This is a genomic window from Virgibacillus subterraneus (assembly GCF_900110695.1).
Taxonomy (GTDB): domain Bacteria; phylum Bacillota; class Bacilli; order Bacillales; family Amphibacillaceae; genus Lentibacillus; species Lentibacillus subterraneus.
In genome coordinates this window covers 1,036,417-1,094,087 of record NZ_FOEH01000001.1, presented here as the reverse complement: position 1 = coordinate 1,094,087, position 57,671 = coordinate 1,036,417, and the positions used below count along the sequence as shown (strand labels likewise).

At 37.7% G+C, this 57,671-nt stretch carries 46 protein-coding genes and 1 pseudogene (2 of these 47 only partly in view); 10 read left to right on the top strand and 37 right to left on the bottom strand.

Translation table 11 applies throughout. The features are described 5' to 3' along the window. Positions 1 to 1,635: the 3' portion of a YheC/YheD family protein gene (locus BMY13_RS05065; protein ID WP_092503001.1), read on the top strand. It extends 882 nt beyond the left edge of the window; only the last 1,635 of its 2,517 coding nucleotides appear in the window; its start codon lies beyond the left edge, outside the window; it ends in the stop codon at positions 1,633 to 1,635. A 323-nt stretch (positions 1,636 to 1,958) separates the two neighbouring features. Here the strand turns inward: BMY13_RS05065 and BMY13_RS05060 are convergent. Together BMY13_RS05060 and BMY13_RS05055 are read right to left on the bottom strand one after the other, a co-directional pair. Then, positions 1,959 to 2,579: pseudogene (locus tag BMY13_RS05060) on the bottom strand (flagellin); the annotation flags it as partial. 257 nt (positions 2,580 to 2,836) lie between these two features. Continuing rightward, positions 2,837 to 3,064: a flagellin N-terminal helical domain-containing protein gene (locus BMY13_RS05055; RefSeq protein WP_425445138.1), complete on the bottom strand. Its 228-nt coding sequence runs from the start codon at positions 3,062 to 3,064 to the stop codon at positions 2,837 to 2,839. A gap of 312 nt (positions 3,065 to 3,376) precedes the next feature. On the opposite strand from BMY13_RS05055, the gene BMY13_RS05050 reads away from it, so the two are divergent. Continuing rightward, positions 3,377 to 4,705 (top strand): short-chain fatty acid transporter, encoded by a 1,329-nt coding sequence (locus tag BMY13_RS05050; protein ID WP_092502999.1) that lies wholly within the window; start codon positions 3,377 to 3,379, stop codon positions 4,703 to 4,705. Positions 4,706 to 4,738: 33 nt separating this feature from the next. Here BMY13_RS05050 and BMY13_RS05045 read toward each other — a convergent pair whose 3' ends face one another. Continuing rightward, positions 4,739 to 6,403 carry a sensor domain-containing protein gene (locus BMY13_RS05045; RefSeq protein ID WP_092502997.1) on the bottom strand — a complete coding sequence of 555 codons (1,665 nt, stop codon included), beginning with the start codon at positions 6,401 to 6,403 and terminating at the stop codon, positions 4,739 to 4,741. Between the two features lie 157 nt (positions 6,404 to 6,560). On the opposite strand from BMY13_RS05045, the gene BMY13_RS05040 reads away from it, so the two are divergent. Continuing rightward, on the top strand, positions 6,561 to 7,574 hold the full coding sequence (locus BMY13_RS05040; protein WP_092502995.1) for a potassium channel family protein: 1,014 nt from the start codon (positions 6,561 to 6,563) through the stop codon (positions 7,572 to 7,574). A 48-nt stretch (positions 7,575 to 7,622) separates the two neighbouring features. On the opposite strand, the gene prpB is transcribed toward BMY13_RS05040, so the two are convergent. The 9 genes from prpB to BMY13_RS04995 form a co-directional block, all read right to left on the bottom strand. Further along, a complete protein-coding gene (prpB, locus tag BMY13_RS05035) occupies positions 7,623 to 8,519 on the bottom strand; it encodes a methylisocitrate lyase (protein WP_092502993.1) in 897 nt (298 codons plus the stop codon). Positions 8,520 to 8,535: 16 nt separating this feature from the next. Continuing rightward, on the bottom strand, positions 8,536 to 9,960 hold the full coding sequence (locus BMY13_RS05030; RefSeq protein ID WP_092502991.1) for a bifunctional 2-methylcitrate dehydratase/aconitate hydratase: 1,425 nt from the start codon (positions 9,958 to 9,960) through the stop codon (positions 8,536 to 8,538). 13 nt (positions 9,961 to 9,973) lie between these two features. Beyond that, entirely contained in the window at positions 9,974 to 11,368 is a 1,395-nt protein-coding gene (locus tag BMY13_RS05025) for an SLC13 family permease (RefSeq protein ID WP_092502989.1), read from the bottom strand. A gap of 6 nt (positions 11,369 to 11,374) precedes the next feature. Beyond that, entirely contained in the window at positions 11,375 to 12,862 is a 1,488-nt protein-coding gene (locus tag BMY13_RS05020; protein ID WP_092502987.1) for a tripartite tricarboxylate transporter permease, read from the bottom strand. 24 nt (positions 12,863 to 12,886) lie between these two features. Next, positions 12,887 to 13,345: a tripartite tricarboxylate transporter TctB family protein gene (locus tag BMY13_RS05015; protein WP_092491916.1), complete on the bottom strand. Its 459-nt coding sequence runs from the start codon at positions 13,343 to 13,345 to the stop codon at positions 12,887 to 12,889. A gap of 139 nt (positions 13,346 to 13,484) precedes the next feature. Continuing rightward, entirely contained in the window at positions 13,485 to 14,465 is a 981-nt protein-coding gene (locus BMY13_RS05010) for a Bug family tripartite tricarboxylate transporter substrate binding protein (RefSeq protein WP_092503449.1), read from the bottom strand. Between the two features lie 238 nt (positions 14,466 to 14,703). Beyond that, the gene (locus tag BMY13_RS05005; RefSeq protein ID WP_092502985.1) at positions 14,704 to 15,390 is read right to left on the bottom strand and encodes a response regulator; all 687 of its coding nucleotides are present in this window, start codon (positions 15,388 to 15,390) and stop codon (positions 14,704 to 14,706) included. Further along, positions 15,391 to 16,983: an ATP-binding protein gene (locus BMY13_RS05000; RefSeq protein WP_092502983.1), complete on the bottom strand. Its 1,593-nt coding sequence runs from the start codon at positions 16,981 to 16,983 to the stop codon at positions 15,391 to 15,393. It abuts the gene before it with no gap. 228 nt (positions 16,984 to 17,211) lie between these two features. Further along, on the bottom strand, positions 17,212 to 18,102 hold the full coding sequence (locus BMY13_RS04995) for a DMT family transporter (protein ID WP_092502981.1): 891 nt from the start codon (positions 18,100 to 18,102) through the stop codon (positions 17,212 to 17,214). Positions 18,103 to 18,411: 309 nt separating this feature from the next. On the opposite strand from BMY13_RS04995, the gene BMY13_RS04990 reads away from it, so the two are divergent. From BMY13_RS04990 to BMY13_RS04980, 3 genes are read left to right on the top strand one after another with little or no spacing between them, the layout of a single operon-like run. Beyond that, positions 18,412 to 20,103, top strand: a complete 1,692-nt coding sequence (locus BMY13_RS04990; protein WP_092502979.1) for a serine hydrolase domain-containing protein — start codon at positions 18,412 to 18,414, stop codon at positions 20,101 to 20,103. Positions 20,104 to 20,113: 10 nt separating this feature from the next. Next, the gene (locus BMY13_RS04985) at positions 20,114 to 22,222 is read left to right on the top strand and encodes a glycoside hydrolase family 3 protein (RefSeq protein WP_092502977.1); all 2,109 of its coding nucleotides are present in this window, start codon (positions 20,114 to 20,116) and stop codon (positions 22,220 to 22,222) included. Positions 22,223 to 22,246: 24 nt separating this feature from the next. Then, positions 22,247 to 23,512 carry an exo-beta-N-acetylmuramidase NamZ family protein gene (locus BMY13_RS04980; protein WP_092502975.1) on the top strand — a complete coding sequence of 422 codons (1,266 nt, stop codon included), beginning with the start codon at positions 22,247 to 22,249 and terminating at the stop codon, positions 23,510 to 23,512. 945 nt (positions 23,513 to 24,457) lie between these two features. Here the strand turns inward: BMY13_RS04980 and BMY13_RS04975 are convergent. From BMY13_RS04975 to BMY13_RS04870, 22 genes are all read right to left on the bottom strand, one after another. Beyond that, positions 24,458 to 25,300 (bottom strand): carbohydrate ABC transporter permease, encoded by an 843-nt coding sequence (locus BMY13_RS04975; RefSeq protein ID WP_092491909.1) that lies wholly within the window; start codon positions 25,298 to 25,300, stop codon positions 24,458 to 24,460. Positions 25,301 to 25,406: 106 nt separating this feature from the next. Then, positions 25,407 to 26,300, bottom strand: a complete 894-nt coding sequence (locus tag BMY13_RS04970) for a carbohydrate ABC transporter permease (protein WP_092491908.1) — start codon at positions 26,298 to 26,300, stop codon at positions 25,407 to 25,409. Positions 26,301 to 26,389: 89 nt separating this feature from the next. Next, positions 26,390 to 27,685: an extracellular solute-binding protein gene (locus BMY13_RS04965; protein WP_175476732.1), complete on the bottom strand. Its 1,296-nt coding sequence runs from the start codon at positions 27,683 to 27,685 to the stop codon at positions 26,390 to 26,392. A gap of 116 nt (positions 27,686 to 27,801) precedes the next feature. After that, positions 27,802 to 28,713 carry an N-acetylmuramic acid 6-phosphate etherase gene (gene murQ, locus BMY13_RS04960; RefSeq protein ID WP_092503447.1) on the bottom strand — a complete coding sequence of 304 codons (912 nt, stop codon included), beginning with the start codon at positions 28,711 to 28,713 and terminating at the stop codon, positions 27,802 to 27,804. A gap of 219 nt (positions 28,714 to 28,932) precedes the next feature. Further along, positions 28,933 to 29,808, bottom strand: a complete 876-nt coding sequence (locus BMY13_RS04955) for a MurR/RpiR family transcriptional regulator (protein WP_092491906.1) — start codon at positions 29,806 to 29,808, stop codon at positions 28,933 to 28,935. Positions 29,809 to 29,828: 20 nt separating this feature from the next. Then, positions 29,829 to 30,794: an N-acetylglucosamine kinase gene (locus BMY13_RS04950; protein ID WP_092491905.1), complete on the bottom strand. Its 966-nt coding sequence runs from the start codon at positions 30,792 to 30,794 to the stop codon at positions 29,829 to 29,831. A gap of 20 nt (positions 30,795 to 30,814) precedes the next feature. Further along, the gene (locus BMY13_RS04945) at positions 30,815 to 31,855 is read right to left on the bottom strand and encodes an ABC transporter ATP-binding protein (protein WP_092502970.1); all 1,041 of its coding nucleotides are present in this window, start codon (positions 31,853 to 31,855) and stop codon (positions 30,815 to 30,817) included. Beyond that, positions 31,824 to 32,840 (bottom strand): ABC transporter ATP-binding protein, encoded by a 1,017-nt coding sequence (locus BMY13_RS04940; protein ID WP_092502968.1) that lies wholly within the window; start codon positions 32,838 to 32,840, stop codon positions 31,824 to 31,826. Before BMY13_RS04940 ends, BMY13_RS04945 begins: the two co-directional genes overlap by 32 nt. Next, positions 32,840 to 34,045, bottom strand: coding sequence for an anhydro-N-acetylmuramic acid kinase (locus BMY13_RS04935; RefSeq protein WP_092502966.1), 1,206 nt, complete (start codon positions 34,043 to 34,045; stop codon positions 32,840 to 32,842). Before BMY13_RS04935 ends, BMY13_RS04940 begins: the two co-directional genes overlap by 1 nt. Positions 34,046 to 34,069: 24 nt before the next feature. Then, positions 34,070 to 34,897: an ABC transporter permease gene (locus BMY13_RS04930; protein ID WP_092491901.1), complete on the bottom strand. Its 828-nt coding sequence runs from the start codon at positions 34,895 to 34,897 to the stop codon at positions 34,070 to 34,072. A gap of 32 nt (positions 34,898 to 34,929) precedes the next feature. Then, positions 34,930 to 35,874, bottom strand: coding sequence for an ABC transporter permease (locus BMY13_RS04925; protein WP_092502964.1), 945 nt, complete (start codon positions 35,872 to 35,874; stop codon positions 34,930 to 34,932). A 60-nt stretch (positions 35,875 to 35,934) separates the two neighbouring features. Then, a complete protein-coding gene (locus BMY13_RS04920) occupies positions 35,935 to 37,482 on the bottom strand; it encodes an ABC transporter substrate-binding protein (protein WP_092502962.1) in 1,548 nt (515 codons plus the stop codon). A 17-nt stretch (positions 37,483 to 37,499) separates the two neighbouring features. Continuing rightward, positions 37,500 to 38,564, bottom strand: a complete 1,065-nt coding sequence (locus BMY13_RS04915) for a serine hydrolase domain-containing protein (RefSeq protein ID WP_092491899.1) — start codon at positions 38,562 to 38,564, stop codon at positions 37,500 to 37,502. 14 nt (positions 38,565 to 38,578) lie between these two features. Further along, positions 38,579 to 39,421 (bottom strand): MurR/RpiR family transcriptional regulator, encoded by an 843-nt coding sequence (locus BMY13_RS04910; RefSeq protein ID WP_092491898.1) that lies wholly within the window; start codon positions 39,419 to 39,421, stop codon positions 38,579 to 38,581. Between the two features lie 223 nt (positions 39,422 to 39,644). Then, entirely contained in the window at positions 39,645 to 40,097 is a 453-nt protein-coding gene (locus tag BMY13_RS04905) for a flavodoxin (protein WP_092502960.1), read from the bottom strand. 160 nt (positions 40,098 to 40,257) lie between these two features. Beyond that, positions 40,258 to 40,908: a DUF6930 domain-containing protein gene (locus BMY13_RS04900; protein ID WP_092502958.1), complete on the bottom strand. Its 651-nt coding sequence runs from the start codon at positions 40,906 to 40,908 to the stop codon at positions 40,258 to 40,260. Then, positions 40,898 to 41,083 (bottom strand): IS1096 element passenger TnpR family protein, encoded by a 186-nt coding sequence (locus BMY13_RS04895; protein WP_092502956.1) that lies wholly within the window; start codon positions 41,081 to 41,083, stop codon positions 40,898 to 40,900. Before BMY13_RS04895 ends, BMY13_RS04900 begins: the two co-directional genes overlap by 11 nt. A gap of 690 nt (positions 41,084 to 41,773) precedes the next feature. Continuing rightward, entirely contained in the window at positions 41,774 to 42,799 is a 1,026-nt protein-coding gene (locus tag BMY13_RS04890) for a LacI family DNA-binding transcriptional regulator (RefSeq protein ID WP_092491894.1), read from the bottom strand. 24 nt (positions 42,800 to 42,823) lie between these two features. Further along, a complete protein-coding gene (locus BMY13_RS04885; RefSeq protein WP_092502954.1) occupies positions 42,824 to 45,169 on the bottom strand; it encodes a glycoside hydrolase family 31 protein in 2,346 nt (781 codons plus the stop codon). Positions 45,170 to 45,208: 39 nt separating this feature from the next. Continuing rightward, positions 45,209 to 46,048, bottom strand: coding sequence for a sugar ABC transporter permease (locus BMY13_RS04880; protein ID WP_092491892.1), 840 nt, complete (start codon positions 46,046 to 46,048; stop codon positions 45,209 to 45,211). Then, on the bottom strand, positions 46,048 to 47,352 hold the full coding sequence (locus BMY13_RS04875; protein ID WP_092491891.1) for a carbohydrate ABC transporter permease: 1,305 nt from the start codon (positions 47,350 to 47,352) through the stop codon (positions 46,048 to 46,050). Before BMY13_RS04875 ends, BMY13_RS04880 begins: the two co-directional genes overlap by 1 nt. 85 nt (positions 47,353 to 47,437) lie before the next feature. Continuing rightward, entirely contained in the window at positions 47,438 to 48,718 is a 1,281-nt protein-coding gene (locus tag BMY13_RS04870) for a sugar ABC transporter substrate-binding protein (RefSeq protein WP_092502952.1), read from the bottom strand. A gap of 283 nt (positions 48,719 to 49,001) precedes the next feature. Here BMY13_RS04870 and BMY13_RS04865 point away from each other — a divergent pair, with 283 nt between their 5' ends. From BMY13_RS04865 to BMY13_RS19890, 4 genes are all read left to right on the top strand, one after another. After that, positions 49,002 to 50,750, top strand: a complete 1,749-nt coding sequence (locus BMY13_RS04865) for a glycoside hydrolase family 13 protein (protein ID WP_092502950.1) — start codon at positions 49,002 to 49,004, stop codon at positions 50,748 to 50,750. Positions 50,751 to 50,767: 17 nt separating this feature from the next. Further along, entirely contained in the window at positions 50,768 to 52,432 is a 1,665-nt protein-coding gene (locus BMY13_RS04860) for a glycoside hydrolase family 13 protein (RefSeq protein WP_092502948.1), read from the top strand. Positions 52,433 to 52,984: 552 nt separating this feature from the next. Beyond that, positions 52,985 to 55,030 carry a thioredoxin domain-containing protein gene (locus BMY13_RS04855; protein WP_092502946.1) on the top strand — a complete coding sequence of 682 codons (2,046 nt, stop codon included), beginning with the start codon at positions 52,985 to 52,987 and terminating at the stop codon, positions 55,028 to 55,030. 254 nt (positions 55,031 to 55,284) lie between these two features. After that, positions 55,285 to 55,419 carry a hypothetical protein gene (locus tag BMY13_RS19890; protein ID WP_281243650.1) on the top strand — a complete coding sequence of 45 codons (135 nt, stop codon included), beginning with the start codon at positions 55,285 to 55,287 and terminating at the stop codon, positions 55,417 to 55,419. A 35-nt stretch (positions 55,420 to 55,454) separates the two neighbouring features. On the opposite strand, the gene BMY13_RS04850 is transcribed toward BMY13_RS19890, so the two are convergent. The 3 genes in view from BMY13_RS04850 to BMY13_RS04840 are tightly spaced (at most 5 nt apart) and all read right to left on the bottom strand, a layout consistent with a single transcriptional unit that may run on beyond the window. Continuing rightward, the gene (locus BMY13_RS04850) at positions 55,455 to 56,375 is read right to left on the bottom strand and encodes a type II secretion system F family protein (RefSeq protein ID WP_092491886.1); all 921 of its coding nucleotides are present in this window, start codon (positions 56,373 to 56,375) and stop codon (positions 55,455 to 55,457) included. A gap of 2 nt (positions 56,376 to 56,377) precedes the next feature. Continuing rightward, a complete protein-coding gene (locus tag BMY13_RS04845; protein WP_175476710.1) occupies positions 56,378 to 57,307 on the bottom strand; it encodes a type II secretion system F family protein in 930 nt (309 codons plus the stop codon). A gap of 5 nt (positions 57,308 to 57,312) precedes the next feature. Next, positions 57,313 to 57,671 carry the final stretch of a TadA family conjugal transfer-associated ATPase gene (locus BMY13_RS04840; RefSeq protein ID WP_092502944.1) on the bottom strand. The gene runs 1,075 nt beyond the window's last position, so the window shows 359 of its 1,434 coding nt (coding positions 1,076-1,434); its start codon lies beyond the right edge, outside the window — the gene reads right to left on this strand; it ends in the stop codon at positions 57,313 to 57,315.

The following is a 57,671-nucleotide window of genomic DNA, read 5'->3' as shown; positions in this document are numbered from 1 at the left end:
CAGAGCGCATTTAATGAATGGCTGCAAAAAATTATTTTAAGTCAAAAAGACAGCTATATTATTCAGCGTTACATTCATACCAGGACAAAAAATGACGAACCTTACCATATTCGTGCACATGTTCAAAAAGACATGGAAGGAAAATGGCAACTTACTCATATATACCCACGTATTGGAAGTAAGAAGAGTAATCTTAGTAATATCAGCACAGAAGGTAGAGTTGAGGATCTGCTTACTTTTCTTACAAATGAATATGGCGAACAAGGGAAAAAACATGAACAAGCTATCCTAAAGCTATCCATGGATTTGGCTTGGCATCTTGACAAACTTCACGGCCTTGCCTTGGATGAACTTGGTATCGACCTAGCAATTGATGAAAATGGACGATATTGGATGCATGAAACAAACAACGGTCCACAAACGGCATTTCATGAAGAAAAAAGAGCAGTGAACACAATAGGATATGCCAAATATATTGCAAAGAATGTATTAGTTCATACAGACAGCATTCGTGAAGCTAGTAAGGTAAAGGGGAAGTTCAACGCAAGAAAAACAAATCTTCCGTTTGCTGATTTAGATAATCGACCAATTATCGGTATGCTCCTTGGAGCACAGACAAATGACAATTTAGCATCGGCAGCGATTCAAGCAGCAAAAGAAGCTAATGTCCATTTTTATTCCTTTTCACCAAAGGACATTGATTATGATGAAATGCTGATAAAAGGATTCTTTTACGAAAACAACGAATGGACACCTAAAGTCGTTGAATACCCTGATGTAATAATTGACCGTCTTAAATTGAGAGGTGCTAAAAGAGCCCAAGTGTTATATGAAGAACTCGAAGATATTCCATTTACAAACGAATGGTCAGCCCTCACCAGCAAGCGCTCGGAATTATACGAAAAACTGCAAACAAATGAAGAATTGGCTAACCTTCTATCACCTTATCAAAGGATCCACCGAACCCGTGACGTATTCCGGTTCATTGAAAGATATGGGAAAGTGATAGTAAAACCTGAAATTGGTTCCCTTTTAACTAGTCAGTACATTGAAAAAAATGCTAATGGTAAATATTCAGTGATAAAAGGAAAAACAATTAAAGAATACAGTGAATTTCCATTAGTAAATAACTTGAAAAATCTAATGAAAAAAGAAAATTTTATCGTCCAAAAAGATTCCGGCTTTATTACAAATAGCAGTCAGCCGTTCAACATTCATGTACACATGGCCAAAGGAAATAATAATGAATGGAGTATAGTAAGTCTTCGTTCAGAAGTTAAAAACAATGTGGATAATACTAAACAACAAGAAATTCATAGAGAGCAAAAGGATTTTAATGGAAACAATTTTGGTTCAATTTATTCGACATCGTTGCATAGACGATTAGAAAAATTATCTAGTAAAATTGTTAACACTATTGAGGAAGCACACGACGAATCAATTAGCGAAGCGGACATAAAATTAGCGCTTGATGAGAATGGGGAACTGAGTCTTATGGAAGCAGATCCAAACGGTCCTGAAGTGATAGCTAATGTAACAGAATTTGCAAACTTTGTTATACCATATGCTATATTATTAACAGAATCTAACAAATCAGAAGCATCAATCGAGGAAGGAAAACAGTTAACATACTAGTAATTTAAAGCCACCATCTTTTGGTGGCTTTTTTGTATTAAATAATGCAAAATTTATAGATCAAGTTTCTATTATATCTTAATTAAATGAGATACTTCTTATTTAATTAGCTTAACTATCAACATTTTAACGTTCTTCATTATTAGGATTATTAAGAGAACAGACCACTTGTCATTTACTCATAAAAAAATTGATCTCAAATAACATTATTCCCCATTAGTTATTAATCCTTCTTCTTATCTTTTTCCGGTATATCAAAGTACCAGTCTTCGTAGTAAAAAAAGAGACCCTAGATAACTAGAGTCTCATGCAAATATTCTAAATTAACGTAAAAGTTGTAATACTCCTTGCGGTTGCTGATTTGCTTGCGCCAGCATGCTCTGTGCCGCTTGTGAAAGAATGTTATTCTTAGTGAAGTTCATCATCTCTTTTGCCATGTCAACGTCTCGGATACGTGATTCTGCAGCTGTCAAGTTTTCTGCAGAAGTTCCTAGGTTGTTAATGGTATGATCTAAACGATTTTGTACTGCACCTAGTTTCGAACGTTCACCAGATACGCTATCAATTGCCTCTTGAATGGTAGTAATAGCTGCATCAGCTGCTTCCTCAGTAGAAACATCAATTCCTGTACCCTCTGTTTCACCTTGCACTTCCAAAGCTTCTGCACTCATATCTCCAATTTCCAAAGTTAAGTTTTGACCTTCATTTGCTCCAACATGGAATGTTCCTTCAAAGCTGCCATCAAGAAGATTTTTAGTGTTAAATTCAGTGTCCTGAGAAATGTCAGTTAATGCACCTGCTAATTGATCCACTTCTTTTTGCATTTCTGCACGGTCCGTGTCAGTATTCGTATCGTTGGCACTTTGAACAGCTAGTTCACGCATACGTTGCAAAATTGAATGAGATTCGTTCATTGCACCTTCTGCAGTTTGTACTAGAGAAATCAAATTTGTTATCGCAGTGGCTGTTTATCCGCTGCTTCTTTATGTTTCCATAAAGTTCAGATCATATCTTCATCCTTATAGGATGCCCCGCGCTCGTGGGTGGGTTATTGGTATGGATCCTCACCACCTGATCGTTACACCTTCCTAACTACTTTCACCAATTCATTAGGCTTGGCTCGGTATTGCCCACCATCCACACTGCAAAGCTGGTTTGGGGTTCCACCGAATTCACGGAGTTTTCATCTAAGTATTGCTACCTAGAGCGGCATTTCTGGTCTACCGTCTTGGGCATTTTTCTGTGCCATTTCCAAACCACGAATCTGTCCACGCATTTTTTCAGAGATTGCAAGACCTGCTGCATCGTCTCCTGCTTTGTTGATTTGTAGACCTGAAGAAAGTTTTTCTAAAGACCCTTGTGTAGCCTCGTTGTTGTTGCTTAGTTGGCGGTGCGTGTTTAGCGCCGCAATATTGTGATTAATAATCATGTTTTCCTTACCTCCATGTAAGTGTATTTTTTTTGCGAGTCACATCCTTATGTCTCGCATGTCCTTCTGATGTTATGGCCATAACATTCATTCATCATGATGATGTATTACTTATATCGGCAAAGTTCGATAATGTTTAAATCTTTTTTGGAAAAATTTTTAATTATATTTTTCCCGTTTTTTAACATTCATCATCTCCTTAACCAAATCATACAATTAAAACAAGCCAATTGACGCAACAAAGAATCTTCTGATAGTTTTAAAAGGTGCACTCAAATAAAACGCTTACAAAATACAAAGGGGGAAATCTAATTGAAAGCATTAACATCATTTTTCGACCGAATGGTACAACGATATTTACCTGATGCATTTCTTTTTGCAATTATTTTAACGTTTATCGTTTTCATTTTAGGGATGGGTGTCACGGGCAGTACAGCTATTGAAATGACACAATATTGGGGAGACGGTTTCTGGAACTTACTGGCTTTTGCCATGCAGATGTCGCTTATAGTTATAACTGGCTACATACTTGCAAACACGCCGCTTGTCAAACGATTGTTAGCTAAGATCAGTACGCTTGCAAATTCACCTGGCCAGGCAATTATACTTGTTACATTTGTTGCTGCAATTGCATGTCTGATTAACTATGGTTTTGGCCTGGTAGTAGGGGCGTTACTGGCAATCCATGTGGCTAAACGTGTTCCATCAGTAGACTATCGATTACTAATGGCGAGTGCCTATAGTGGGTTCCTGTTATGGCATGGTGGTCTTTCAGGCTCTATTCCATTATTAATTGCAACACCTGATCACTTTCTGCAAGATACAATTGGAACAGTTCCTGTAACTGAAACACTTTTTAGCGGATTTAATATTTTCATTGTCGTTACTTTACTTATTACACTTCCACTTTTGAACAGATTTCTAATGAAGTCACGCGATCCGCTTAACAATACCGATGCTTCTACATGGAAATCGGAGGATACTGAGCCAGAGGAGGAAGCTCCAGCAAAAGGAGACATGACACCAGCTGAACGATTAGAAAACAGTCAAATCATTTCCTTATTAATTGGGGCTATGGGGCTTAGCTTTATTGTTTATCATTTTGTTCAAAACGGTTTCGACCTGAACATTAATATTGTAAACTTTATTTTCCTATTCTTAGGAGTTATTTTCCATAAAACACCACGTCGCTTCCTTACCAGTGTAACAGGGGCGGTTAAAAATGTTGGCGGAATTATCATTCAGTTCCCGTTTTATGCCGGCATTATGGGCATGATGGTCGCATCTGGTCTGTCTCAGGAAATGTCCATGTGGTTTGTGAGCATTTCAACTGAATATACATTGCCATTATTCACCTTCATCAGTGCAGGGATTGTGAATTTCTTCGTCCCATCTGGTGGCGGTCAATGGGCTGTGCAGGGGCCAATTATGATTCCGGCAGCATTGGAAATAGGTGCAGATACCGCAAAAACTGCGATGGCCGTTGCATGGGGTGACGCGTGGACAAATATGATTCAGCCGTTCTGGGCATTGCCGCTCCTCGCAATAGCAGGCTTGAAAGTCCGCGATATTATGGGCTTTTGTGTGATGATTCTATTGTATAGCTTTATCCCAATATCTATCGGTCTATTGTTCTTTTAATTAAAATGCTGTCATCCGACTAGGATGACAGCATTATTTATTTTTCCATAGATTATATGAATCTCTTCCTCGATTTTTTGCTTCATATAATGCAATATCAGCATTCTTAAACAGGGAAACCGCGGTATTATCTTGCTTTTGAGACATTGCTATTCCTATACTAGTTGTAATGAAAAGCTGCCTATCATTTGCCTGCCAAGGCTTTCGAATACACTGTAGAATATCTTTGGCAATGGCAACTGCTTTATCGGCAGATCCAATATTCGGTAAAAGTATTATAAATTCATCGCCACCAATACGTGCAACAGTATCCTTTTCTCTAATCATTTGAGTTATTCTTCTCCCAAACTCTATAATAACCCTATCCCCAACGTCGTGACCCATTTCATCATTAACTTCTTTAAAGCGGTCAATATCCAACATGATTACAGCTAGTTCATCTTTGTTCTTTTCTTTTAAGGTTTCTAAAGCTTGATTTAATCGTTCATTAAATAAACGGCGGTTTGGAAGCTCAGTTAATGGATCATGAAGAGCAAAATCTTTTAACTTCATCTCATACTCTTTCTGCAAGCTAATATCTCTGGTCAAAACCAGTATATATATAAGATTGTTTCGATTATCAAAAACTGGTGTGCCACGTGATTCTGACCAAACATTTTCATTCTTATAGTTGTATTGTTTAATTTCTATTGAAAACGATTCACCACTCTTAATCGACTGAATAAAGGCCTCTTCCATTCGCATTCGATCATCAGGATGAACATTGTGCAGAAAGTTCTTCCCAAGGTATTCTTTATTATCATAACCTAATATTTTTCTATAAGATGGTGATGCATAGATTATTTTCCCTTTCTCATCCATTAAAGTTATTAGATCATGAGCATGCTCAGCTATGATTTGAAATCTCTTTTGGCTTTCTTCTAATTGTTTTTGAGCTTTTAATAGCTCCGTTATATCTCTAAAAATACAATAAACGCCAATTACTTGTTCATTTATTATTAACGGCGTAATCTTTATGGACAAGCAAATTTTATCTCCTGCTTTATTATGAATTTCCAACTGTGAATTTTCAGTTGATCCACTTATAGCTCCCATAAAAAGTTTCGTAGCTAATTGTTTATCCCCTTCAACTACGAATGAATCCCAGACTGATCCTTTATACTCTAATGGTGAATATCCAGAAATCGTCTCAACAGCAACATTTCCATTTGTAATATGACCATTTAAATCTAGTGAAATTATTGCATCGGAATTATGATGGAATAATGAATGATACCTTTCTTTACTTTCATGAAGCCTATCCCATGCTACTCTTCTTTCAGACTCAGCTACTTTTTCACTGGTGATATCTTTAACTATCCCTACAATTTGTTCACATTGGCCTAAATCATTAAATAGTGGAGTAAGTAACGTTTTTGAGTGAAACTTTTCACCTGCGTGAGATATGTATGAATCTTCAAAGGTTACACTATTTTTGCTTATAACTACTTCCTTATACTTCTCGTATAAGAAGTCTGATTGGTCTCGAGCGCATACTTCCTGAATTGTTTTACCTAATGCAGCTTGAGTTATATCCGTTCCTTCCATTGCCGCACGGTTCACAAAGTCATATGTAAATTCAAATCCACCTTCTACTTTCATCACAAAAACCATGTCACTTAAACCTTCCATTAAGACCTTATTAGAAATAATGTACATCCCCCCTATAAATTCAATATTTCCTATAAATAACGCATGTTACTTATATAACAAATTTAATAGTCCATTGACAAGTATATTTATATAAAGATGTTTAAAATTTTTTATGATAAAATGATAAATACATTTACTGAGTAAAAACAAGGAGGACAAGTCATTGCATTTTTTTGTGAAACTTGGATTAAATTTAATAAAGATGAGAAACTTGACGCTGTTGCTCTCAACCGTAATTTTTGTTGTTCTGTGCACCTTCGTTATGTACTTCCTGGAACCAGATAACTTTGAGAGTCTGTTAAATACATTCTATTATGTCATGACAACCTTTTCCACTGTTGGTTATGGTGATTATTCCCCGTTAACTGCAGCCGGAAAGTTATTTGCAGTAATTATGTATATGATAGGGATTGGCTTGTTAGGGGTAGTTATAGGAAAAGTTGTCGACGTGTTTTCAATCTTTAGAAAGAAAAGGGAGGAAGGTAAAGTGGAATATACACAAGAGAGTCACATCATCATTATCGGGTGGGGAAAGAAAACTGAATCTGCTGTTGATGAAATTTTAAATTCAAATGAATCTGCTGAAGTCGTGATTGTTGACACATTGCCAAAATCACCGTTTGATGTATCGCTAGACAGAGTTCACTATATACAAGGAGATACTACAGAAGAAGAAACATTTAACAAAGCCAATATTACAAAGGCAAAGTCAGTAATTATATTTTCGGATGATAAAATCTACGAACCATCCTTGCGTGACGCAAAGACGTTAACTGTTGCGATTGTCGTGGAACGATTAGCACCAACTGTACATACCACTGTCGAAATTCTAACGGAGAAACATACCGCGAACTTCGCACATGTAAATATAGATGAGTTTATTCTGTCCCAGGAAACCATCTCAAGCCTGGCTGTCCGTTCAGCAATGTATAAAGGTGTGAGTAAAGTATATTCCCAGTTAATCAGCAGACAGCATGGCGAGGACCTGTTTAAGATTTCAAAAAAGGACAATTGGTCAACATATCATGACGCCTTTAAAGAATTGTTAGAGCAAGGCGCCACACTCATAGCAGACCGAGAAGAACTGGATATTAACAGACGACTAGATGAAAAAATTCCAGATGACGCGGAATTGTATGTAATTTGTGATAATGATACGTTTGAAAAGATAGTTTAAAGTATAGGACCAGGTTTCTAAACCTGGCCCTTTTTATATACGATATAGTTACAATTTCGTCTTCGCGATTTTACTATCCAAATCCTCGTATTCATAATAATCAATCGTTTCATACAATTCCTCTCTTGTTTGCATATCATCAAGCATGTTTTTCTGCGTACCAGTTTCACTGATTTCCTCAAAGACTTGCTCATATGCTTTTGCTGCAACACGAAGAGAAGTAACTGGATAGATGACAATGCTATAACCAAATTTTTCAAATTCATATGCACTATAATATGGGGTTTTTCCAAACTCAGTCATATTTGCTAAAAGTGGTGCATTGACTTCTCGCTTGAATTGTTCAAAGTGTTCTTGCTTCGCTAAGGCCTCCGAAAATATAATATCCGCTCCGGCCTGAACATATTGGTTGGCACGATTAATTGCACTATCTAGTCCTTCAACACTAACTGCATCAGTTCTCGCTACAATTACTAACGATGGTGCAACTTCCTTAATTGCTTTGATTTTTTGAGCCATTTCCTCATTAGGGACTAGTTTTTTCCCATTTAAATGACCACACTTTTTTGGCAAATCCTGATCTTCCATTTGAACAGCTGCCACGTTTACTTCAAGCATTTCCTTTGCCGTTTTAACTACGTTCAACACACCTCCGTAGCCTGTGTCTATATCTACTAAAAGCGGCATGTCTGTTGCTCGAACAATTTCTTTCGAGCGTGCTGCAATTTCCTCCGAATGTACAATACCTAAATCCGGTAATCCTTTACTTGCTGTATAGGCTGCACCTGATAAATAAAGCGCTCGAAAACCAACACGTTTGGCAACTAAAGCGGCCATGCCATCATGTGTACCCGGTATTTTTAAGATTGATTCATTTTTAACCAGATTCAAAAACCTAGTTGCCAGTTCTTTTTGTGATGATTGCTTTTGAGTTAACCAACTCATAAAACCACTCCTTCCATCAAATAATGAATTCAGCCATAAAGTTGTGGACTTCTGTTTTCCTCAAAGAAATTAAATCATTGCACATCTTGTAAATTTTCTCTGATTTTTTTTCGGGGAATCGTGTTGAAAGATTATCCTTAAATTTCTCTTTTAATTTAGGTATACCCTCTTCGCGACGGAAACGATGCCCTAATGGATACTCTCTTTCCACCAGTTTAGTGGAGGTGCCATCGTTAAAAAATACTTGTACAGCATTTGCAATAGAACGTTTTTCAGAATTTATATAGTCAATAGTATATTGTTTATTTTCCACAACTTCCATCTTATCCCGTATCTGATCAATTCTTTGATCTTGGGCAACGTCATCTTCATAGTGATCAGCTGTAATATTTCCAAAAAGAAGTCCAATTGCAGTAATATATTGCAGACAGTGGTCGCGATCAGCAGGATTATATAATGGACCTGTTTTATCAATAATTCGAATTGCAGATTCATGTGTTGTGATAACAACTTTCTCTATTTCATCAAAACGACCATGTAAACTATCATGTAATTCTACTGCACACTCTGCGGATGTTTGTGCATGAAATTCTGCCGGATACGAGATTTTAAATAGGATATTTTCCATTACATAGGATCCGAGCTCACGTCCCAACACTAGCTTTTCACCACCAAATAAAATATCTTCAAAACCCCAACCTTTGGCAGATAAAGCAGTCTTGTAGCCCATTTCCCCGTTAACAGCCATGAAAGCTAACCGTACACCGCGACTTGTTGCATCACCGGCGGCCCATGATTTTCTTGAACCTGCATTAGGAAAATGACGATATGTACGTAAACTTGAGTTATCGATCCATGCATTAGACAATGCATTAATAATTTCTTCCTTCGTTCCACCAAGCATTTTCGTAACAACAGCAGTTGTAGCTACTTTCACATATAGCACATGATCAAGCCCCCGCCGATTTAAACTGTTTTCCAGCGCCAAAATACCTTGAATTTCATGTGCTTTAACCATTGCGTATAACACTTCATCCATTGTAAGAGGTGCTTTTCCTTCAGCAACGTTTTTTCTGCTCAAGTAGTCAGCAACAGCTAATATTCCCCCTAAATTATCTGAGGGATGCCCCCATTCAGCTGCAAGCCAAGTATCATTGTAGTCCAGCCAGCGAATGATTGTTCCAATATTAAAAGCTGCTTGTACAGGATCCAACTCAAATTGCGTACCTGGTACCCTACTGCCATTCGGAACCACCGTGCCAGGGACAATTGGACCTAAATGTTTGGTACATGCGGGGTAACGCATAGCTAAAAATCCACAACCTAATGTATCCATTAATACATGTGATGCTGTTGTAATTGCTTCCTCGCTTTCTATTTCACTATTTAGAACATATTCAGCTATTTCCTCCAAAATAAGATCAGAATCTGTGTTTTCCATTTTATTCCTCCGTTCACCAATAATAGATTGCTGCAAAAATTGCGGTAATCATAATTACCACACTGGAAAATATACCAATCGTATATTGCTCCTTCTTTTTTAAAATGCCAGTTTCATAGGCCAAAAATGCTGTTGGGGAATGAATTGGCAATACCATAACCCCACCAATAATCATAATTACTAAAAAGGCGAGTTTTTCAAGTGGGATACCTATTAATTCAGAATAAGACATAACAATAGGGAAAATAACGATCATTGCAGAAGATGGAACAACAAATAAAAATCGTAATAAAAGAATAAATATAGCAATTGCTATGATTTTTACTACAATACTTCCATCAGGTGAAACGACACTGATTAATTCCTTTGCCAGGACACTTGCTGTTCCATTCTCAGCCATTAACATCCCTAACGAAAAGGAAGAACCCAGCAATAAAAAATTTTCCCAATCATAATTACGAATAACTTTATTATTAATTAAGTTAATTTTAGGTATTGAATAAAGAACTACTAAAATCATGGGAGGTAATAGTAACGGAATATATCTTTGGTCCGTTACAATCCACGTTACAATCATGACTAAAAAACTACTAATGACAATCCAAAAAAGGACTGGCATTGTTTCTTCCCTTTTTTCGTCATGAACCAAGGGTAGTTTCTTTCGATCATTGAACCATTCATCATCCGGTAAAGTCTTTTTCAAAAACTGCCAGACAAACAACACAACAATTAGAGACCCTATCCACAGTGGTGGGCCAATTTGTAAAATCCAATCTAGCCATCCGATATTTGCAACGTTATAATCCCTTAATAGTTGTGATGCAAGAATTGGAAACCCGCCACCAGTAAAAATAATCATTGTTGCATTTTGATTGAGCATTCCAATTACATATAAACAATACTTTTCAAATAAACTTTTTTCTGGATATCCGTAATAATGATTTAACTTTGTAACCAAAGGTAACAGCATCTTAAATCTAGCAATAGCTGAAGGTAAAATAATTGGTAAAAACAAGATGAAAATTGGTAAGGAAGCTATAATTATTTTAGGACCGCCCTTACTAATTTTTAATAGGAAACGAGCAATTACTCTGTCTACCCCAACCTTAACTAACGAATGGCTTATCAGCGATAACATTAAAATAAAGTATAGTGCTGGTGATAAGAAACCAACCATTGCTTCTTCCACACTATCAACCAGATTTAATAAAAGCATACAAGCTAGTAGTAAAATACTGGTCGAGCCAGTTGGAATTGGTGCAGCCACCCACAGATAAACAGCTAATAGCAATAAACCTAATGTAAGCTGCTGTTCCAATGTGAAATTCAATAGAAATGTTGACCTTCCAATTATGAAAACAAAAATTAATGTAAAAACCATCAAATAATGTAATCTAAGAACTCTCATCTGTAGTTACCCTTTTCGACTGCGGATTTGGCGAATAAGCGGGAAAGTAAATGATAATAAAGCCACTATTAGCAAAGAAAGTGAAATAGGATCCTTGATGAATACCATCATACTTCCATTTGAAATGGTCAATGCTTGTCTAAACGACTGTTCCATCATACCCCCAAGAATAAATGCCAAAATTAATGGTGGTGCTGGAAATGCAAAAAGGCGCATTAAAAACCCAACTACTCCAAATAGCAATAACATATATAAGTCAAACGTGCTAAAACTAATTGCATACACACCTATAATACTGAACATGATTACTAGTGAAATCAGTAACGGACGTGGTATTTTTAGTATTTTTGCAATATATGGGATTAAGGGTAGGTTTAATACTAAAAGAAAAACATTACCTAAATACATACTTGCAATAATTCCCCAGAAAATTTCAGGATGGTCCGTCATTAATAACGGGCCAGGTTGTACGCCTAATACCATGAATGCACCTAGCATTACTGCTGTAGTACCAGAGCCCGGAATACCTAAACTCAATAGCGGTACGAATGCTCCACTTGTTGCAGCATTATTAGCAGTCTCTGGAGCAGCGAGTCCTTTGACAGATCCTTTCCCGAACTCATCAGGATTTTTTGCAATCCGTTTTTCTGTGATATATCCAATAAACGATGCGATTGTTGCACCTGCACCAGGAAGTACCCCCAAAATAAACCCAAGAAATGACTGCCTTGTCACAGGACCTTTCATTTCATTGAAATCGCCTTTTGTCAGCCTTAAGCTACCAAGCTTATGTGCATTATTGACAGATAAATCCTTCCTATTTATAATCAACGAACACACTTCAGCTAGTGCAAATAGCCCCAATGCAATAACTAGAAAGTCAAGTCCTTCCAGCAGACTAACATTTCCGAAAGTATAGCGCTGTGTACCAGTTTGCGCATCAATTCCAATTGTTGCCACCATAAACCCAACAACTGCTGAAATCAATGCTTTAACTGTTGACCCCTCCGATAAACTGGATATGGCTGTTAGTCCCATAAACATTAAAGCAAAATAAGCTGCAGGACTAAATGCTACTGCTACACTTGCAAGTGCTGGTGCAAATAACATTAACAAAACAACACTTACTGTTCCTCCAGTAAACGATGCAACTGCTGCAATGGCCAGTGCTTTTCCCGCTTTACCTTGCTGGGCCATTGGATATCCGTCAAATGACGTTGCAACCGTACCCGAAATTCCAGGGGCGTTTAATAATATCGATGCCGTTGACCCTCCAAATACTGCACCATAATAAACACCTGCCATCATTACTAAGGCAGTAGAAGGATCCATTCCATATGTAATAGGAATCATTACAGCAATTGCAGTGATTGGACCAAGTCCAGGCAACATACCGATAAATGTTCCAACAAATACACCAATTAATACAAATAAAATTCCTGTTAAACTAAAAGCTACTTCAAATCCAGTCATAAGACCTTCTAGTGAACCCATATGCTACCTCCTTAATGTGTTGCGCTAAAACGGTAAAATCCCTTCTGGTAAACTGATTTTCAGAAATTGAGTAAAGGTCAAGTAAATAAAAAGGGGGAATAAAATTGAAACAATAATATTTGTTTTAAATTTTTCATACCCTAGAAACCATGAACTGAAAAAGATAAATACTGCTGTTGATACGATAAATCCTAGGACTTCAAGCAAAAGTATATAAAAAAAGATAAATATAAAAACAGCCAATAATGCCCCTATATCTTTTTTTGGAATATCTCTTCTTGCTTTTTGTTCCTTTGTTTCTGAATCCTTTGTAAAATATAGAAGAACTGCCAATCCTACCAACAACCATCCTAATCCTGTTGGTATAACATCTGCATCAACCGGAGAATATGGATACGAAGGGAGGTTTGAAGTCATATATAGATATCCAATACCTACAAGGATTAAAACTATACTTACTTTTTGGTTCATTGTTTTTAGCATCTTTTCACCGCCTAATAATCATCTTTTAAACTATTACAAAACTTGGCTGATCGCTAAGCCATAATGTAGATAAGCCTTAGTTGCACTGCTAAAAAGGTAAAGCCAATGACCATGATCATTGGCTCCACTAATTTTTACCTTATTTTCCAATTCCTAATTCATCTAACAAACCTTGAATTTCTTTCTTTTGATCATCTAAAAATGTCTTATACTCTTCGCTGTTCATATACATTTCGCTCCAGCCATAATTTTTCCTGATATCAGCAAATTCCTCTGATTCACTTAACTTTTTAAATTTTTCTTCATAGTATTTAACTGCTGCCTCATCCATATTTGGCGGTCCAAAAAATCCACGCCAGTTAACAAATGTAGCGTCAATTCCTTGCTCTATTGCAGTAGGGAAGTCTGATAAAACATCACCTTCTAAACGTTCTTCTGATGTAACGGCTAATACTTTGATTTTTCCTGCCTTAACTTGCTCCACAGTTTCTGCAACACCCGTTGAATACACATCAACACTACCATTTAGTAATGCTGTTAAAGCACCACCATCTTGGTCCGAAACATATTTAACTTTTGTAACATCCACACCTGCAGCCTTAGCTATTTTCATGAATTGAACATGGTCCATACTACCAGGTGAAGACGCGCCAACCACAGTAATACTTGATGGATCCTCTTTCATATCAGCAAATAATTCATTTAAATTATCCCACTTTGCATCAGCAGCCACTGCGAACGCCGCATAGTCTGCAATCATATTTGAAAGTGGCGTAAAGTCTTCATGCCCATACTCTGATTGCCCGTTAAGTGGTACTAATAAAATTGGTGGAGATGAAACAAACAAATCAGTATTGCTTCCTTCTTTTTCTGCTATTGAAGCCCAGCCAACGGCGCCACCGCCACCAGGTTTATTAACAACTCCAATATCCTGTTCAATAATTCCAGTTTCATTAAACGTTTTCCCTACCATTCTAGCAGTTGTATCCCAACCGCCACCTGCTCCAGATGGAGATACAATCTCGATTGGTTGTTCTGGAGACCAATCTCCAGAAGAAGTATCACCCTCTGAACCACTTGCGTCTTCACTTCCTCCTGAACATGCTGAAGCAATAACCATTAATAAGACTAATACTAAAAGTGATAATAATTTTTTCACTACAATTTCCCCCTTTTGTTATTACAATGAATATTCGTCAATCATTGCATCTGCTACTAAGGTTAATATAATTCAGTGAAAATGTAACCGTTTTCAAAATAATGAATAATAACAACTTTTTATATTTTTTGTTTATTTTGTTCACAGTATTATCACAATATTTTAGTAAAGTGAAATTAAAAAACACCTTGAATGTTTATCAAGATGTTTTACGATTTATATTATATTTTCTTTCTGGCCTTCCAACAATTCCATATTCTAATTCAGCTGCACAAGTACCTTCTGAAATCAAATGCTCTAAATACCTCCTGGCAGTAGTTCTTGATGCACCAATTTTCAGGCCCATTTCTTCTGCCGTTATACCTTCATTCATTTCAAACATAATTTGTTCAATTTTTTCCAATGTTAGTGGATCAATTCCTTTAGGTGTTTCCTTTATATTAGATTTCCTTTGTTTTGCCTGGCCAAAGTATTCATCTAAAAAAGATTGATTAATCTCTTCATTTTCATCCAGTGTCTTTTTTGTATCTTTATATTTCTCAATTGTTTCAACAAATCGATCCATTTTCACAGGTTTAATTATATAATCGAACAACCCTTTACGGATTGCTTCTTCAATCATTTCTTTATTTGTTGCTGCAGAAATCATGATAATGTCAAGTTGAGGTTTTAAATCACGCATTTCCTTTATAAGTTCAATACCGAGGATATCCGGCATGAAAATATCTAATAAGACTAAGTCTGGTGAAGTTTCATCAACTAACTTTAATGTTTCTTTACCATTCAATGCTTTACCTACAACTTTAACTCCACTAATTTTCATTAAAAATTCCTCATGAATACCAGCTACCCGATAATCATCCTCTGCAATAATAACTCGAATCATTTAATCACTCCCTATCTGTTTCTTAGGAATAAATACAGAAAAAACAACTCCACCATTTTGTTGATTATGAACCTCAATTACCCCATTAAGTTCATCAATGATTTCTTTTACGGAGCTTAAACCATATCCACGGTCAATTTTTTCCTTTGTAGAAAAACCTATATCAAAAATATAATCGAGGTGTTCCTCTTTAACCCCACAACCATTATCCGAGATATCAAAAATAATATCCTCACCAATATCTGTTGCGAAAAATGTTACCTGTTTTTTATACTCACTATCTACAACTGCCTCGAATGCATTATCAATTAAATTGCCTAATATTGTTATTAATTTTGAAATATCTATTCGCCTTGGTATATATTCCAGAGAACTATTACTGTCAATATGGAAATCAATCTTTTTCTCAGATGCTTTACTAATCTTACCCAATAATATTGCTTGAACAGCCTTATCTTTGATTTGTTGAAGTACAACGTTATTCTGTTGCAAATGAACGGCTGATTCTGATTGAATAAGTTCAATTGCTTCATTATAGTGTCCAAGTTGAAGCAGTCCAGATAATACATATAACTTATTGGTATATTCATGCGTATGTGCACGAAGATCTTCAGAATACCTTCTAACTTCTGACAAGGCATTAAGCATCTCATTTATCTCTGTCTTATCACGAAAACTTGCTACAACACCAACAACTTCATTATTTTCAAAAATAGGAGTACGGTTCACAATTATTTCTCTATCCCCAATAAACATTTCTTCATCTTTTTTTTGCTCTTTGGATTTTAGTACATTATACATTTTCGTATTGGGAATTATTTCTTCTATTTTCCTGTAACTGTCGTCACCAGATAGTCCGAGAATCTTTCTGGCAGATGGATTCATCATCGAAATATAGCCCGCTTTATCAATTGCAATTATTCCTTCTTTTATTGACTGCAGGATTGCATTCCGATCCCGGTATAACGATGCTATTTCATGAGGCTCTAGCCCATGAGTATCTTTCCTGATATTTCGTGCTAACAGTATACCCCCGATCACACCGATAACTAAAACCAGTAATGATATACTTGTAATCTTTAACAATTTATCATAAACAATAGATTTAATGTCTTCTACCATATATCCGACTGAAACAATCCCAATAATTTTCCCTTGGTCATTGAAAATTGGTGCCTTTCCACGCAACGATGGTCCTAAACTTCCAACCGCTCTTGATGTATAATACTGACCATGAATTAGTGCTTTACCATTGTCGCCGCCCACCATTCGTCTTCCTAACTTATAATCATCAGGATGCGCATATCGAATACTATTGGAATTTCCAATTACAATAAACTCAGCACCTACTTTTTTCCTTATTCTTTCAGCTATTGGCTGAATTACTTCAGCAGGATTTTCTAGTTTAAAAGCATTCTTTACTGAAGGCATAAAAGATACTGTAGTTGCTACATGCAAGGCCTTTTCCCCTATATTCTTAGAAGTTTCCTCCGACTCAATATACGAAATGATACCAGCTAGCAAAATCGTCACGAATAATATCAGCATAATAATTAATCCTAAGATCTTTGTCTGCAAGCTGACTCGTTTCATATGTTATGTACAACCTCTCCACTTCTTAAATTAAACCTATCGTAAACTTATCATAATAGTAAGTAAATTAGAAGAAGAGATTATTCTGTATATATTATAACACTTGGCTTTACGACAAGCCTTAATGATGAAAATCCTTAGTTACACTTATGCAGTAAGAAAGGATTTATACTTTCTTATCTACAAAAAAGAGAGGATTCCTCCCAGCTGAGGTATCCTCTCTTATTTCTACTTTCGCGATAACTGCGCAACCACAATCCCGACTAATATAAGCACAGACCCAACAATGATCCCGATTGTCAATGTCTCTCCTAATATCAACCAGCCGAAGAACAATCCGAACACCGGCACGAGCAATGTTGATAGGGTTGCAGTGACCATATCAATCGTACTCAGCAGCAGGAACCAAACTGAGAAACATAGTGCTGATGCCAATACACCGGTAAAAAGTATGTAAAATATGCTTTCCCCGGTGAGCTGAACAGGGTCTCCCCATTCTGCAAATAAGCTTGCTATGATAATTCCAATTGTCCCAAACAGCATTTGATACGCTGTGACCTGGATCTTATTCATGCCCTGCAAATTTGTCCGATAGTAGACATTTGATGAAGCCCAGGCTAACGCGGCAACAATTATAAGTATTTCACCAAAAATCACTTCAGGATCCTGCACCATGAAGATATCCCAGCCCAGAATCGTCACCAGTCCCAGCATTCCAATGCCTAAACCGATTGTTTTTCCGGCTGATATTTTTTCACCCAAAATCTTTACAGCAAAAATACTGCTCCAAAGTGGCATTGAATACAATAGTACCGATGACTTTCCAGCATCGACAAACTGCATCCCATACATGACAAGCAGAAACACAATCGATGTTTGTAAAATCCCAACAATAATCAAATGCTTCCACATATTACGTGGTAGTTTACCAGCTTTCCACAGCCATACTACAAGAAGCAGTGTGACCGCCCCTGTTCCAAAGCGAAACGCCGAGAATGTAAAAGGCCCCATATAATCAAGTGAGGCTTTCATGAAGACCCATGCATAGCCCCAGATAGTTGTAATGAGCAGAATTAATGCCCAGACAAACCATTTATTTCTTAGTATAGAATTCCCCATATTCGACAAACCTCTTTTTAAAATATAATAAGACAAGTATATTAATTTCCCATTAGTCTAGCAATTATCTAGCCTTTAGAAAATTTGGCTTATCGCCATGCCTTTATATAGTTAAGCCTTAATTGCACTTATGCAGTAAGAAAGGATTTATACTTTCTTATCTGCCGATGATACTTTCCGCCCATCCCATTACTCTTATATTTAGTAACTTTCCCAAGTTTTTTAATACCTAAGTTGCATGGACGGCATTATTATTTAATTTTATCCTTAATGTAAGCCTTTACATTAATTGTCATAAGGAGGAGAGAAATGAGGAGAAAATTGTCGTATATTTCATTATCCGTAATTGTTTCGACATCATTTTTCGCAACAACTGGATTGCCTGCAAGTGCTGACATGATACCTAAACCGACCATTGAAAAAAAGGACAAGAAAAATGTTCAGGAAAAGGCTCATCCCAAATTTAGCTGGGGCACTCCAGGTCCAACCTCACCTATTTTGCATCCTGGCTCAATAAAAGGTGCTGGTATGGTTGCAGAACCGTTAAACGAGATTGACTCTGTAATGGAATCTATGATTTCTGATAACGTGATGCCTGGCGCTGTAACATTTGTTGCCCGCCGTGGTCACATTGTTCAGCATGAAGCATATGGCGATGCAGCAATTTATCAGGATGATAGCACAAATCAACTTGAAGACCCTGTCGCAATGAGCAAGGATACTATTTTTGACGTTGCTTCCCTTAGTAAAATATTCACGACCATTGCAGCAATGAAGTTACATGAACAAGGGCATTTTAACCTAGATAATCCTGTAGCGGATTACATTCCTGAGTTTGCTCAGAACGGGAAGGAAAATGTTACTATCCGTCAACTCATGACACACACATCAGGATTCAAGCCATGGGTACCCCTTTATAGCATTGGCGAAAATAAACAGGATCGACTGCAATATGTTTTCGAATACCCATTGGACAATGAACCCGGAACGACATACACGTATAGTGATTTAAACATGATTACATTAGCTGTTATTGTCGAACGGATATCTGGTAAAGGATTGGATCAATTTGTAAAAGAAAACATCACAGAACCCCTCAATATGACTGACACCATGTATAATCCACCTGAAGAATTAAAAAATCAGATTGCTGCAACCGAATACCAACCATGGACAGATAGAGGTCTCGTCTGGGGCGAAGTACACGATGAAAATGCATGGTCACTTGGTGGAGTCGCAGGTCATGCAGGTGTATTTTCAACAGCAAATGATCTGGCAAAATTAGGTCACATGATGATTAACGAAGGACGTTATGGAAGTAAACAAATTCTTCAACCGGAAACGGTCGAACTGCTTGTCGAAAATCAAATCCCACAATTTCCAGGAGATGAACATGGTTTAGGATTTGAGCTTGCACAAGGCTGGTACATGGATGCCTTATCTGAATCGTCAACTATTGGACATACTGGTTATACGGGAACATCATTTGTAGTAAATCAGAACAACGATACGATTGCTATTTTGTTAACAAACCGTGTACATCCAACACGTGATACGGTTTCTACTAACCCAGCCAGACGTCAGTTTGCCCGCCAAGTTGCAGATGCTATTCCTGTCACTACACCAGGCAAAAATGATACATGGTTCTCTGGTTATGGTGACAACACTGATCAAAAATTAACCGCTGAAGTTAATGTGGAAAATGACACTTCAATTTCATTTGATACATGGTACAGAATCGAACAAGAATATGACTTCGGTGTTGTGGAGATCTCAGAAGATGGTCAAAACTGGACAAGTACAGGAGAATCCTTCACTGGTAGTAGTATCAACTGGCAGTCACAAGAAATTGATATACCAGCTGGAACAAAATTTATTCGCTTTAACTATCAAACAGATAGCTACACAAATGGCCGAGGTTGGTATATTTCAAATCTTCAGCTGAGTAATGGTCAACCAGTAGATTTCGACAGTCAAGACTGGGTAAAACGAGATTACTAATAGGAGGAAAATGATGCAAGCAAAATTCAAGTTATCCTTTATTATGCTAACAATTATCATGCTAATCGTTAGTCCATTAACATATACAAATAACACGGTAAAAGCAGCAGAGGATGAATCAGTTAATGACCTCATTCTTTTAGAGAACGTTCCACAAGCAACAGTACAAGTCACAAATAATCAAGTGGATTTAAGCGCATTACACATGTATAATGATGGCCATTTTAAATCCACCACAGAAAACCTCACCTGGGAATCAACTAATAAGAACGTTGCTACAGTTAATCAAAATGGTGAAGTTACTTTTACAGAACAGCCGGGTCGTTCATTTATTACGGTAACAGACGGCACCTACGAGGATAGGATTGCCGTTGATTACAAACCAGACAACACAGCAAACAAAGGAAAACCCTCATTTTCAGGAAAAGTCGTAAAACAGGAAAACGAGCGCTACAACGTCATAGATAAAGCAATTGAAGGCATGACGGTGAAACAAAAAATCGGTCAAATGCTTATGCCGGACTTCCGCAATTGGGCTGGCGAAAACGTTACCGAAATGCTACCTGAAATTGAGCAAACGGTAAAAGAATATGACCTTGGTGGCGTTATTTTATTCAGAGAAAATGTTGTAACAACGGAACAAACAGCCGAATTGGTGGCAGCATATCAGGAAGCATCTGAAAAATATGGTTTGCTGATGACAATTGACCAAGAGGGCGGCATAGTTACACGCCTGCAATCAGGAACAGACTTCCCTGGTAACATGGCGCTTGGTGCGACACGCTCAACCGACCTTTCCCATAATGTTGGAAAAGCAATCGGTGAAGAACTTAATGCACTTGGTATCAATATGAACCTTGCACCAGTTATGGATGTTAATAATAACCCGGACAATCCGGTTATCGGTGTACGTTCTTTTGGTGGATCACCTGAGTTGGTTGCCGACATGGGCATCGCTTATACGAAAGGATTACAAAACACCGGTGTAGCAGCAACTGCAAAGCACTTCCCTGGTCACGGGGATACAGCAGTTGATTCACATCTTGGACTGCCGGAAGTTCCTTATGATAAAGAACGTCTAATGGATGTGGAACTTTTCCCATTCCAAAAAGCAATGGAAGCGAACATTGATGCAATCATGACTGCACATGTTACTTTTCCAAAAATAGATGATACGAAAGTTGTTTCCAAAAAAGATGGAACCGAGATTTCTTTACCGGCAACACTTTCGCATAAGGTTTTAACCGGGTTAATGCGTGAAGAAATGGGTTATGATGGCCTGATCATTACGGACGCATTAAATATGAATGCTATTACAGAACATTTTGGTTCAGTCGACGCAGTGATTCGTGCCGTTAAAGCAGGAACAGACATCGTTCTTATGCCTGTAGGACTTGAAAAAGTTGCTGATGGACTTCTAAACGCAGTGGAAACTGGTGAGATTTCAGAGGAACGAATCGAAGCATCAGTTGAACGAATTCTAACCTTAAAAATAAAACGGAAAATCATCAAATCAGAATCGCCAACACCAGTAGATGAAATCGTCGAAAATGCTGAAGAAGTTGTTGGAGCGGAACAACATAAGCAAGTAGAAACAGAAGTAGCAAATAAATCTATTACATTACTTAAAAATAACAATGCACTCCCACTGGAACTTTCAAATGAAGAAAAGGTAGTTGTAGTAGGCAATTCATTTGTTAATAGTTTATATAATGCTGTGACTGAGTACCATCCCAACACAGAGGTTATCCAGACAGCAGGACCATTAAGTGATGAACAGCTTGCCCAGGTACAGAGCGCAAGCGCAGTAATTGTTGGTACGTATACGTATAACGTTAGCGGCCGGTCAGAAGACAGTTCACAAATGCAAATGGTTAATCAACTAATTGAAGAAGCTTCTTCACCTGTTATTGGAGTAGGAATTCGTAATCCATATGACATCATGGCCTATCCGGAAATCGATGGGTATCTAGCCCAATATGGATTCAGGGATGCAAGCTTTGAAGCAACTGCTGCATCACTATTTGGCGAGAACAATCCAACTGGTCTTTTACCAGTAACGATCCCTGGTGAAAATGGCGATGCATTATTCGAATTTGGATACGGGTTATCTTATTAAACATAGAAAAGGAGCGTATTATTTATGAGAAAATATCTAATAACAATAGCAGCACTTCTTTTTGTACTCGGTTCTTTAACCGCGGTCTATGCAAATAATGGCGATAACAACGGAAAATCAAAAGGTAAAGATAAAAAGTTCGAGCTAGGCGTAGACGTTTTACTCGACGAACAAAAGGATTTAATTGAAGGTAAGCAAGTAGGATTAATTACTAACCCTACTGGAGTTGACAAGGATTTAAACAGTATTGTTGATGTTTTACACAACGACCCTGATGTTGATTTAACAAAACTATACGGACCTGAGCACGGTGTACGTGGTAGTGCACAGGCTGGTGAATACGTCGATTATTATATTGATGAAACAACTGGATTACCAGTATACAGTTTATATGGCGAAACAAGAAAGCCAACACCAGAAATGCTTGAGAATATTGATGTATTAGTCTTTGATATTCAGGATGTGGGAACAAGATTTTACACGTATATCTACACAATGGCTTATGCAATGGAAGCTGCACAGGAAAACGATATTCCATTTGTCGTACTAGATCGTCCGAACCCACAAGGTGGCGAAAAGGTACAAGGGCCAGTACTTGATCCAGAATACTCTTCATTTGTAGGTAAGTATCCTATTCCATTACGACATGGTATGACTGTCGGCGAACTTGCGAAGTTATTCAATAATGAATACAATATTGGAGCTGATTTAACTGTTGTAGGAATGAATGGCTGGAAACGTAATATGTATTATGACGAAACACCATTAGAGTTTGTTATGCCATCACCTAATATGCCAACAACAGATACAGCTAATGTTTATCCAGGTGCAGCATTAATTGAAGGAACAAACGCATCTGAAGGACGTGGAACAACTAAACCATTTGAATTGCTTGGAGCACCATATATTAATAGCACTGAATTTGCAGCAACCTTGAATGAATTGCATTTGCCTGGTGTTGATTTCAGGGCAGCATCGTTCACACCTGCATTTTCCAAGCATAGTGGCACATTAAGTCACGGTGTACAGATTCACGTTACACACAAGCAATCATTTCACCCTATAAAAACTGGTCTTCATATCGTAAAGACATTGCACGATATGTATCCAGAGGACTTCGCATTCCGCGCTGAAAATAGTGCTGGCATTTCATTCTTCGATTACCTGGTCGGAAATGGTTGGATTCGTGAAGCAATTAAAGAAGGTAAATCAGTAGAATATATGGAGGAACAATGGAAAGATGAATTAAATGAGTTTAAAAATATCCGAGAAGGGTATTTACTATATTAAGAGTTGATAGTTACCCCCATAACTATAAAGGGTGTCCCAATAAATTTGGGACACCCACTTTTTTTTATTCTTTTAGGTATGTCACAGGATCTTATTATTACCAAGGGGTGGTTTAGTAGAATAAATAGAAATAACAATCTACAGATGGAATGGAACAAGCTTTTCCTGACAGTATCTTTACTACACCGGGTAAAAGAAGTTCCTAATTGCATTTTCTATTTTATAAAGGTATTTTTTCGTAAATTTCACTGCTCTAACTCTCGCAATTGACATACACTGTTACGTAATGTGGGGAAGGTTACAGCTTTTTTAGTAAGGTGTTTTCTAAACGATTGTTGTTTTTGATAAGAATATATATGAACTACGACTGATTAAGGATAATCTTCGTTTGTGTGGCTCTCTGATCACGCAATCACCCCTCCGGGTACAAAGGCGACATCTGTTCAAGCTGAAGCTTTCACAGTGTCTTCCCTAGCCGCGGGCTCACCACGAGCCTCCGACGCATAGGACGTGCTAGTGCAGACGTTACCACAGGACGTGGCTGTACTTAGTCTACCTCGTTCGCAAAGAACGCTCTCTGTGGGGTCTCTTTGGATCGCTGTCCCACAGGAGTATCGCATATTCCAACTGCTGGTTATAATGGTTTAAACCTTGTTTATCCATCACAATAAGAATTTTTAAGTTATATGTAGCCCACCACCCCAGCGGAGGAAATACACGGAGACTCCTGCGGGTCGGCTAAAGACGGCCACGTCCTGTGGCCAACGCCGACACTAGAACGTCGTGTTCGTCGAAGGAAAGGCATCGGCGAGACTCCGGAGTGCGCAGCACGAGGAGGCTCACCAGCCGCCCTAGGTGCGCGAAGTGTATTTCCGTAGCGGTATCATAGAACTTTAGAAAACAACCAAAAGCGGTAACCACAAAATAGTGGCTACCGCTTAAAAATTATCCTTTTATTGCACCTTCTGTCATACCTTTCGCAATCCGCTGCTGGAAGATTGCATAAAGAATAATGACTGGAAGAATTGCGATTACCAGACTTGCAAATAAAGTTCCCCAGGCGTTTGTATACTGCGCTTCACTACTAATAAAATCAATCGCTAATGCCAGTGTATAGTTTCCTTCCGACTGAAGAAAGATTAATGCCATGAAATACTCATTCCAAAATTGGATTGCATTCATAATCGTAACAGTAATAATACCAGACATGGATAACGGTGTGATTATTTTCCATAGAACACCATATGGTGACATACCATCCATGGCAGCAGACTCTTCCAGCGATTTTGGAATCGTACTGATAAAACTTGTCAATACAAAAATGGAAAATGGAAGCTGGCTTATTGCATACACAATAGCAAGTCCAAAGATATTATCCAATAAATTAAACTGTTCCAACAGGAAGAATAGAGGGATCCAACCGAGTACCATTGGAATCATCATCGCTGAAATATAAAGCGTAAATAAAAAGTTACTGCCTTTAAATCTAATTCTTTCAAGTGCATATGCAGTTGGAACCGCCAGTAATAACGTAAGCAAAGCGCCCACTACTGTTACAATTAAACTGTTAAAAACACTTGTGTCTATATTATATTCTGACCACGCAGTAACGAAGTTTTGAATATTCCATGTCTCTGGAAAGCCCCATGGATTGGCATAAATCTCTGCGTTTGATTTAAATGAACCTATAAACATCCAAATAATCGGATAAAGTACAGCTATTGACCATAATATAAGCGGAATTCTAATTCCCGTTCTTGCTATAAATTGACCTACACTACGCTTCACTAGGTTATCCTCCCTTCTCGCAGTTAAGAAAATATAAAATCCTTTCTTACTGCATAAGTGCAACTAAGGCTTATCTATATTAAGGCTTGGCGATAAGCCTAGTTTTCTAATATTCTACTTTTTCTCTTCGCATAAAGAACTGTAAGATTAACACAGTTATCAGAGAAAGAACTAAGATCATTACTCCGATTGTTGCACCATATCCAAAGTTATATTGCCGAAATGCTTGCTGATAGAGATACGACCCCATAACGTGTGTAGAGTTATTCGGACCGCCTCCCGTCATGATTTGCACAATAATAAAGGAACCGTTTAACGTTGTGATAACGATATATAAGATAGAAATTTTGATCTGTGGCCATACAAGTGGTAAGGTCACCTTCCAGAATTGCTGCCATTCATTTGCTCCATCTATTTCAGCTGCTTCATAAAAGCTTTTTGAAATATTAGCAATACCACCCATCAGTAAGAGCATGAATAACCCTATACCTGCCCATATTGACGGAAGAACAAGACTCGGTAAGGCCCAATCTTCGCTGCCTAACCATGGCTTAGCCCAACTCTCCAATCCAAGGAATTCAAGACCTGAATTAACAAGACCTAGACTTGGGTTATAAATAAACGTCCATAAAATACCAATTACAACGACAGACATTATATTCGGGAAGAAAAAGATGATACGGTAAAATGGCGCTTCTTTTATCTTTAATTGCGTTAATGCTACAGCAATAAACAAAGCCATAATCATTATACCGATAACCTTTGTGACAACAAGAAAATAATCATGCCAGATTGTAGCGGGGATTATCTCATCTTTAAATAACTTTACATAGTTATCAAACCCAATAAACTCTTTTACCTGTGACGAACCTGACCATTCAAAGAAAGAATAGTATAGACCACTAAACAAAGGATATAGGGTAAAAATACTAAACATTATAAAAGTTGGAATAAGGCAAAAGGCAAGAAATAGGTATTTTTGTTTTTTAGACTGTACCATCCAATCACTCTTTCTAAAAAATAAATATATGGAATGTAAAGCTATAGAAGCCCGCTTCACATTCCATACCGTTACTTAAACACACTTACTTATTGATTACGATATTCAGCAGCTGCTGCTTCTGCTTCTTCAACAAACTCTTCTGCAGTAATGTTACCCAGCATCAGAGATACAAGTGAATTACTAATTGGTGTCTCAAGATCTGAACTCATTGGATGTGGTTTATGGTGAATTTGTACTTGTTCAGGGTCATTTATCATCTCATTAGCATCGATTAAATAACCAGGAACATTTTCGTTTGAAGCCAAATCTACACCCTTAAGGTTCATGATAGCACCAGTGTGTTCTGAGAATGATTTCGCGTATTTTTTCGTAAAGACAAACTCAACAAAAGCTTTAGCAGCCTCAGGGTTTTCAGCCTGTTCTGCTATTGCTAATGGTCGTAAATCCGGAACAATTGCCATTGGCTCACCTGATTCCTGCATTGGTGATGGAATAAATCCATAGTCAAAGTCTTCCGGTGTATCGTTAGCCATTTCATTTGGTAGCCAGAAACCTACTGGGATAAATGCATTATCATGAAGCAGGAAGTTCATTTGTGATTGTGTATGGTTCAATGCACCAAAACCAGGATCAATGTATCCTTCTTCTGCCATTTTTTCTACCTTTTTCATTACATTTAAAACTGGTTCACTAGTCCAGGCACCTTCAGCACCAGTGATAACATCATTTAATAATTCATCTCCGCCAGCTGCACCAAATGCAGGATACAGCATACCTCTTAAGAAATAATAAGGGTGCTGACCAGTCGTTACAAATGGAGCAATGTCAGCAGAATCCTGAATATTCCCCATTGTGCTCATGAAACTATCAAAGTCTTTTGGTACTTCCCAGCCTTCTTCTTCAAACCAGGCTTTGTCATACCATGTACCCCATGTGTCGAATACTAATGGCAAGCTGTAAATATCTCCATCGTACTTAGCTGGTTCTACAATAAAACTGTCAAGAAGTGGTGAACCATCTTCTAGTTCAATGTCTTGAATCCAATCTGACAGATTCATTAACTGTCCATCTTCAACCATTTGTGTTTCACTTGACCCGGCACCATCAATGTATACAACATCAGGTGGATCGTCTGAAACCCAACGGGATCTCATTTCTTCATTAATATTTGGACCAGCATGTTCAACAACTTCAACGTCAGGATACTCTTCTTTGAATTCTCCAATTACTTCTTTCCACCAAGAGTCACCATAACCGCCGACAAAGTATTGAATCTCCATAGTTCCATTTACTTCTCCGTCGTTCTTCACATCTTCATCAGTTTTGCCATCAGCTGGTGAATCTCCACCATCATCTGAACAGCCTACTGCCAAAAGAAGCATAACAACAGCTACCCATACTAAAGGACTTTTAAATAACTTCTTCAACCTAATTTCCCCCTTTGTATTAATAAATATATATGAAACCATTAATAGTTTATGAAACTATCAATGTTGTTTCAGACATTGTGCTGTAATGCATAATTAATTGCATCCCGAACATATCCATTACTGTACTCGATTGCATCCATGGCTTTCGGGTATGTAACACCTCCTTTAATCATCACAATTGCTGGTTTAACCTCATTTTTAGTAGATTTAAGAGTTTCTTCAGCTTCCTCATAAGAAACATTCGTAATTTCAATAATCGTACGCTTTGCTCGTTCCATTAGTTTGTAATTGCTTGCGTGAACATCAACCATCAGATTTTCATGAACTTTACCAAGCTTAACCATTGTTGTTGTACTTATCATGTTCAGCACCATTTTATGGGCTGTTGCTGCCTTCATTCGTGTAGAGCCTGTTAATACTTCTGGGCCAACAACGACTTCTATATCACAGTCGGCAAATTGGCTAATCAATGATCCTTCATTACATGATAACGAAACCGTGTAAGCACCAATATCTCGTGCATATTTTAGTGCACCAATCGGGTATGGCGTACGACCACTAGCAGTAATCCCAATTACAACGTCTTTGTCAGTGAGGTTTTTTGCTTTAAGATCATCCGCCCCCTGTGTTTCATCATCCTCTGACCCTTCTACTGCACTGAAGAATGCTCCATTTCCACCAGCCATAACGGTTTGCACCATGTCTGGCGGGGTCATGAAAGTTGGCGGACATTCAGATGCATCAATTACACCAAGTCGTCCACTCGTGCCAGCACCTACGTAGAAAAGTCGTCCACCATCTGCCAGCGCTTTATAAATATGTTCAATTGCTTTATCGACTTTAGACAAAACTGCTTCAACTGCTTTTGCCACTTTCTGATCTTCATCGTTGATCGTCTTTAAAATTTCCATAGTTGACATTTGATCCAATTGCATACTTTTTTCATTTCGCTTTTCGGTAGTTAACTTTGATAATTCCATTGGCATGTAATTCTCCTAACATTCACGTTGTAGATAAATTATTTAGTAGTTTTATAAATTTTATATAAAAGCGCTTTCAGTTATTTGATATAATTATAGTGCCAGTGAATTATTTTGTCAATAAAACGTAAAAATTTAGTAATAAAATTTCAATAAGCATAGTCTTATTCTATTTTATGCTAAATATAAAATGAAAATAGCTATTTTTTCAAAATAAAATCATTTCTTCTCCTTTGAGTCTTCTTCCCTTAGAAAGGAGACCGCCTCTCTCGTTTCATCTAAATGATGAATAGTTTCTTCATAATCCTCTGATGCTAAACACATTAATAAAATGTCTATTAAATGTAGCTGGGCAATTCTGGAGGAAGTTGCACCACTTCTGAAAGTCGCCTCTTTTGCTGCAGAGGTATGCAACTGTATGTCGGAAAACTTGGAGACTAATGAATTGCCATACTTTGTTATGCTAATCGTTGTGGAACTCTTCTGTTGGGCAAGATCCAGTAATTTACCTACTTCTTTCGTGCTGCCAGAAAACGAAATACCAACAACCACATCCTCTGGGCCTTTATTGGCAATTGCGGTGGCTGCCATATGTACATCCGAAAAGGACTGAGCATTTTTATCAATACGAATAAACTTCTGTTCTGCATCTTTAGCTGCTATGTAAGAAGCACCAAATCCAATAAATACGATGGATTTTGCATTTGATAAAGCAGTTACAGCTTTCTTTAAATTCTTTTCACTCATAATATCTACTGTTTCTTTAAGTGTTTGAATCGTATTTGATGTCACCTTATCGATAATATCTTTAAAATCTTCATTTCGTTCTATATCCCTATATCCTTTCACCGATCCGGCCTGTAAATCACCTGCTACACGAATCTTCAACTCTTGGAACCCATTGAATCCCAACGATTTACATAAACGGATGACAGCTGCACTGCTTGTTTGACTTTTTTCCCCAAGCATTAATGCTGTTAGAAGAATTGATTCCTCTGGATTATTCAAAATATACTCTGCTATTTTCTTCTCTGAGGGTGGTAAACTATTGACCATCTCTTTCAATATGACAAGTCCACCTTTTACATGCGACACACAATCACCTTCTCTTTTAATTAGAGTGTTGAAATAATATTTTGAACTACATTAGAATCCGGTTTTATATTTTGCAGTAAATAACTGCCAATTAATGATCCGCCGACAGGAAGCATTATTGGAATCGTAATAGTTAGATTTTTATATTCCTGCAGTTCAGCTTCAAGTAGTCTTGGCAACACTTCAGTATCACTAAAAACACCACCACATAACACTACTCTTGCTTCTTCATCTGGTTTAAAAAGTTTCATATATAATGTTCGGATACTTAAGCTTAGTTCATTTACTATATTATCCATAATATGCTCAGCAACCAAATCATTTTGTTTATAGGCTTCAAATACCAGTTTAGAAACAGGAGATATTTTACTTTTAGGTATTGGTGAAGCATAAATTCTCTGTATAAAGTCATATGGGTGTGTCACAGCAAAATATGTACAAAGCATTTCAAGTAAAATGGTTTTCTCTCCACGACCATCATTGGCTTTTAATGCCGCCATAATTCCCTGACGACCAATATCATAACCACTACCTTCATCACCAAATAAGTAACCCCAGCCACCTACTCGATCATGCTCCAGTTGCTGATTAATTCCATAGGTTATCGAACCAGTACCTGAAATTTGGACAATACCTGGTTCACCATATGTTCCAGAGTATAGAGCATTAACTGTGTCTGCTTCAACACATACCGTTACACTATTGGAAACCATTTGTTTAAGAATGTCTTCTAAGTCAGCTTTTGCTTTAGCATTGCCGACACCCGAAATGCCAGCAAATACGCTTGAGATTTTTTCAAACACGTCTGGTACTTGTTTTTTCATGTCTTGCATCATTGTGTCTAATGTTTGTATTAGTTTTTCACGAGACATAACATTTGGATTAGTGGGGCCTGCTGTTGTTTTAGCAACTATTAGACCATCCATGTCTGCAATAACTGCTTTTGTTTTCGTTCCACCCCCGTCGATTCCTGCTACATATTCCATCAGATTTCACCCTTGATTTATTATTTCAATACTTTTGTTGTTTCTCCAAAATTATAATCTGATTCGTTTGTTATATCAAGGTTACTTTGATCATATAGGTGACATGCAACCCAATGGTTTTCCTTTACTTCCTGATAAACAGGCTTCTCTATCGCACATCGCTCATGCGCCTCAGGACATCTTAGTCTAAATGGGCACCCTGATGGTGGGTTCGATGGATCTGGCACATCCCCTTGTAAGATAATCCGTTCTTTTTTCTCAGAAGGATGATTAGAAGGTATAGCTGAAAGCAGAGATTTTGTATACGGGTGTAGCGGATCGCTATAGAGTTCATCCGTTTTGGCTGTTTCCATCATTTGACCAAGATACATCACGCCAACCCTATCACTCACATGTCTAACTACATTCAAATCGTGAGAAATAAAAAGGTACGTTAATTTCAGGTCTTGCTGCAGCTCGATTAACAAGTTTAGAATTTGCGCTTGAATAGAAACATCCAAAGCTGACACTGCTTCATCAAGAATTACAACCTTTGGATTTAAAATCAGAGCTCTTGCAATACTGATACGCTGACGCTGGCCACCACTAAATTCATGGGGATGACGGTTAATTTGTTCCTTAGACAATCCCACTTTTTCAGCTATATCTATAATCCGCTGTTCAGCTACTTTTTTCGAACAAATATTATGTGTTAACAATGGTTCTAATAATAAATTCCGAACTGTCATTCTTGGATTCAATGAACTGTATGGATCCTGAAATATCATTTGCAAATCTCTTCGCAGTTTTCGAAATTCCCTCTTTGAATAATTCATGATATCTGTTCCATTATACAAAATCTCACCCGATGTAGGCTCATGCAACCGTAATATGGAACGACCAGTAGTAGATTTGCCACAGCCGCTTTCCCCTACTAACGAAAATGTTTCCTCTTCATTTATTTCAAAACTAATCCCATCGACCGCTCTTACAACGTTTTTGGTTCTTTGCAGAATTCCTGACTTCTGAGGAAAGTGTTTTTTCAGGTTACTAACCTTCAACATTACTTGATCTGTACTCATTACTTTTTTCCCCTCCCTCTTGATAAAGCCAGCATCTGCTGGTGTGATCATCATCTATTTGAAAAAGTGGCGGATCCTGCTGCCTGCAAATATCCATGACATGCGGACATCTTGATGCAAACCTGCAACCTGATTCTTTCAATTCTGCAGGAGAAGGAACATTGCCAGGGATTGAATATAATTTTTTCGTTTTATCTCCTAATGACTGTACAGATTCCAGTAAACCGACTGAATAGGGGTGTGTCGGATTATCAAAAAGCTGTTCAACTGTTGATTCTTCAACTAATGTCCCTGCGTACATTACCGCAACCCGTTCACATGTCTCAGCGATAACACCTAAATCATGTGTAATCATTAGAATAGAAGTATCATAATCTTGCGTTAGATCATTCATTAAATCGAGAATTTGCGCTTGAATAGTAACATCTAGTGCAGTAGTCGGTTCATCCGCTATTAGCAATTTTGGTTTACAAATTAATGCCATTGCAATCATAACTCGTTGACGCATTCCACCTGAAAGCTGATGTGGATACCGTTTCAATAACTGCTTTGGCTCAGCAAATCCTACCTTTTCAAGCATATCAATTATCATGTCTTGCATTTGCTTTTTTGTATACTTTCCATGGAATCGAAGTACTTCTGAAATCTGATGATCAACCGTAAATAACGGATCAAGAGCTGTCATTGGCTCCTGGAAGATTATTGATATTTCATTTCCACGTATATTCAGCATTTCTTTTTTTGACAGTTTTGTCAGATCAGTGGATTCATCAAGAATGATACTCCCATTACTAATACTCAATACATCTGGTAATAGGTTAAGAATTGACAGTGACGTTAAACTTTTACCGCTACCGGATTCACCAACAATCCCATATTTTTGTTTTTTCTTTATAGATAAGTTTAGTCCGTTTACGACATTATGATTTTGCTTATCCAAAGTTACATCTACTGAAAGATCGTTTATATCCAATATTGTACTCATTAAGATCCTCTCCTCAAAGTATCAATCCGTTCGAGGGCATCGGGTTGTGTATAAGCGATTTTCCCCATAATAACTTGCCTTTTTGCGCCTGTCGCTGAAGGAAGTTGATTATACTTTCCGAGAATACATTGAAACCCTAATACTGCAAATGCCATAGCTTCTTTTAAATCACTCGACATATCAAAGTGTTCATGTGTGAAAATGATCACTTCAGGTAAATGATAGTTTAACCGTTCGATCAAATATGGATTATAACTGCCCCCACCACCAACAATGACCTCATCAATCTTATGTCCTTTATCCATTAAAAATTGATTGTAACTATGGGCTATGGTTAGTACTGTCCACTCGCTGACAGTTGCAACTAAATCTTCTGGATTCATCTGTCCGTATTCTTTAAAAATTTCATCAACAAACTGATTACCAAACAACTCTCGACCGGTGGTTTTAGGTGGTTCTTTTTTAAAGTAGTCGTGACTCATTAGTTTGGTTAACAGCTGCTGATTAATCGTACCTCTATATGCCATCTCGCCATCTTTATCGTAATTACGTTTGCCATTCGTCAGCCGATAGACAACCTCGTCAATCACCATATTCCCAGGGCCTGTATCAAATGACTGTATGCCATCACTGTTACTATTTTCTGGTACGTAGGTTACGTTGCCAATCCCGCCAATATTTTGGATAGCACGTGATTTGTTCGGATTATTAAATAATAAGTAATCAACATACGAAACAAGTGGAGCTCCTTGTCCACTCGCTGCCATATCTGCAGTTCGAAAATCGCCAACAACTGCAATGCCAGTTTCTTCAGACAAAACAGATATGTCTCCTATCTGCAGGGTCCCGGCGACATCAAGATTAGACTCTCCATCAAAGGGCTGATGATAGATTGTTTGTCCGTGCGAGCTGATAAAATGTACATCATTCTTTGATACGTTCGCTTGTTTCAGCAATTTGTTTACAACACCGCCAAATTCTTTTCCAAGGAACATATTAATCGAATTAATTTTTTGTACCGTTGCTGTAGACGGACTGCAAACATCCATTAATGCTTTTCGCACATCCTGATCGTAATGTTGTGTATATAAATCTATAATGTTTACATCCACATTGTCCTCTTTTTCTTCTATTTCAACGAGCACTGCATCTATGCCATCTAATGAGGTGCCTGACATTAAACCTACACCCAATGCTTTTCCCATGTTTTTCACCTCTACATTTACTTCTTATTTCAATTTCGGATCTAATATATCTCGTAAACTATCACCTAATAGGTTGAAGCAGAATATTGTAAACACAATTGCACCTGCTGGGAACAATATTGTCCATGGTGCAAATTCCATATATGCCCGGGATGAATTAAGCATAACACCCCAGGATGGGTCTGGAGGCTGCACACCAAGACCCAGGAAGCTTAATGCTGCTTCAGTCAATATAGCTCCGGACAATCCAAGGGTTATTTGTACAATAAACGGTGCCATGATATTAGGTGTTATATGTTTTGAGATAATTTTTACAGGGGAAACACCTATTGCTACAGCATTTGTGATATATTCATTTTCTTTCACACTAATAACAGTTCCTCTTACAACCCTTGTAAATACCGGTGTGAATACAATTCCAATTGCTATCATTGTATTGGTTACACTTGGTCCCAGTACAGCTACTATAGTTAGGGCTAATAATATATCAGGAAATGCAAAGAATACATCCATTATCCGCATGATAATCTGGTCAGCTTTCCCTTGGAAATAACCAGCTAACAGCCCGAAAATCAAACCACCGGTAGCTCCTACACCAACTGCGATTAAGCCTACCTTCAAAGATACCTGTGTGCCATAGACAATCCTTGAAAATATGTCCCTGCCAAATTCATCCGTACCGAAAATGAATTGTCCGCTCGGCCCCTCCATTGTATGTTCTGTAAACATCTGCTCAGGGCTATACGGTGCAATAACAGGTGCGAGAAACCCGACAATAATAACTAACAATACGCCAATACTTCCTATTAGCCCAACTTTATCCTGTCTTAAACGTTTCAGAAATTGTTTCATTGAATCACTCTTTCTATATTCTAAGTCGATTATTATTTGTAACTTATTCTAGGATCTAAATAAGAATAAAGAATATCAACTAGTAAATTAATCATCACAAATACAAATGCTATAAATAGTACTGCACCCTGCACGACCATAAAGTCACGTTGTGTTATTCCTGTAAGTACCAGCTGCCCTAATCCTGGCAATGAGAATATCTGTTCAATGATGACCGTGCCACCTAACAATGTGCCAATTTGCAAGCCGATAATGGTTAAGATGGGGATCATGGCATTTTTAAGCGCATGCTGAAAAATTACAACTCTTTCTTTTGCACCTTTTGCACGGATTGTACGTATGAAATCCTGTCGCAATATTTCCAGTACTGATGAACGTGTCATCCTCATTACAGCTCCGGCCATTGCTGTTCCTAAAACAATCGCTGGTATAACCATAATTTCCAAATTTCTCATTGGATCCTCAAAGAAACCAACATAGCCAACTGGAGTACTATAAGAGAACATTAACGACAAAATAAGTATCAGAACTGTTGCCAAAGCGAAATTTGGTACTGATACACCTAATAAAGATATAATCCGAACCCCAAAATCAACATTACTATTACGTTTCATAGCAGCTATAATACCTAGTGGAATTGCAATAACCCACGAAATTAGTGCAGATAAAAAAGTTAACTCAAACGTTAATTTAAAACGGTTCAAAATATCAGGCAACACTTCTTTTCCTGTTCGCATAGACTCGCCAAAGTCTCCTGTCAGAACTCCACCTATCCAATTCAGGTACTGTTCATATAAAGGTAAATTCAGTCCAAAGTCCTGTCGAAGCTGTTTCAACGCTGCTGGTGTTGCATCCGTACCTAATATTGTCTGCGCAACATCACCTGGAACTACGCGCATAACAACAAAAATAAATAAAGATACTCCGAAAAGTACTGGGAATAGCATCAATATTCTTCTCATTATATATGTATACATCGTTACTCACCCTTAATAAGAGAATAGAAGAGTGCTGCTGGAAAAGCAGCACTTCTACTATTATTTTTTATAGACATGATCAATATCTTCACCGTTGTGAGCATATGGTGTAAAGTCTTTCACACCATCTCTAACTGCCACATAGTTCTCAGGAGAAACTAAGAATAAATTTGGTGATAAATCAAGTAGTTTTTCCTGTGCTTCAACATAGATATCTTGTCGTTTCGCCTGGTCAATTGTACTTTTCCCTTTTTCTACAATCGCATCATATTCTTCATTTGAGAAGTTCCACTTATTTGCAGATCCGTCTGTATGGAAGAAATAATTCATTGCACGGTCAGGATCTGTACCAGAGCCATTTCTGCCAACTAATATATCAGCAGAAGTATTTGACCATGTATCAATATATTCGCCCCACTCAATTTGTTTAATCTCAGCATTTACTCCAATTTCCTTCCATTGCTGTTGCAGAAGTTGTGCAGTGTCGACCATATCAGCATATGTTGATGCTGTTGTTATCTCCGTTGAAAACCCGTCTGGATAACCGGCTTCAGCAAGTAAATCCTTCGCTTTTTCTAGATCGCGTTGATAAAGCTCTTCTTGTTCTATATCAATTGACCAGTCCCCCATAGCAGGAGCTATTGGACCGGTAATAATTGCTTCACCATCCCAAACAACATCAGCAATATTTTGACGATCAGTTGCTAAGCTTAATGCCTGTCTTACTTTTTTATTATTGAAAGGTTCTTTGTCTACATTAAACCCAATGTAACTATACTCTAACGATTGATAACCCATAATGTTAACTGCATCTTCACCTTCTAGTAATTCCGTTGATTTAGCGGTTAACGTTGTCATATCAATCTCACCAGTTCGGATTGCCGATAATCTGGCAGCTTCTTCTTTCATCGTATAATATTCTACTCGATCAAGCTTTGGCACATCTTCAATATAGTAATCTTCATTTTTGGAAAGTGTGACACTACTATCAGGTACCCACTCTTCAAATACAAATGGTCCAGTTCCTACTGCCACTTGTTGTAAATCACCATTCTCTTCAACAACTTCTTTTGGAACAATTGCTGCACTTGAATTAGTTAAGTGTGACAGGAACGTCGCATTAGGTGCAGCTAATTCAAACTTGATTTTATAGTCGCCCATCACTTCAATATTTTCTACATCTGAAAAATAAGAGCTAATATGTGATGCAGTTTCTTCATCCATGATACGTTCAAAACTGTACAGGACATCCTCTGCTCTCATTTCCCGGCCATTATGGAATTTTACTCCTTCTACCAAATTGAAAATATAGGTTGAATCGTTTGGCTGTTTCCAATCTTTTGCTAGCTGTCCTTTAATCTCCATGTTTTCATCAAATGAAACAAGTCCTTCATATACCTTGGAATAAACTCTAACTGATGAATGAGCAGGTGTTTTATGTGGATCTAACCCTGCAGGTTCCTGATCATTTGCAATTTTAAGTACTTGTTCTGCAGTTTCTTCTCCACCATCATCCCCGTCAGCAGTTGTTTCACTGTCATCTGAGCATGCTGTAACAACCACAGCAACCATAAGTAATAGAAAAAACAAAAATCTTTTTTTTAACATAATAACTCCCCTTTTATTTACGATATATTCTTAAAAATCTCCTCAAAAAGTTCTTTCCTGAATGGGTTAATATTCTTTGGCTGATCTACGTGCAATCTATTTGTTAATAGACCAACTGCGACGTTTCTCTCTGGTTCAATCCATAAAGCGGTCCCAGTAAATCCCGTATGACCAACCCCTTCCGGATAAACGTCTGAAGTCTCCCAGCCTAATCCTCTATTATCTACCTGTTTTTTTAATGATTCTTTTATCAGAGCATTAGAAATAACTTTCTGTTCTCCGTAAATTCCCCCTTTCAAATAAAGTTCTCCTATTGAGACTAAGTCTTTAACATTCGAAAATAAGCCAGCATGACCTGATTCACCACCAAAAAAATAATAGGTATTCCCATCATTTACTTCTCCTAAAATAGGGACATTTTGATTACGCCAATTAGTAAAATGAAAATTTCTATCACTGCACATTTTCTGCTCAATTCTATTGCCAAATTCAGTTGCCGCAATATTACTTTTAGAATGAGGATTATATGTAAGTGTTTCTAAATCCAATGATTCAACCAACTGATTCTGAATTACATGCTGTAAACTAGATTGATAATAATATTTAATCACTTCTCCAAGTAATATAAAATTTAAATCACTATAAACTACTTTTCTACCTTCCTTATGTGTCAAATCAATAGAATTCAATATCGCAAATAAGGAATCGCCCTTCGTGTATGCATAAAAAGAGTGCCATGCCTTCAACCCGCTGCTATGTGTCAGTAATTGCTTAATAGTAATAGGTGCTAATACTGAATTTTGCACTGATTGCGGCAAACATTTTTCAAGTTTTGTAGTTAAAGATAAAGCGTTTTCAGAAATCATTTTTAAAATAACCGTTGAAGTTACTATTTTAGTAACACTCGCAAGGTCAAAAACAGTATCAAGGTTACACTGTGTTCCTTCAACTTGGTTTGATAACCCAAATGCCTTATGATAGGCTTTTTTTCCATTTACCGATATGTAACATACACAGCCAGAAAAGTAGTCATCATCCATGTACTTTCTAAAAATACGTTCAATATTTTCGTATTCTATCATTATCAACCCACCTATTACCTGTTTTGAATAACCTCTCTAGTTTTATCTAGAAAATCAACAGATTGCTCAAAGTTTAGAGACGCCAATCCTGTGAATAGGATATCAACAATATTCAGCTGAGCGATTCTTGAAGCAGTAGCCCCACTTCTTATACTCTTTTCCAACGGTGATGCATATAAATTTACATTAGCAAGTTTTTGTACTGTATTACTGCTGTAGCCAGTTAACGAAATAATGTTTGCGTTATTCTTTTTGGCTATTTTAACTGTATCAATAATCTCTTTCGTTTCTCCTGAATAAGAGATGGCGAGTACTACGTCCCTGTCATCCAAATGAACTGCTGAAGTAAGTTGTGTATGACTATCTGTTAAAGCTTCACACCACTTGTTAATGCGCTTACATTTTTGTTCAAAATCAAAAGCAACAATTGCTGAGGCCCCAACACCTATTACTACTATTTTTCGTGCGTGATCCAGTTTATCGATAGCTTTATCCATAATGTCTTCGTCAATCAGTGCTAACGTACTTTCAATGGAACGATAATTATTATGTGAAATGAATTTAATAATCTGTGATAAGTTTGCATCAGCAGCTATATCTTCATATCTGTCAGTAGTAATTCCATCCTGATTTGCGGATGCAGAGATACTTAATTTCAGTTCTCTAAATCCTTTAATATGTAATGAACGACACATGCGAATAATTGTAGCCTCACTAGTCTTAGTATTCTTCGCAAGCTGGGCTATCGGCATATCCAATATAGCCTTTGAATTGTTGATTATATAATTTGCAACCTTTTGCTCAGAAGGTCTTAACGTAGATAATCCTTGCTTGATTCGTTCCATGCCATTAAACATAAGCTTCAACTCATCCTTTTCAATTACCTAGAAAAATAAATTACTATTTTAGAAGTTTAACTCCTTAAATATATACCACTTATGTAGTTAAGCTACATTTTAGAGTAATATTTTTAACATGTCAACAAACTTTAGTAATTTTCTAATAATTAGGCATGCGAATTTATAAACTTCTTTTGCCAAAAAAAGAGAGTGCGCACTATGCACACCCTCAACTCTTTAGCTATTCCTCTATCATCCCACAAAACGCCTCAGCAAATTGCTGACATCTTACTACATCCTGTTTATCAGGTTCAAGGTCAACTATTAAGCGCTCCGCAACTAAATTTGCTTGCTTTTCTTTAAACCTTTCCCCCATCATTTGAGATGCTCCACCATATGAATCGTAAAAGGAATCCCCGGATCCGAAGACACCGACAATTTTTCCGGTAATGTCCACGTCATCGAGTTCCTCATAGAAATCCTCAGCTTCATATGGCAACTCGCCATCGTCCCAGGAATACGTGCCAACCAGTACTCCATCATATTCCAGAAGTTCTTCTACATCTATTGAATCAAGATCGAAAGTTTTTGTAACAACTTCATGCCCTCTATTTTCGACTACTTCCGCAATAATCTCTGCCATTAATTCCGTATTACCAGTCATGCTTGCATATAACATAAGTACCTTACCCATAAAATCTCCTCCGATACACCGAAGTATTCCATTTTATTTTAATGGTTAGTAAGAACGGATTTCAATTAAATTATCAAGATTTAGCGAAATTTCTTGGGTTTTGTGACAGAATTGTGATCAAAAAAGTTGAACTCTCTGGGTGAGAGTTCAACTTTCTAATTTAGATGCTGTCTTCAATTCCTTTAATAATTTCCTGAATGTGTGGTAAAACCTTACTTACTTCCACATTTACGTGTAGTTCTTTTACAAGTGGTTCCATAGTTGATGCTGTTTTCTTATCCATCATTATCTTCTCAGGGATTCCTTCCGTTAGCTGCAGCATTTTTATCAATTGGCTCTGCAGAAGTCTAATATCTGTGCTGTCATATAATAAGTCTTGAAAAAATGCTATACCTTGCGCATGATCAGCTGCTACAACTAAGGCTGGAAATGCAGGTCTTCCACCATGGTCCTCCTGTACTGGTATATCCAAATGTGTTACGGCAAACTCTATCGTTGCCGGAATTTGATTTGCAAGTTTTTTGGCACGTTTTAAATCAAGCTCAGATACTTCAAGCTTTACTTCTTTAGGTTTACTGTAAGCTTTAAGTGAAATAATTTCATTTTCACCTGATTCAGGCATTTTTGCCAGAACTTTTCCCTCGGAATAAAACAACATCATGATCCAGTTATCGCCAAAGTCATAAAGGTAAACTACTTGATCGTTCACGTCTTTGAACCAATCAGCCAGTAGCACATCAGCTTCATTATATGTATCATTTGCAGATTGAAATTTATCATCCGGTTGTTCAGGTCCAATTTCAACCTTCAATTTTGGATCCGTTTGACTTGTTCACAAAAAAACTATGCAGATGCATATTGTCCCAATTAAATGCTAGTTGAATTACCTCATGAAGGTCACGAAAGGTTGAGTTACTGTCCATTTGAATAGTTCGCCAAACAGGTACACCTACATCCTCTAACGTTATTTTAAATTCGTAAATCATTATGCCACCTCACTTTATATTTAGTGTAGCATATTGTGCGCTGTTGCTTTAATACTATTAGAAAGGCTTGATTTTTCTACATGCCTTTCCTATAGCTGTTGATAAAGTAAACGCCATTTGCTTCCAGATAATTAGTGGACACAGCGGCTGCTATTTCGGTAAAAAAGTGCTTTTTGAGGGATACGCGGACACAGGAGCACTTATTTAACATATTTTCATATAAAACAGGGATTATTTCAGCAAATAAGGTATCTGGTGTCCGCTTGAACTTTAATACTATTGTTTTCCATAAAATAAGGTCCCCCATGTCCGCTAAAGTTCAAGTATTCCCTCGCTGTTCTTTTGTTTTCGTTTAACAATGACACGATTTACTACTATAAGACTATTAAACCCTATAATACAGTCATTTTTATCTTATAGTCATAAGGCATTTGATGTTGATTGTATTATTTTTTTCAAAAATAATACTTTGTGTAACTATATTCGATTTTCAGGACGAAGAAGTGGCAACAAAATATCGACAATTTTGTGGAAATTTAAAAATACTGAGTTAGCCGCTGAGATGGTTTAATAAAGGCAGTTATGCTTAGAAAACTCGGCAACCGCCAGGCCTTAATGGCGGATGCCTTAGTTGCACTTATGCAGTAAGATAGGATTTATACTTTTTTACCTGCCAATAAAAAGAAGCCCTTATAAGGCTCCTCTTTTGCTAACTGAATTTCGGAATACAATTTCATGTGGGACGGTAATCCGTTTAGCGGGTTCTGATTTATCTATAGTTTTTTCGATAAGTGCTTTGGCAGATTCTGCTCCTAATTCGTGTATATGAATATCAACGGTTGTCAGGGAAGGCCGAATGATCTCCGACAGATAAACATTGTTGAAACTAACTAATGAAATATCGTGTGGTACAGAAATTCCCGCTTCTTCCAGTCCGCTCAGCACACCTAGACTCATTAAGTCATCACTGATCACCAATCCAGTAGGGCGAACTTTAAGTGACAGCAGGGTTTCAACTGCTTCTCGCCCGCCTGATTTTAAGAATTCGGTGTGGATTTTATATTCCTCACAATTTTTCAATCCTGCTTCTTTTACCGCAGTTTGATAGCCAGCTTCACGATCCATCGTTACGAATAACTCTTTGGACCCGCCAATGAATGCAATTCTTTCATGACCGGTTTCAATCAAATGGTTCGTAATTTCCTTACCGGCTGTGAAATTATCGTTATCAATATGTGTAACTTCATCGATATCCTCATAGGGCTTACCTACAATTACGTAAGGAAAATTTTTGTCATGTAAAAAATTCATAACTCTATCGTTTAAGCGTGAATATAATAGAATAATCCCGTCAACGTAGCTTCCGTATACCATTCGTTGCACTTCGGCAAAAATTTCCTCTTCGGTAATACCACTCGACAATGTCATGGAGTATTCCATATCATGTGTAACCGAGCCGATTCCACGTAATATCTCAGGAAAAAAAGGATTTTGCAGTGCTTTATCAGCAGATGATGGTAATACCACACCTATTGCTTTAGTAGATTTAACGGCCAAATTTCTGGCACTCACATTAGGATGGTAACCTAATTCCTTCATTGCCTTGCGTACCTTTTCCTTTGTCATAATGCTGATTCTTGGGTTATTTGCAATTACACGAGATACGGTAGAGGGCGCGACACCTGTTGCTTTTGCTACATCTTTAATTGTTACCATAATCTTCACCCTCTACTTTTTATTTTATTTCACTAAAGATATTGCTATATTATCATTATTATTTAGTATAACATCCTGTCCACCGTGTAACCCATGGACATTTACATGAATTTTACCATAAGCAGGTTTATAATCACCACTTTGGTCTAAGACAGTAACAACCACAGCATTGTTTGTTGATTTCACTTCGATTGATAATTCCATAAATGCTCCGTTTTCAAATCCAAAAGTTTCTCCATCATCATCATAGTACGTAAAGTTGTACGTTTCACCATTTAATCCGGCATAAACCTCCATTTGAACATGGTGAGGATTTTTATCTTCATTCGATGTCCATTCACCTTGCATGATTGCAGTACCTTGTTTGATAAAAATAGGCATCCTATCTAATTCTGCATGAATTAAATGTGATCGTTCCCCTTCATACTGAAAACCAGTTTCATGATCAACCCACTGACCTGAAGGCAAATACACCGCACGATCTGTAACAGATGGTGCCAGTATCGGCGCAATAACAACATTATCTCCAATCATAAATTGATCATTTATATTATACGTTTTCTGATCTTCTGGATACTCCATGAACAAAGGACGCATAACCGGAAGACCAGTTACACTCGCTTGGTAAAATAATGAATATAACTGCGGCATCCATTTATAGCGCATCTGAATATATTTCTTCATAATTGCTTCATTGTCTTCGCCGAATTGCCATGGCTCCTGATAAACGGTACCCATTGCCGAATGATTACGGAAATAGGGTGTAAAAGCACCTACCTGTGTCCAACGAACCAATAATTCTGCACTCGTATCATGAGCAAAACCACCTACATCAGGTCCGGCAAATGGTACACCAGAAACTCCTAGATTCATCACCATTGGCAACGACATTTGTAAGTGCTCCCAGAAACTGCGGTTGTCACCTGTCCAGACAGAAGCGTAGCGCTGTACGCCTGCAAAACCCGCACGAGTCAGTAAGAAAGGCCGCTTGCCATTTAACTGCTTTTTCATGCCTTCGTACGTTGCCATACTCATCAATAGACCGTAAACATTATGCATCTCCCGATGGGTTGCTGGCTTCCCATCATTACGATGCATCACATCAACATCCATTGTTTTCGTCTCATTAAAAACAGCTGGCTCGTTCATGTCGTTCCAAATACCTTCAATACCAATAGACGTATAAAATTCATGTTTATCAGCCCACCATTTACGAACACTTTCTTCGGTTAGGTCTGGGAATGCACTTTCACCTGGCCAAACTTCGCCAAAATAAACATCGCCTTCAATGTATTTGCAAAATTGATTCTGAGTAATTCCTTCCTGATAGATCGTGTATTCTGCGTCTTTTTTTACACCTGGGTCAACTATCGGTACAACTCGAATCCCCATTTCACGCAAGTCAGCAATAAGTTTCTCAGGTTCCGGAAACTTCTCTTTATCAAACGTAAACACACGGTATTCGTTCATGTAATGAATATCGAGATGGATAACATCAATTGGAATATCCTTCTCTACAAAATTCTTGGCAAGCTCTCTTACTTCCGCTTCTGATTTATAACTGTAGCGTGACTGATGGTAGCCTAATGCCCACTTTGGCGGCAATGGCATCTTACCGGTAAGATGTGTGTATTGCTGCAATACCAACTTTGGATCGGGCCCAGCTAGAACATAATAATCAAGCTGCCCGCCTTCTGCTTTGAATGAATAAACATTATCTTCTGATTTCATATCAAAAGTTGTTCGGAATGTATTATCAAAATACACTCCATGTGCACGTCCATAGCGCAGTGTCATGAAATATGGAATGGATTCATACAATGGATCGGTTTCAGGATTATGTGGTGCATACACGTCTGAGTTCCACATTTCATACATTTCGCCACGTTTATCAAGATGTCCTGTTTTTTCACCGAATCCATAAAAATGATCATCTTCACTCATTTTTTTAAATGCAGTAACCTCACCATTTTCCCGATAGGCCATACCACGCTCACCTTCTTCAAGAAAAGCATTGCCGTCATGATCCAATACTGTAATGCGAAATGGTGATTTTTGGATAGTAACATTTAGGTTATCTGTTTTTAATACAACTTGTTCGTCTGAGTCGCTGTCTTTAACGTCCACGTTTTCTGGATCAGCTATAACAGCGTATGAACCATTCAATTCTGGTTCATTTGATTGGTTCATCACAACTCTAATGATGGAATTTGTGAAAAATTGTATGGCAACCTGACCATTTTCACATTGAAAAAAATAGCCGTCATCCGTTCGTTTATATGATTTCATACTGCCGACATCGCGATATAGTACTGCTTTGGATTGTTGCTCGTTTCCTGGATGTATTGCAAAGCTAGTATCTTCAAGCATCCCTAAGATTCCTCCTACCTGTCAAAATTACTATTATTCTTATCCTTTTGATCCACCAGCAGTTAATCCTGAAATCAGATAACGCTGCAGGAATAAATATATACCTGCAATTGGTATAGCAACCAAAATGGACCCTGCTGCAAATCGAGTGAAGTTATTAGAGAATTGATCATTTATAAAGTTAAACAACCCAACTGCTAAAGTATAATTGCTCTCACTTGTAAGCACAATTGACGGAAGCAGAAAGTCAAACATTGGCATCATGAAGTTAAATAAAGCAACCACCGCAAGAATTGGCTTTGCTAATGGAAGCATGATGCTCCAGAAAACCCGTAAATGGCCCGCACCATCGATACGTGCTGCCTGGTCCAGTTCACGTGGTATCGTGTCAAAGTACCCTTTCACAAGCCATGCATTAAATGGTATTTGTCCTCCCAAATAAATTAGAATTAACCCAGTCAGCGTATCCAACAGGCCAATCATATTCAGGAAAATATATAAAGCTACCATCGCCATCATGACTGGAAACATTTGCAATAGTAAAAAGACATATAAGCCGTTTTTCCTTCCAACAAATTGATATCGTGAAAAAGCGTAGGCTATAAGAGACGTTAAAATCACACTTCCTGCTGCAACGAATGACGATACAATTAATGAGTTCTTGTACCAGGTTAAATAATCACTGCCATCGCTGAACAGCCATTTATAATGCTCTAATGAAAAGCTCTCCGGAATAATAGAAGAAGAGTATAAACTAGTTCCCGGATTAAGTGACATTCCGACTGTCCATATTAGAGGATAAAATATAATAATCGATACAATCGCGATGATAATGTAAATTACGGATACTTCCAATTTAGATTTAAGCTTTTGATCCATTATATTTCACCCTCTTCCTTAAATGACCTGGTTTTTCTAAACTGATAAAAGGCAAATCCTGATACAAGCAGACCCATAATAATGGATATTACTGCTGCCATCGCGTAATTATTGGTATCAAATGTTAGTTTATATACCCAGGAAATTAAAATATCTGTCCCACCTGCATTTTGTCCTCTAACCGGAGGACCACCTTCATTAAATAGATAGATAATATTAAAGTTATTAAAGTTCTGCGCGTATTGCATAATTAGTAATGGCGCAGTCGCAAACATCACGTGTGGAAACGTAATCTCGCGGAATTTTTGCCAGCGTGATCCACCATCAACATCTGCAGCTTCATACCAGTCCTTCGAAATACTTTGGAGTACTCCGGTAAATAAGGCAAACACAAAAGGAAAGCCAAGCCACGTCTGTATCATGATAATCGCAACTCGAGAATAAAGCGGGTCACTTAGCCATGGTAGACCATCACCACCAATCAGTGGGATGATGATATCTCTGTTAATTGCCCCAAACTCATCATTAAACATAGCTGCAAAAATTAGAATGGTCACAAATGCTGGTACTGCCCATGGAAGAATTAAAATGGTACGAATGATTTTTTTGAATTTAACTCTTGGATCATTAACAAGTACAGCCAAAAATAGTCCAAGGGCAATTTGTAGAGTTGTCGCAACAACTGTCCACACAATTGTCCAAGCAAAAACGCTAATAAACGTATCCTGCCATATCGGTACAGTAACCAACTCTACAAAGTTATCAAAGCCAACCCAATCTACTAGATTCCGTGGCGGTGAATTAAATAGATTGTAATTCGTAAACGCCAATAACACCGAAAAGATAAGCGGAAAAATAACCACGAAAACCATAAGAAGTAACCCTGGAAATGTCATCAAATATGGAAATGTGTTATCATATGCAACTCGTATCGTATCTTTTAGCTTAAGCGGCTTCCACCCATTTTGTATTTTCTTCGCCTGTTTTCGTGCATCGTACACATTAAATACATATAATGCCGCAACAATAATAATTGTGATTAGTGAAAGAACACCAATAACAAGCAACCGTATTGAGTGGTCCGTTCCTGCAATGGTTCCTAGTGTACGCAACCCCCAAATACCGTAATTTAACGATTGGAGAGCTGTCAGCAGAAACGCTATTTCAATAACAATTAATGAAATCCCTTTTATATAGCGACGGTTGTACAATTGTCCCAAGCCCGCAAACAAAATCGATAGAATCGTTGCAACCTTTGGACTGTGCTTCTTGCCGGTCTTTTGCTTATTGTCAGGTGAAGACAATTTTGATACCCCCTTTTAGGTCCTGATGAACAAATAGAATGATGGGAAGAGTTAACTCCCCCCATCAAAAATCATTGCTTGGTATTTACTCTACTCCGCTTGCTTCTATGTTTGTTTTTATTTGTTCGACAGACTCATCAAGTACAGGTTTTACATCTTCGCCTTCTGCAATAAATTGCAGTGCATTGTTGAATGGCTCCCATACCTGCTGCATAGCTGGTGTACTTGGCATAGGTACACCATGCTTAATTTGCTCTGCAAACGCTGCGTATATTGGATCTTCTATTGATTCAAGTGCTTCTTTACTAGGTACGAGTTCCCCCGCTACTTCATAATAATGCTGTGAGCTTTCTGGGTTGGTCATAAATGCCGCTAAGTCAGCAGCCCATTCTTTATTTTCTGAGTAATAGGAAACCATCCATGACTTAACCCCTACAAATGTTTGAGCCGGCTCCCCATTGATTGTAGGAAACGGTGCAAATGCTAGCTTATCACCAAGCGCTTCTTTATAACCGACAATACTCCATGGGCCATTAATAACTGCTCCAACTTTTCCGTCGTTAAATAGTCCATCGATTACGTCAGTTGTAGTAGATGGTGGAATTTTACCTTGTCCGAAAAAGGATTGGAATAACTTCCCGCCTTCAACTGATCCTTCATTATTTAATCCGATATCCTCTGTATCATATTCACCTGCATCTCCTCCGAAAATATACCCGCCATAGTTATTGAAGAACGGTATAGCGAAGTATAAATCGTTAGGCTTCATCAAAAATCCATATTCATCATTACTAGGATTCGTTTTATTTTCCAGTAATGCCATTAAATCATCAACAGTTTTTGGCTCTTCTTCTACAATATCGGTATTATAGAAAATACCATATGTCTCAATTACTGCTGGAAAACCATATTGATTTGTTTCATTATCATACTTGTATGTTATCGCATCAACCGCAGCATCACTGTAAGAGTTCATTACATCTTCCGGTATTTCCACAGGTTCTGCGAGACCTTGTGCTACAATGTTTCCAATTCGGTCATGTGGTTGGAAAAATAAATCCGGACCATTTCCTTCAGGTCCTGCTAGTGCTAATTCTTCCATTTGATCAAGCATTGATTTTACTTCAACGTTAACTGTAATTCCTGTTTCTTCTTCATAGTTAGCTGCAATATCCTCAACAGCTTCTAATTGTTTCTCTTCATCGTTCGCCCAAATTGTCAGTGATTCAGGTTTTTCAGTAGTTTCAGTAGAACCACTTTCACCATCACTTTCCTCAGTGTCGTCTGAACGCTCTGGTGCACAAGCGGCTAATACTACAAAGACAAACATTAGTGCCGCAATTAATAGATATGAAGATTTTTTCATTAGTAAACTTCCCCCTCTAATTATTATCAACCGACCCCCTTTTTGTGAAATCGGTTGCACAAATTTCTTAATTCTTATTCTAAATGCAAATCAAATTTAATGCAACCGTTTTCACTAATTTTATTTTATTTTTTTATTTCTATTGACAATTTTCAAAATCGCAGTATTCTATAATTAAATGAATCTATAATTTGAGGGCAATGCTTTGTATGCTAAAGAACAACAACCCCGTTTTCCACACATGGAGAGCGGGGTATTTCTATTTATGAAGGGAGAAAATTATATGATGAAAGAAGCGATTTATCACCGGCCGAAGAATAGTTTTGCATACGCATATGACGAGCGAACATTACACATCCGTTTACGTACGAAGAAAAATGATGTTGAAAAAGTAAAACTGATTCATGGTGACCCATATGATTGGGCTAAGGAAGGCTGGCAATTTCAGTATACAGATATGTTCCTGCAGGCATCAGATGAGTTATTTGATTATTGGCTTATCAAAATCATCCCCCCCTACCGTCGATTACGTTACGGATTCGCACTCTACAACGGCGATGAAAAACTCGTTTATGCTGAAAAAGGGTTCTCTGATGATCCTCCGATAAATGATATTCAGTATTACTTTTGTTTTCCGTTTTTGAATGAGGTTGATGTATTTAACCCACCAAAATGGGTGAAAGACACTGTTTGGTATCAAATTTTCCCGGAACGATTTGCAAATGGTGATTATTCAATTAACCCAATAGGCACACTTGAATGGGACAGCGCTCAACCGCAACAGGATAATTATTTTGGTGGTGACTTTCAGGGAATAATTAATCATCTGGATTACCTGGTTGACTTAGGTATTAACGGAATCTATTTCACACCAATCTTTAAAGCGCATTCCAATCACAAGTACGATACAATCGATTACATGGAAATTGATCCGCAATTTGGAGACAAGGAAACATTCAAGAAATTAGTTAATAAGTGTCATGAAAAAGGGATTCGTATCATGCTTGATGCAGTGTTTAACCATAGCGGTTACTACTTCCCTCCGTTTCAAGATGTATTGAAAAACGGCGAAAATTCAATATACAAAGACTGGTTTCACATTAGAGAGTTTCCTGTTAAAACGGAGCCTGAACCTAACTTTGAATCGTTTGCATTTACCCCACATATGCCGAAACTGAATACCGAAAACCCGGAAGTCAAAGCATATCTCTTAAAGGTTGCTACCTATTGGATTGAAGAATTTGATATCGATGGTTGGCGCCTTGATGTCGCGAATGAAGTAGATCATCAATTTTGGCGGGAGTTTAGGCAGGAAGTTAAGGCCGTAAAACCCGACGCGTATATTTTAGGAGAGATCTGGCATGATTCGATGCCTTGGCTGCAAGGTGATCAATTTGATGCAGTAATGAACTATCCGTTTACACTCGCAGCTCTTGATTATTTAGCAAAAGACACGAAAAATGCAAATGAGTTTGCAAACCAAGTTTCAACTGTCCTATGTTCATACCCGGAAAATGTTAATGAAACAACCTTCAATTTGCTAGGCAGTCATGATACTGAGCGTGTACTTACGTTGTGCAACGGTGACAAACAAAAGCTGAAGTTATTATTCTTACTCCAAATGTCCTTTACAGGAACACCTTGTATTTATTACGGAGACGAAATTGCCATGACAGGCGGAGAAGACCCGGAATGCAGAAAATGTATGAAATGGGATGAAAACCAGCAGGATTTGCATTTAAAATCCTTTGTCAAAAAATTAATTGGGCTACGGAAAACCGAACCAGCGTTTGGCAGTAAAGGAAGTTTTAGTATTGTGGAGTCAAGTGCTGAAACAAACCACCTTGTATACTCAAAAAACTACAACAATGAAGTGATTTATTTTGTAATCAACCCTTCAAGTAAGCCAAAAACGATAACGATTAATGGTAAGCAGGCTACAAATCTATGGACTGGCGAGCAGGTTGGTGCGGACGATAATCTACTGCAAATAGATGCAAAAGCGAATGACTTTTTAATCATGAAAGTGTAATGGATGGAGGTGAATGTATGACCCGTCAATGGTGGAAAGAAAGTGTTGTCTATCAAATCTATCCGCGGAGTTTTAACGATAGTAATAATGATGGTATTGGTGATATAAATGGGATTATCCAAAAGCTTGATTATTTAAAGGAACTAGGGGTTGACGTCATTTGGCTTTCCCCTGTTTACGAATCACCAAACGATGACAACGGGTACGACATCAGCGATTACACAAGGATAATGAGCGACTTCGGTACCATGGAAGACTGGGACAGGATGCTTCAGGAAATTCATAAAAGGAACATGAAACTAATTATGGATTTGGTAATTAACCATACATCTGACGAACATAACTGGTTCGTTGAATCGCGAAAATCAACAGACAATGCCTTCCGTGATTACTACATCTGGCGTGACAAGCCAAATAATTGGGAGTCCGCATTTAGTGGGTCCGCCTGGAAATATGATAAGACAACCAATCAGTATTATTTACACTTATTTTCACAGAAACAACCTGACTTAAACTGGGAAAACCCTGATGTCCGAAATGACCTTTTTACAATGATGAAATGGTGGCTTGATAAAGGTGTTGACGGCTTTCGAATGGATGTAATTAACTTTATTTCGAAAGACCAGCGCCTGCCAGATGGTGAAACAAATAACGGAAAGCTATACGCTTCAGGCCATTCCTACTATATGAATGGTCCACGTGTCCATGAATTTTTGCAGGAAATGAATCAGAAAACCCTAGCAAACTATGACATTATGACGGTTGGTGAAATGCCAGGAGTCACGCCAGAACAAGCAAAACTATACACAGCAGAAAGCCGCAATGAATTGGATATGGTCTTTCATTTTGAGCATATGGATATTGACTCAGGCCCAGATGGGAAATGGGATATCAAGCCTTGGTCTCTTGTAGAATTAAAGCAAATTCTATCAAAATGGCAAACCGAATTGGAGTATGAAGGGTGGAACAGTTTATATTGGAATAACCATGATCAGCCACGTGTTGTATCCAGATTTGGAGATGATGGTGCCTATCGTGTCGAATCAGCAAAAATGCTAGCAACTACCTTACACATGATGAAAGGCACACCGTACATTTATCAAGGTGAAGAGCTTGGAATGACTAATGTGCGTTTTAATAAGATAGCAAGCTATCGTGACATTGAAACATTAAATATGTACGAAGAGAAAATAAATGAAGGTGCCGAAGAAAAGGCATTATTAGAAACAATTCATGCAAAATCACGGGACAATGCGCGTACCCCAATGCAGTGGGACTCAAGTGCAAATGCTGGATTTACAGAAACAGCACCATGGCTTCAAGTCAACCCTAACTATGTTGATATTAACGCTGCTAGCGCAGTTGCTGACCCTAACTCAATTTATCATTATTACAGGAGGCTTATTGCTTTACGAAAAAAATATCCGATTGTTGTTTATGGGTCTTACGAATTGTTGATGCCGGAGAGCGAAAGCATATTTGCATATACAAGAGAACTTAGAAATAAACACTTATTGGTGGTAAGTAATTTCACAAATGAATTCGTCCATTTTGAAATACCAAAAGACTACTTAAAGGCCACTAAAATAATAGGAAATTATCATGAACGTAATGAGAAATTAGAACAAAAACTAGAATTAAAACCATATGAATCTTGTGTATATTATGACGCTGATTTCTAACAGGGATCAGCGTTTTGGTTCGCAGTTAAAAAAGTATAAATAATTTCTTACTGCATAAGTGAAACTAAGTTATCGAAACTATACAAACGTCCATTTCATACCCTACTACTAATCAATCCCCACTTGTTATTACCTCATGAATGGTTTCAGCAGGAAACTTATAAAGATTACCACTACAACCAGCAATATGATTACTGCATCTATTGTGAAATTCCATATAGCCATCAGTACATCTAAAAACCAATTCTATGCTGCTATCCAACCCCTGACAATCCATAGTATAAAACTTATAACCGCAACTCATTTATTTCATTTTCTAAGCACCATTTTTGAAACTTTTTTGTTCTATCGCTCATATATATACACTCTTTTTAATTAAAATATTTTATATCTTTCTACTTCCTTCAACTATATTTCAAGTCACTATCACCAGCCAAGTCCATTAACATCCATAAATAACTTACTCCTTGTACAGAGGCTCTCTATTGTATACAAATACTTAAATGAGTTAGACTAAACCAAAATACTAAGTAGGAAAAAGGTGGTACCTCTATGTCTCAAGACAAGTTTACAAACAGATTAGCTAATGAAAAATCACCTTATCTGTTACAACACGCTAAGAACCCTGTCGACTGGTATCCATGGAGTGAAGAAGCATTCGAAAAAGCAAGAAAAGAAGACAAACCGATTTTTCTATCAATCGGCTACTCAACCTGCCATTGGTGTCACGTACTTGCCCATGAATCCTTTGAAGATGAAGAGATTGCTGCATACTTAAATGACCATTATGTATCTATTAAAGTTGATCGGGAGGAACGGCCTGATATTGATTCTGTTTATATGACGGTTTGTCAGATGATGACCGGACAAGGCGGCTGGCCTCTATCTATTTTTATGACACCAGAAAAAGTGCCGTTTTATGCTGGCACTTATTTTCCACGTGAAAGTAAATACGGGATGCCTGGCATCATGGAAGTATTCACGCAATTATATCAAAAATACAAGGAAGATCCTGACCATATTAAAGAAGTTACGAAGAGTGTCACTGAAGCATTAGATAAAACAGTAGCAACTAAAAGCGAAACGCGATTAACTCTGGAAATAACCGATCAGGTATATAAGCAACTAGGTAAACGATTTGATTTCACGAACGGCGGATTCGGTTCAGCACCTAAATTCCCAACACCGCAAAATCTATTATATTTATTGCGCTATTATTATTTCACAGGAAAATCCGCTGCACTTAAAATGGCTGAAAGTACATTGCAGGCCATGGCAAATGGCGGAATATATGACCATGTTGGATTCGGATTCGCGCGGTATTCTACTGATGAAAAATGGCTCGTTCCTCACTTTGAAAAGATGCTCTATGACAACGCGTTACTACTAATTGCATACACAGAAAGCTATCAAATCACCAAAAATCCACTTTACCGAAAAATAAGTGAACAGATTATTGAATTTGTCATGCGAGAAATGCACAGTTCTGAAGGGGCGTTCTATTCCGCAATTGATGCTGACTCGGAAGGTATAGAAGGCAAATATTATGTGTGGGATTATGAGGAAATTTTCAATATTCTTGACGAAGACCTTGGTGACCTATATGCAACCGTGTATGGTATTACTCCAGAAGGGAATTTTGAAGGTAAAAATGTACCAAACCTAAACGACACAAACCTGGAGTCTATAGCTGATGAATATAACTTTACAATCGATGAACTGAATCAGCACCTTGAAGAAGCACGAGCTAAGTTATTAACTGCACGCGAGGAGCACACCTATCCACACGTTGATGACAAAATTTTAACATCCTGGAATGCAATGATGATCACCGCTCTCGCTAAAGCTGGGAAAGTATTCGAGGAGGAGCAATACATTAAAACCGCCGAAGCTGCCATAGATTTTATCGAAACGAATCTGGTTAAGAAAGGTCGGGTTATGGCCCGCTATCGTGACAGTGACGTAAAATTCAACGGCTACCTTGATGACTATGCCTTTTTAGTGTGGGCAAACGCAGAATTATATGAGGCAACCTTTTCATTAAACTATCTAAGAAAAGCCAGAGAACTCGCTGACAACATGATCGACTTATTTTGGGATAATGAACAAGGAGGATTTTTCTTCAGCGGAAAAGACAGTGAAAAATTATTATCAAGGGAAAAAGAAATATATGACGGTGCCCTCCCATCAGGGAATAGCGTTGCAGCCGTTATGCTTGCACGATTAGGATATTCAACCGGTGAAACAGCCTATCTTGATAAGCTGGAAGAAATGTACTATGCCTTTTACGAGGAAGTTAAACAAGGTGTAGCAGCAAGCACACATTTTGTTCAAAGTCTGTTGCTGACCGAAAATCCTACAAAGGAAGTCGTCGTTTTAGGAAATGACAAGAATTTTCTAGCAAAGCTCCAGAAAGAATTTTTACCGGATGTATCTTTGCTTGCCAGTAAAAATGCTGAGCAATTAGCTGAAGTCGCACCATTTGCCAGTGATTATCGTAAAATAGATGAGGAGCCTACCATTTACGTATGTGAAAACTTCGCGTGTCAACAACCTACGACCGATGTTAAGCAAGCTTTTAAAATGATAACCGAGTAAATACTATGACGCTACTTATTTCGTAGCGTCATTTCACTTTAATCTTTAGTTATGTTAAACGGAACATCTAAACAGCCGAACTCTGTCCAGCTTAACGTTCCGCGATAAAATTGTGAAGCTTCAGCGGAATAATTGTGAACTTCGGCGCTTTTGTGGTGAACTTCAGCGGCTTTCCTGTGAACTTCAGCAATTTGCATAAATTACCACGATTCCTGTGGTAAAATGTAATTAAACACTTATAAAGGAGAATCCATATGCTGAAAATAAAAATGAATGTTCAAACGGCGTATCACGGGGACTTACTACGTGAAGGCAAGATATATGAAATTGACGAAACCACAGCCAAGCGTTGGATCGCCAGTAAAATAGCTACTCCAGCTAATGAATAACAAAAACAGCCAACCTTATTACAGGAAAGACTGTTTTAAAATACTTCTAAAAGCTGAAGGATAGCTGGTCCTAATAGAATGATAAATAATGTTGGAAAGATAAATAGAACTAGCGGAAACATCATCTTAATTGGCGCCTTCATTGCTGCTTCTTCTGCCCGTTGGCGCCTGCGTTCACGTATGTCCTCGGTTTGAACACGTAATACAGAAACCATTCCGATACCAAGCTTCTCAGCCTGTACAATGTTAAAAATTAAAGTCCTCATATCATCTGACAAAATCCTGTCATTCATTGCATTTAATGCTTCTTTCCTTGTTTTCCCTAAACGCATTTCTTCCAAAGTAACCTTGAATTCGTCAGCTAATACCCCTTTTTTCTTCGCGGCTACCTGACTGACTGCTGCGTCAAATCCCAGTCCAGCCTCCAAACTAATCGTTAGTAAATCCAGGACATCAGGCAGACTTTTTTCAGCCAACTTACTTCTTCGTTCAATTTTCGTCTTAAGATAATATTTCGGGAGAACAACAGCAACTGCTAACCCCATAATCGCCAATAACAATAAAAGTGGAACAGACACACTTAATAACAAGCCATAACCTAGACCAACAACCGAAAATGAGACAATCAAAATTAGTTGCAGCATTTTAAACTCAACTGGACTTAACCCAAATGGCTGTCCCGCTTGCAATAGTTTCACTTCGATTTTAGAAGCTTCCTCTTGACCTAACTTATTACTGTATTTACGTTTGATCTTCTTCCAAACAGGATAAACGACACGTTCATAAAAAGAAGGTAATTCTTCTACAGCCGCGCTTTGGTCAGCCTCAGGTGTGTTGTTTGTAAAATAAGTTTGAATACGAGCTTGAACTCTTCCACTTCTTCCTGTGTAATATGCAACAATTCCATATGAAATTAAGCTTATACTAATAAAAAAGCTGACATAAACTGCTAGCATCATTACACCTCAATAGTTGTTATTTTACGAATTAGGAAAAAGCCAATGATTCCACCAATCAATGCTGCAACAAGCATTAATCGACCAATCGGATTCACAAATAGTGTTGTGATATACTCTGGATTCATTAGATAAATAATAAAACCAAGGACCACTGGTAATAAACTAATTACAATTCCAGATAGTCTTCCCTGCGCTGTCAATGTTTTTATCTGATTTTCAATCTTTGTTCTTTCACGGGTAGTCTCAACAATTTTGTCCAGCAAATAGGCTAAATTTCCACCTACTTGCCGCTGTATTAAGATAGCATCAACAAGCAATCTAAGATCATCACTTGGCATTCTTTTTTGCCATTCTAATAGAGCATCTTCCATACTTGTACCATATTGCATTGATTTGATAATGTGTTCCACTTCTTCTTTGATTGGTGAATAGGATTCCTGGGAAACCATTTGCAGTGATTGCACGAAACTGAAACCTGCCCGCAATGATCCAATTATCGATGTAATCATCCCAGGTAAACCCTCGTTAAAAGCTTTAATTCGCTTTCTTTGTTTCCCTTTCAGCCAAATTTCAGGAACAAAATACCCAAAAACAAGTCCGACAATCGCCAATAGAATGCTGCCGTTCAATTGAAGAATACCACCTAAAATTATCGCTAGCAGCCAGCGAAACGCGACAAACTCCTCCGGCTTTATTGGAAGTCCAGCTACACTAATCCTATCTTCTAAAGTATTACGCTTCTTGCTCGGTTTTTTCCTTCGAATCAATAGCATTTTGAGTCGCTGATTTGCGTTTTTAAGAAGCTCCGAAATGGATAGCGAATTTTGTACCACAGCTTCATCTTCTTTTTTTGATCCGCGCAGATTACTGAACGCTAAAAGAAAAAGAAAAACCGTTATAAATACTGAAATTATTAAAAGTGCTTCCATTTATATCACTCCATTTTTTCCGAGAAGATAGATGGCGGAAGCGTAATTCCCTGATACTCCATCTGTTCATAGAATTTCGGACGTATTCCAGTAGGTACAAGCTTACCTAAAATTTTCCCATCATCATCAACACCAAACTGTCTGAACGTAAAAATATCCTGTAGTACAATGATGTCACCTTCAAGGCCTTGTACTTCCGTTATATTTGTAATTCGCCGGGTACCATCTTTTAAACGGGATTGCTGGATAATAACATCAAGCGCACCAGCTATTTGTTCACGTATAGCTTTAATTGGGAGATCCATACCAGCCATTAGGACCATTGTTTCCAGACGTGACACCATATCCCTTGGACTATTCGAGT

Bases quoted from the DNA above. Each gene is read 5' to 3' on its own strand.
- BMY13_RS04860 (WP_092502948.1), top strand. From the start codon at position 50,768: ATGACCCGTCAATGGTGGAAAGAAAGTGTTGTCTATCAAATCTATCCG.
- BMY13_RS04920 (WP_092502962.1), bottom strand. From the start codon at position 37,482: ATGTTAAAAAAAAGATTTTTGTTTTTTCTATTACTTATGGTTGCTGTG.
- BMY13_RS04885 (WP_092502954.1), bottom strand. From the start codon at position 45,169: ATGCTTGAAGATACTAGCTTTGCAATACATCCAGGAAACGAGCAACAA.
- BMY13_RS04870 (WP_092502952.1), bottom strand. From the start codon at position 48,718: ATGAAAAAATCTTCATATCTATTAATTGCGGCACTAATGTTTGTCTTT.
- BMY13_RS05005 (WP_092502985.1), bottom strand. From the start codon at position 15,390: ATGATTCGAGTTATTATTGCAGAGGATGATTATCGGGTAGCTGGTATT.
- BMY13_RS05045 (WP_092502997.1), bottom strand. From the start codon at position 6,403: ATGTACATTATTTCTAATAAGGTCTTAATGGAAGGTTTAAGTGACATG.
- BMY13_RS05010 (WP_092503449.1), bottom strand. From the start codon at position 14,465: ATGGTTATTGCTTCAGCATGTTCAGGAGGAAGTGAAGACGCAAGTGGT.
- BMY13_RS04985 (WP_092502977.1), top strand. From the start codon at position 20,114: ATGATGCAAGCAAAATTCAAGTTATCCTTTATTATGCTAACAATTATC.
- prpB (WP_092502993.1), bottom strand. From the start codon at position 8,519: ATGAGTTGGTTAACTCAAAAGCAATCATCACAAAAAGAACTGGCAACT.
- BMY13_RS04890 (WP_092491894.1), bottom strand. From the start codon at position 42,799: ATGGTAACAATTAAAGATGTAGCAAAAGCAACAGGTGTCGCGCCCTCT.
- BMY13_RS04990 (WP_092502979.1), top strand. From the start codon at position 18,412: ATGAGGAGAAAATTGTCGTATATTTCATTATCCGTAATTGTTTCGACA.
- BMY13_RS05000 (WP_092502983.1), bottom strand. From the start codon at position 16,983: ATGAAACGAGTCAGCTTGCAGACAAAGATCTTAGGATTAATTATTATG.
- BMY13_RS19890 (WP_281243650.1), top strand. From the start codon at position 55,285: ATGCTGAAAATAAAAATGAATGTTCAAACGGCGTATCACGGGGACTTA.
- BMY13_RS04905 (WP_092502960.1), bottom strand. From the start codon at position 40,097: ATGGGTAAGGTACTTATGTTATATGCAAGCATGACTGGTAATACGGAA.
- BMY13_RS04850 (WP_092491886.1), bottom strand. From the start codon at position 56,375: ATGCTAGCAGTTTATGTCAGCTTTTTTATTAGTATAAGCTTAATTTCA.
- BMY13_RS04940 (WP_092502968.1), bottom strand. From the start codon at position 32,840: ATGAGTACAATATTGGATATAAACGATCTTTCAGTAGATGTAACTTTG.
- BMY13_RS05055 (WP_425445138.1), bottom strand. From the start codon at position 3,064: ATGATTATTAATCACAATATTGCGGCGCTAAACACGCACCGCCAACTA.
- BMY13_RS05025 (WP_092502989.1), bottom strand. From the start codon at position 11,368: ATGAGAGTTCTTAGATTACATTATTTGATGGTTTTTACATTAATTTTT.
- BMY13_RS04880 (WP_092491892.1), bottom strand. From the start codon at position 46,048: ATGGATCAAAAGCTTAAATCTAAATTGGAAGTATCCGTAATTTACATT.
- BMY13_RS04925 (WP_092502964.1), bottom strand. From the start codon at position 35,874: ATGTATACATATATAATGAGAAGAATATTGATGCTATTCCCAGTACTT.
- BMY13_RS04965 (WP_175476732.1), bottom strand. From the start codon at position 27,685: ATGCTTCTTTTGGCAGTAGGCTGTTCAGATGATGGTGGAGATTCACCA.
- murQ (WP_092503447.1), bottom strand. From the start codon at position 28,713: ATGGAATTATCAAAGTTAACTACCGAAAAGCGAAATGAAAAAAGTATG.
- BMY13_RS04950 (WP_092491905.1), bottom strand. From the start codon at position 30,794: ATGGAATATGTAGCAGGAATCGACGGGGGTGGAACGAAAACAAAAGCA.
- BMY13_RS04855 (WP_092502946.1), top strand. From the start codon at position 52,985: ATGTCTCAAGACAAGTTTACAAACAGATTAGCTAATGAAAAATCACCT.
- BMY13_RS04930 (WP_092491901.1), bottom strand. From the start codon at position 34,897: ATGAAACAATTTCTGAAACGTTTAAGACAGGATAAAGTTGGGCTAATA.
- BMY13_RS04995 (WP_092502981.1), bottom strand. From the start codon at position 18,102: ATGGGGAATTCTATACTAAGAAATAAATGGTTTGTCTGGGCATTAATT.
- BMY13_RS05020 (WP_092502987.1), bottom strand. From the start codon at position 12,862: ATGGGTTCACTAGAAGGTCTTATGACTGGATTTGAAGTAGCTTTTAGT.
- BMY13_RS04980 (WP_092502975.1), top strand. From the start codon at position 22,247: ATGAGAAAATATCTAATAACAATAGCAGCACTTCTTTTTGTACTCGGT.
- BMY13_RS05015 (WP_092491916.1), bottom strand. From the start codon at position 13,345: ATGCTAAAAACAATGAACCAAAAAGTAAGTATAGTTTTAATCCTTGTA.
- BMY13_RS04945 (WP_092502970.1), bottom strand. From the start codon at position 31,855: ATGAGTACAGATCAAGTAATGTTGAAGGTTAGTAACCTGAAAAAACAC.
- BMY13_RS04910 (WP_092491898.1), bottom strand. From the start codon at position 39,421: ATGTTTAATGGCATGGAACGAATCAAGCAAGGATTATCTACGTTAAGA.
- BMY13_RS04895 (WP_092502956.1), bottom strand. From the start codon at position 41,083: ATGATTTACGAATTTAAAATAACGTTAGAGGATGTAGGTGTACCTGTT.
- BMY13_RS05030 (WP_092502991.1), bottom strand. From the start codon at position 9,960: ATGGAAAACACAGATTCTGATCTTATTTTGGAGGAAATAGCTGAATAT.
- BMY13_RS04915 (WP_092491899.1), bottom strand. From the start codon at position 38,564: ATGATAGAATACGAAAATATTGAACGTATTTTTAGAAAGTACATGGAT.
- BMY13_RS04935 (WP_092502966.1), bottom strand. From the start codon at position 34,045: ATGGGAAAAGCATTGGGTGTAGGTTTAATGTCAGGCACCTCATTAGAT.
- BMY13_RS04845 (WP_175476710.1), bottom strand. From the start codon at position 57,307: ATGGAAGCACTTTTAATAATTTCAGTATTTATAACGGTTTTTCTTTTT.
- BMY13_RS04970 (WP_092491908.1), bottom strand. From the start codon at position 26,300: ATGGTACAGTCTAAAAAACAAAAATACCTATTTCTTGCCTTTTGCCTT.
- BMY13_RS04865 (WP_092502950.1), top strand. From the start codon at position 49,002: ATGATGAAAGAAGCGATTTATCACCGGCCGAAGAATAGTTTTGCATAC.